Here is a 57,671-nt window from a genome sequence, read left to right as displayed (position 1 = left end):
AGATGTGTAAAGGGAAAACGTTCCCCAATAAAATAAAGGAGATGTTTAGCAAAATGACTCTTACTAAACAACATAAAAAAGTCATCCTTGTCGGTGACGGTGCTGTAGGTTCTTCTTACGCATTTGCTCTTGTCAACCAAGGAATCGCCCAAGAACTTGGTATTGTTGATATTTTCAAAGAAAAAACGGAAGGGGATGCTGAAGACCTCAGCCATGCCTTGGCTTTCACTTCACCTAAGAAAATTTATTCAGCAGAATATGCTGATGCACACGATGCAGATCTTGTCGTTTTGACTGCTGGTGCACCACAAAAACCAGGTGAAACTCGTCTTCAATTGGTTGAAAAAAATCTTCGTATCAACAAAGATGTTGTTACTAAAATTGTTGCTTCAGGATTCAACGGTATCTTCCTCGTGGCTGCTAACCCTGTTGACATTTTGACTTACTCAACTTGGAAATTCTCTGGATTTCCTAAAGAACGTGTCATTGGTTCAGGTACTTCTCTTGACTCAGCACGTTTCCGTCAAGCACTTGCTGAAAAATTAGATGTAGATGCTCGTTCTGTCCATGCTTACATCATGGGAGAACATGGTGATTCAGAATTCGCTGTTTGGTCACATGCCAACGTTGCAGGTGTCAACCTTGAAAATTATCTTCAAGACGTAGAAAACTTCAATGCTGCTGAATTAGTTGACCTGTTTGAAGGTGTCCGTGATGCTGCATACTCAATCATCAATAAAAAAGGTGCAACTTTCTATGGTATCGCAGTTGCCTTAGCTCGTATCACAAAAGCTATCCTTGATGACGAAAATTCAGTTCTTCCACTTTCAGTATTCCAAGAAGGCCAATATCCTGGCGTTACAGATTGCTACATTGGACAACCAGCTATTGTTGGCGCACATGGTATCGTACGTCCAGTAAATATCCCGTTGAATGACGCTGAAAAACAAAAAATGCAAGCTTCTGCTAAACAACTAAAAGATATCATCAACGATGCCTTTTCTAAAGAAGAGTTTGCTTCAGCAGCTAAAAACTAAAGAATTTCCTTTCTTACTCCTTGTTTTATCAAGGAGTTTTTTCATATCTAAAATGGATACGATAAAGTCATAATGCCGTGCAAATCAGCTTTATCGTACCCATTTATTTTATATAATCTCACTTTATCAATTTATTTCAATATATTTTTTAAATAAGGAACAGTCTTCTCACCCTTCATGTCTGACAGCACCCGAATCCAGCGAAACGCTGTATGCTCTTCTGGATCAAGTTTAATCTCTCTATATTCCAGCAATTTCGCCTTATACACTAGACGCGTAAAAACAATGCCCTTTGTATTATCATAACAGCTATCCTCATGAAGAATCGAACTTAATTGTACCTTTTGGTTGACTTCTTCCATTGCTTCACGCACAGCTCCTTCTCTTGGCAATTCGTCTTCTTCCACGCTACCTCCTGGAATATCCCAATATTCGGGATACATGTTTGGAGAACCACGTTTTATTTTACTTCGTTTAATAAGCAAATATTTTCCATCTTTTGCAATTAGAGCATGAGCAATCAATTTCACAGGCATTGGTAATCTCCCTTGTAAAAATAAAAAATCTTGCATATAACAAGATTTATAAGCAGATAACAATTATCCACCCTGAGGGAATCGAACCCCCATCTCAAGAACCGGAATCTTACGTGATATCCATTACACTAAGGGTGGCAACTATTATAGTATACACAAAAAATGAAAAAATAACAAGTAAAAAAGGACTGAAAACATAATTCCAATCCCTTTATTTTGCTTATAATTCAATGTCACCAAACAAGTCAGCCATTGAAAATCCAGTTTGAGTTTCTGGAAGCTCAAAGTCACGTTTTTCTTGACGTTTTTGACGACGAGGACGTGATTGACGTTTTTCTTTTTGATCATCTTCTTGTACTGGACGTTCTTCAAGAGCTTTGATAGAAAGTGATACACGTTCTGCATCAGCATTTACATCAAGAACTTTCACAGTTACTTCTTGACCAACTTTAAGCACATCTTTCGGATTTTCAACACGCTTGTGTGAAATTTGTGAAATATGGACAAGTCCGTCAATACCTGGCAATACTTCAACAAAAGCACCGAAATCTGTCAAACGTTTAACTGTGCCTTCAATCACATCACCAGCAGCTAATTTTTGTTCAACACCGTCCCATGGTCCAGGTGTTGTAGCTTTAAGAGAAAGTGATACGCGTCCTTCTTCTTCGTTCAAATCAAGAACTTTTACTTCAATTTCATCGCCAACTGATACAACAGATTTTGGTGAAACGTTGCGTTCGTGTGACAATTCAGTTAAGTGAACAAGTCCGTCAACACCACCAAGGTCAATAAAGGCACCAAAGCTTGTGATACGTGCAACTTTACCAGTCACGATGTCACCAACAGCCAATTTACCAAACACTTCAGCACGTGCTGCTGCAGCTTTTTCTTCTACTACTTCACGGCGTGAAAGAATGAAACGATTTTCTTTTGGATCCACTTCTTTAATTTTTGCTTCAAATTCTTGACCTACAAAACGTTCAGTATTACGAACGAAACGAGTATCTAGCATTGAAGCAGGAATAAATCCACGAAGTCCTTCAAATTCTACTGAAAGACCACCTTTAACTGCACGAGTACCTTTTACAGTAACAACTTCTTCTTCACGTCCAACCAACTTGTCCCATGCCTTGCGAGCTTCTAAACGTTTTTTAGATACAAGGTAAGTAACTGTATCAGTATCTTTACCAACTACTTGACGAAGAACAAGCAATTCAAGTGTTTCACCTGGTTTTACAAGGTCGTTAATGTCAGCTTCACGATCGTTTGTCAATTCACGAAGGGTTAACACACCTTCTACACCAGTTCCAGCGATTGCAACATTAGCTTGGTTCGCATCAACAGTCAATACTTCAGCAGTAACGACATCGCCTGGCTCAACTTGGCTAACACTATTTAGCAAATCTTCAAATTCATTCATCTAAAAAAATCCTCCAACAATCAAGCATTTCTTGCTTGACATACTTATAATATTTTTCCTAAGCACCGCAATGACATGAACTATCTTTAACGTTTCCCACCCTATAAAGAAATAAAATACCCTAAGATATTTTACCATTTATCTGATATATTACCTAAGAACTGGGGTAGCTGGATTCGAACCAACGCATGAGGGAGTCAAAGTCCCTCGCCTTACCGCTTGGCTATACCCCAAAAAGAACGCGGACAAAATCCTTTAAACGCTGAGTGCGCTCATGGAGAGGGAGGGATTCGAACCCCCGAACCCGAAGGAGCGGATTTACAGTCCGCCGCGTTTAGCCTCTTCGCTACCTCTCCTGTATAATCAACAGTATTTATTATACCATTGATGAAAAGAAAACACAAGCATTTATTTCCCCAAATTATAGGTTTCAATCAATTTTTCCACGGCATTTTCAAGTTTTTTATAAAAACTATCAACATTTTCATTTTTTATGATAGCAAATTGCCCGTCTAACTCAGCAATTTGACCAATGACTTTTTTACCAATAGATAAAGCATAACCTTCGTATTGTTCAGACCCTACTTTTACTTGGCTATCTGCTAATTGGATTTCAATCTTTTTGTCTTTTTTACTCATCATATACCTCTTTCAAATCTCTATTTTACAAAAAAATAGAAAAACTAGCAAGCAATATGCGAAACTAAAGCTACCTCAACGGTGAGATAGCTTCAAAAATTTCTAAACTTTTACAATCCAGCCTTCTGGTGCTTCAACATCACCAAATTGAATACCGGTTAATTCATCATAAAGTTTTCGAGTGACAGGTCCAACTTCTGTTTCACTGTAAAAGACATGGAAATCGTCGCCGTGCTGAATACCACCAATTGGAGAGATGACCGCTGCTGTACCGCAAGCCCCTGCTTCAGCAAAACGATCCAAATCATCAATTGGTACATCTCCTTCGATAGCTTTCAAGCCCAAACGATGTTCTGCTAAATATAGAAGAGAATATTTTGTGATAGAAGGCAGGATAGATGGGCTATATGGTGTTACAAATTCGTTGTCTTTGGTAATTCCAAAGAAGTTTGCAGACCCCACTTCTTCAATCTTCGTATGAGTGGCAGGGTCTAGATAAATGACATCAGAAAATTTCTTTTCGTGAGCCATTTGCCCTGGAAGCAAGCTTGCTGCGTAGTTACCGCCGACTTTAGCAGCACCTGTTCCATAAGGAGCAGCACGGTCATACTTGTCAGAAACGATAAAGTTTGTCGGAGTCAAGCCCCCTTTAAAGTAATTTCCAACCGGCATAGCAAACACGGTGAAAATGTATTCATCTGCTGGTTTAACACCGATGATGTCACCAACACCTAACAATAGCGGACGAATATAAAGGGTTCCTCCTGTTCCATACGGTGGAACGTATTCTTCATTGGCACGAACCACTTGCTTCACAGCATCTACAAACATATCAGTCGGAACTTGTGGCATCAAGAGACGGTCTGAGGTGCGTTGCAGACGTTTTGCATTTTGATCTGGACGAAATAGCTGTACGCCGCCGTCTTTCGTGCGATAAGCTTTCATTCCCTCAAAGGCTTGTTGACCGTAATGAAGGCAAGGAGATGATTCAGACATGTGCAGAGTTGCATCTTCAGTCAATCCTCCTTTTTCCCACTGACCATTTTTATAATAAGCAAGATAACGATAAGGCAATTTCATATAGGAAAAACCAAGATTTTCCCAATCAAGATTTACTGACATAACATTCTCCTTTTTAATTTTATGATTTTTATTTTACACTATTTTTAGATATTTTCAATAGTTTTTTGCAAAATTCTGAAAATTTTTTAATTTTAGTTTATAAAGACAATAAAAAATCAGCCGCTTGGACTGATTTTCAATTATTTAATATTCGCAGAGAACACTTCTTCATCAGAAATAGTATCAGAGATAAAGCTACCGTTGCTGGTTCTTTCAGACAAACCGAGGTCAGCAAGATTCACTTGGTAAGTCGTTCCTTTGTTAGAAACAATAGAAAGAATCTGCTCTTCTTCTGCTGTTGGATGATCTGAACTAAAGAGGTCTAGTTCTGCAGGTTGCTCTCCAAAGACAGGACCTGCTTGGAAAATACGATGTGGCTTGGACTTCAGCTCGCGCAACACTTGCAAACCACGATTTGCTCGGCTCGTCACAGGAATATCTGCAACTGCCATTCGCTTGAGCGCTCCGCGCTGGGTCAAGATATAAAGTGAATCAGTATTGGCAATAAAAGCCGCTGCTAAGACATCATCTTTTTTGAGATTGATAGCTTTGACACCTGCTGCCTTAGCGCCCACAACTGGTACTTCTTCGATATTGAACCGCAAGGCATAGCCGTTCTGGGTCACTAGCATAACATCGTCTAGCTTGATTGGAGAAAGTGTGATAATTTGGTCGTCTTCATTTTTTAATTTAGCAAATTTAACAGACTTGGACTTATAGGTGCGCCAAGGACTGAATTGTTTTCGCTCTACACGCTTGATTTGCCCTAGTTTTGTTACCGCAAAATAAGTGCCTTCGTCAAAATTATCTACTAACTCAGTGTAGATGACTTCTTCGTTGGTCTCAAAATTGGTAATAGTCTGGCTGAGGTGTTCCCCGATTTCTTTCCAGCGAATGTCTGCCAATTCATGAACTGGTCGATAGATGACATTTCCAAGATTGGTAAAAATCAAAAGGTGCTGAGTGGTTTTCGCCGAGCTGACAAAAATCAGACGGTCGTCCTCGCGCTTGCCGACCTCGTCAACCGTTGATGAATTGAAAGAACGTGGACTGGTGCGTTTGAGGTAGCCGCCACGAGTGACGCTGACAAAGGTTTCTTCTTCCACAATCAGACTAGCCGTATCAATCTCAATGGCATTCGCCGTATCTTGCAATTCACTAAGACGAGGATTGCCAAATTTCTTTTTGACCTCACGCAGTTCACGCTTCATGAGATTGTACATGGTCCGCTCATCGCCGATAATGGCAGAAAACATGGCAATTTTTTCGCGTAATTCCGCCTGCTCTTCCTCCAGAATCACCACATCTGTATTGGTCAAGCGATAAAGTTGGAGAGTAACAATAGCCTCTGCCTGCTCTTCGGTAAAATCATAGCTGACTTTGAGATTTTCCTTGGCGTCAGCTTTATTTTCCGATGCACGAATGAGCGCAATCACTTCATCCAAGATAGAAATCACTCGAATCAAGCCTTCTACGATATGCAGGCGCTTCTCTGCTTTTGCCTTGTCAAATCGGCTGCGCGCCAGAATAATCTCTTTTCGGTGGGCAATGTAACTAGTCAAAATCGGCACAATTCCTACCAAACGAGGCGTGAAGTTGTCGATAGCCACCATGTTAAAATTGTAATTGACCTGCAAATCCGTATATTTAAAGAGATAATTCAAAATCAGCTCGGTATTGGCATCCTTTTTCAGCTCAATGGCAATACGAAGCCCGTCACGGTCAGACTCATCTCGCACTTCTGCAATGCCAGCTACCTTATTATTGACCCGAACGTCATCAATCTTCTTGACCAGAACAGCCTTGTTAATCTCGTAAGGAATCTCGGTGACAACAATCTGCTCTTTGCCGCCTTTGAGCTTTTCAATCTCCGTCCGAGAACGCACGACAACGCGCCCCTTTCCAGTCTCATAGGCTTTCTTAATCTCATCTCGCCCTTGCACAATAGCTCCCGTTGGAAAGTCAGGGCCCGGCAGAAACTCCATGAGTTTGTCAACCTTAGCTTTGGGGTGGTCAATCATATAGACCACCGCATCGATGACTTCTGCCAGATTGTGAGGCGGAATGTCCGTCGCATACCCAGCAGAAATCCCTGTCGCCCCATTCACCAAAAGATTGGGAAAAGCAGCAGGCAATACGGTCGGTTCTTTCTCCGTATCGTCAAAGTTCCAAGCAAAAGGCACGGTGTCCTTTTCGATGTCTTGGAGCAAGTAGCCCGCAATCTCAGACAAACGAGCTTCGGTGTACCGCATAGCGGCTGGCGGATCGCCGTCCATAGAACCGTTATTTCCGTGCATTTCCACTAAAATCTCACGGTTCTTCCAGTCCTGAGACATACGCACCATGGCGTCGTAAATGGAGCTGTCACCATGCGGGTGGAAATTCCCCATGATATTTCCGACAGACTTTGCCGACTTGCGGTAGCCCTTGTCAAAGGTATTGCCGTCCTTGTTCATCGAATAAAGAATCCGACGCTGCACGGGCTTCAGTCCGTCACGAATATCGGGTAAAGCCCGCTCTTGAATGATGTATTTGGAGTAGCGCCCAAAACGCTCTCCCATGATGTCCTCTAAGGACATGTTTTGAATGTTACTCATAAGATACAAAGGGACGTTTCGGCAAGCCGAAAATTTCTGTAGAAAAATAGGAAATCGATGCAGGGTTCGATGAACTCCAATCGATTTATCTTTTTTTCTAAGTCTTAGTCCCGTGTTCAGTTGCTATACAACCAAACTATCCTTTCTGTAATTTTCTTTTTTAATGCTTCCTGATGTAAGAGGCATCTCTTATGAATGAGCAAAGTGGATTATCACTTTCTTAGATTCAGTTTTTCTTTAGTGTACTGAATCATTTTTTCTGCAGTTTCTTTATCATAAGGAAAACCAGTCTTGAGAGAGAAAACCTGAGCTTCTTTGTGAAAAAATTGCTGCGTAGACAGTAAAGACTGGATAAGGCTTTCTTTATCAGAAAAATCAAGCAAAGTGGCAAATTCTTCTTCCTTCTCAGCGGGCAAATACTGAAACAGATACTTGTAGTTTTTGCCGACATCAATCACTCCCTTTTCTTCTGCCACTTGCCAAGTCAATAATTTCAACAATTCTTTCTGACAGATACCATAGAGATGATCCACCGCATACACAAATTGCTGACGCTGAATCCCCTTGACAACATAGGCTGAAACCCACCAGAATTCATTGCACGATTTTGCAAAATCATCTGCACTCGCTGGTTTTGTCCAATAACGTTTGGGAGTAGGTGTATAGGGCTGAAAGAGTCCCTTAGGGTCATCCAGCACTGTGAAATCTGCTTCGCTATCCACCCATTCTTTGATATGCTCCTTGGGGCAAAGGGTCAGATCTATCCGATTGCCATCTTCAAAGAGCATGAGATAGAGGCGGCGATGGTCAAGTATATTATGTTGCTCGATGATGCGCTTGCCAAACGCTTCTAACCAAGCAAGGTCGGTTACCATAGCAGCCAAATCATCCACAATGTAGACCACATCATAATCTTGAAACTCGTCCTTGGGAGCATTCGGATTTGCCCGCGAGCCAGATAGAGCGACTGCATCCGCTTGTATGACTTTTGCAATTCGTAAAATCAAATCCAACATTTCACTTTCAGTTCTCATGGCAGTACCTACCTTTTTGTTAGATCGCTTCTTTCACTTTCTTAACCGCTTTGCTTTTTTTGTAACGGCTACGAATAGCATTGAGTTGGTCACGCAGATCTGCATAGTGGCTTCTTTCTGGGTAGGCATAAGTCATGATAGCGGTGAAATCCAGCAGAAAATCGTAGATTTCTTGTAGCTGAATGCGGAGTTGCTTGCTTTGGCTAGGCACTTTGCCTTTCAACTCGGTCAAGCGCTCCTTATAGGCTTCTTCAAACCGCTTTTGCGCAGTCAACAAGCTTTCCACATGAGCTTCTAAGTGCAGTTTTGCCAGCGCCGTTTGATAGGTTGATTTCTTCAACTCTTGGAGCAGGTGGTTGATGCCCTCTGTCTCTTTTTCATAGTTGGCAGCCGCAATCCCTGCATAATTTTTCAGCAAGCCTGCCAAGGTATCGTAGGCTTCTTTGGTCGCAGTCTCCTTGACCCGTGAAAATGCCCGCACCAAAGCAGTCAGCGTACCCAAAGCATCGTCTCGCTCGCGGTCGGCTTGGTCTAAACTGGTCACCAAGCGACTGGCTTTCGTCTGATGAAGCCCCTCCTGAAACTTAGCCAAATGCTGGCTCATCTCTTCCAGCTTGCTCGTATAAATACTTTCAACCTTGTGCGCCTTGTTAAAAGCAGCAATCGCCTCTTTCGACTCGGTCACAAGCTGGGAAAATTCACTTTTATCCAGAGTTTTCGTGTCCAATGTAGTGATTCCGTATGTCAATTTCATTATTTTCTCCTAATTCTTTTAAATTCTAATCTATTTCATATCATTTTTACATTATTCAGTTTCGGAAAAGGCTTTTTACTCAAAAACCGTTCGTCCGAAATTGGAACGTTCGTCTTTTTCTCCAAAAACTCTTGTCCGAAAACAGAATAATCGGGATTTACTAAAAAGTCGCTTATCCGAAAGTTGAATGACTTTACTTTTGCTCTAGCGAGCTTATCCGAAACTCGGACAGTGGGATTTTAATATTTCTTTATAAATTTTCTAAAAAATTACTAATAATAAGAGCAATCTCTTGCTCGTAGTGTTGAATTGTTTTTTTTACCATAATTTTTGAGAAATCTTCCATGTATCTGTAATCAGGAATTTTATCATATAAATGAGGTAATTTAATGACAATATCATAGACATCAGAGGCATAAAAATTTTGAGAGTAATCGAATTGTCCTCTAATAGCTTTTTCGATAATTGGAGCAATAAAAAGCAAAGTCTCTTTTGATAATGAGTTATCTGCTTTTGCTAGTACTGCGACATGATCATCGGCCCCATAATTAAAATCTCGATAAAATACTTTTCCAAACATATCAATAGTTAAGCTATTAGCTGGAAATACTTTAACTTCTGGATTTGAAATGTAACTTGATATTCCTTGGTTATTAACACCTGCTGTGACAAAGGGAAGAGTACCTGAAAGTCTTTGTGCCTCGATTAGCCTCTTACCTCGTTCAATAACATCAAAAATTTTTTTAACGGGAATCTCTTTCCAATTTTTGTGAGGAAATTGATTGACTAGATTAATTTCTTCTCTGCTCAATTCACACTCTGTAATATTTAACAGCTTTGCAATCCCAGACTGTTTATTTTGGATTTTATTTATTTGTATCTTTCCTTGATTCTTAATTACATCTAAATAATTCGGTGTGATATTTTTTACATAATCCTCCATATACTTCCAATCTGGTTCTAAATCATTGTCAGATTTAACAGGAAGTTTTATAATGACAGACTTGAGAGTATCACTATCGTATGAATTAGTTCCCCATCCAAAGCTTGAAAAAGCTTTCTTAATAGATGTTAATAGATAGGGATGAACAGTCTTTAGATTAACTTCTTTATTAATCAAAGATAATATCTTTATCTTGTCACCGGTGAAATATGGGTCTTTTTGGTAAAAAAAAGTTGCTGTGTCCATTCCTAGACTTATTGTATTAGCATCATTAAGATATTTTTTAGGATAGGTAATATAGCCTTGTATTCCATTATTTTTCTCGCTTCTCGTCACATATGGATACTCTCCATTAAAATTTGATATAGTATTTGCATTAATTTTTGCTTTTGTTTCACTAAAGTCAAAAATTTGTGACATGTAGAAATCCTTATATATCGTCATCGGCTTCTTCCTCCATAATACGATATGATTCCATCAACAAAAATTCGAGATATTCTCCCACAGTTTTAATGAACTCTTCCTCTGTTGGAATAATATCAGGTTTTGGCTCATAATTTTTATACATATATTTGCCTTCTTCCAATAACACAGTTAGAGGTTCTGCAAAATATGTTCTATTCTTTAGAATAGTTTCATCTCGATAACCACTCTGAGCAAATTCTAACATACGTTTGTATATTCGCTCAGTTTTATCACTTGCCACTCCCTTTAGATTCCCTTTTGTCCCAACCTCGTCTTTTAATAGCTTGACAAAAGTCACATAGTCCTTGTCAAAATCATGAGGTTTGTGAGCAGTAAATATGAAGATTGCAACATCAGTACCTACCGTTCCATTTTTCTTTTTAAACTGACCGGCTGGTAAATCAAAAACAGCCTCCAAGCGATGAGATTCAAAAATTTGTTTAACTATGCTTCCACCTTTATTAAAAGTTTGCTTAGGGATTATGATAGCAGCTTTTCCATCTATTCGTAAAATATCAAGACCGTTCTTTACAAATTTATCCTGATTATCATAAGGTGGGTTAAACAACAATTTATCAAACTTAACATCAGCAAAAATTTTATCAAACGATTTACCGCTAGTTAAATCACGCTTATTTTCGGAATCTCCATGAAAAATATGACTTTTACCATCACCATGTAAAAGCATATTTGTAACAGCTGTCGCATACATGTTATCGTCGTACTCAACCCCCCAAAGTTGATTTTCTTTAATTGCCTTTTTTTGCTCCTCTTTTTCTTTTATTGTTAAAGCAGTGTTGGCATCAACCTTATCATCCATAATTGTCATGGCAGAAATTAAAAATCCTGCTGTACCTGCTGTAACGTCTATAACATAATCAGTAGGCCCCACATCAATAACTTCTGCCATAAATTTAGTAATGTGACTTGGAGTTAGAACAATATCCCCACTTGCTCCCCCAACGTTCATATATTTGGTAAAAACGTCAAACAAATTACCTAATAAATCAATATGGCTAGACTGTTTCATCAAATCAAGAATTGAATATCCAACCGAAGAAGGTTTACTTAATTCCTTGGCTATAATTTCCAAAGGATATTCTTTTTCTGTCGTGTTCTTTTTCTTTGTATTAATTAATTCTGTTACAATTTTTTTATCGTCTTTGATAAAACTGAAACTAGTCAACAGTTGTTGTTTCTTGTCAGAACTAAATTTTTCTTCAGGTAAGGCTGCTGTAATTCGATTATATAAATCTTTAGCACCATAGGGTTTATTAAAACTTTTAATTAAATCTTCATCTTCATTAATCCCGAGAAGCAAACCAGAAACAAGCAATAATCGTTTAAAAGGATCTAATTTCAACTTTTTATCAATAGTATTTGACAATTTAGCAGCAACTGACCTAATGTGAGCAAGATTAATTTCATTATCAGGAGAATTTAAGCCCAAAATCACTTCATTGATGTACTTATTAAAATTTTCCTTTGATAATTGTTCCCAATCATTCCATTTTTCTAGAAGAATGTATGAAATTTTATCATCTACCTGAACAGGAGAGTATTTACTATACTTATCAATAATAGCCGAATTTTTGTAAACAAAAATTGCAGAAGTTTCCAGTTCTTCCCCAGCAACAGCTAACACAAATATCGATTTGATTTTTTCTGTTTTAGATAATAAATCGTACGCATAAAAGAAGCCATCTGTGACAGCCTTTTCTTATCTGTAATATCCTTTTCATTACCCAATTTTGATATTTCATCTTTATCTTCAACAAGAATCAAGCTTTCAGATTTCTGTTTACCTTTTCCAGCAAAAATGAGGAATTCAAATTCAGATCTTGTATTTTTTCCAGCTTTGGAACTATACTTTTTCCCTTTATCTGGTATGAAATCATTATTCCCATTAGCTGGTAAAGAATATCCATAGTTTATGCTGCTATCTGTATAACCTTGTTCTTTAAGCTTGGATGATACTAATAAATCAACTTTTTTTTCAACCATTTTCTTATCCTTTATTTTTAAAATACCGTCGCTTCCTCCAGCGTAAACTTGACATTATCTTCAATCCATTTACGGCGGGGCGGGACTTTGTCTCCCATGAGGACATTGACGCGGCGTTCGGCACGGGCGAGGTCTTCGATAGTGACACGGATAAGGGTGCGATTTTCAGGATTCATGGTGGTTTCCCAGAGCTGGTCGGCGTTCATTTCCCCCAAACCTTTGTAGCGCTGCAGCGTGGCACCTTTGCCAAATTTCTTGCGCAAATCTTCTAACTCACCGTCTGTCCAAGCATATTCGACAACTTCATTTTTGCCTTTGCCTTTAGACATCTTATAAAGCGGCGGCAGAGCGATATAGACATGTCCTGCTTCAACCAGCGGACGCATATAGCGGTAAAAGAAGGTCAACAAGAGCGTCTGGATATGGGCTCCGTCCGTATCAGCATCGGTCATGATGATAATCTTGTCATAGTTGGCGTCTTCTAGAGAGAAGTCCGAGCCAACACCTGCACCAATAGTGTAAATCATGGTGTTAATTTCTTCGTTTTTGAGAATATCTGCCATTTTAGCCTTGGCGGTATTGATGACCTTACCTCGCAGGGGCAGAATTGCCTGAAACTTACGGTCGCGTCCTTGCTTGGCAGAGCCACCCGCTGAATCTCCTTCGACCAGATAGAGTTCGTTTTTGGCTGGGTTTTTGGATTGAGCTGGCGTTAGTTTTCCAGATAAAAGCCCCTTGTCTTTCTTGTTTTTCTTGCCGCTTCGGCTTTCATCTCTTGCCTTGCGGGCTGCCTCGCGTGCATCTCTTGCCTTGATTGCCTTGCGGATCAGATTAGACGCCAATTCGCCATTTTCCAGCAAGAAGAAGGTCAATTTGTCGGACACAATCGAATCAACTACAGGACGAGCCAGTGGACTACCTAGCTTGTCCTTGGTCTGACCCTCAAACTGCAAATGCTCTTCCGGCACCAAGATAGACAACACAGCCGCCAAGCCTTCGCGGTAGTCAGAACCTTCCAGATTTTTATCCTTTTCTTTCAGCAAACCGGTCTTTCTCGCATAGTCATTCATGACCTTGGTAATGGCTGACTTGAGCCCCGTCTCGTGCGTTCCACCGTCCTTGGTGCGGACGTTATTGACAAAAGAAAGGATATTGTCTGAGTAACCGTCATTGTACTGGAGAGCCACTTCTACTTGAAAACCGCCCTCTTCTCCCTCGAAATAAAGAACTGGTGTCAATGTTTCCTTATCTTCATTCAGATAACTGACAAAATCTTGCACCCCATTTTCATAATGAAAATCAACAGACTCGCCCGTTCGCTCATCCGTCAGAGAAAGGTGAACATTTTTCAAGAGAAAGGCTGATTCATTGAGCCGCTCCGAAATGGTATTGTATTTGAAATCTGTCGTTGAAAAAATCGTGTCGTCAGGCATAAAGGTAACTTTTGTGCCTGTTTTTGATTTAGGAGCTTTGCCAATCTTTTCCAGACTGGTAACAGGTTTCCCACCCTTCTCAAATCGTTGCCGATAAACCGTTCCGTCACGTGTGATTTCAACTTCCAGCCAGCTAGACAGCGCATTGACCACAGAAGAACCGACACCGTGCAGCCCCCCAGAGGTCTTGTAACCACCCTGACCGAATTTACCTCCGGCGTGGAGCACCGTAAAGATAACTTCTACTGTCGGGATTCCCATAGCGTGCATACCGACTGGCATTCCCCGACCGTGGTCTGCTACAGTCAAACTCCCGTCTTTATGAATGGTCACGTCAATCTTATCACCAAAGCCAGACAGAGCCTCGTCAACTGCATTGTCAACAATTTCCCAGACCAAATGGTGAAGCCCAGTTGCATCTGTTGATCCGATATACATACCAGGACGCTTACGAACCGCGTCCAATCCTTCTAATACTTGAATGGCATCATCATTGTAATTGTTAATATTGATTTCCTTTTTTGCCACAAGGAACCTCCTGAATCATTCATCCTTTCTATCTTACAAGTTTTTAGCAAATTTTGCAAAGATTTTTAGAAATAGTGTATTCTTTCTGCTTCTCACCACCATTTTTTCAGCCTAGACAAATTTTATAAAATATTTCTGGTCGTTCAACTATCAAAATCAAAATTCATGGTATAATAAAAGCATGATAAAGATAGTTTTTACATTGATAGCAGCTTATTTGATTGGTTCAATCCCTGCCGGGCTTTGGATTGGACAAGTATTTTACAATAAAAATCTCCGCGAATACGGCAGCGGAAATACAGGGACGACCAATACCTTTCGTGTCCTTGGGAAAAAAGCAGGCATCATCACCTTTATTTTCGACTTTTTTAAAGGAACGTTTGCGACACTATTGCCATTTTTTCTTCATATCAACGGTATTTCTCCTCTTGTTTTTGGACTTTTAGCCGTGCTTGGGCATACCTTCCCCATTTTCGCAGAATTTAAGGGCGGTAAAGCCGTAGCAACCAGTGCAGGTGTCATTCTGGGCTTTTCACCGACTTTCTTCACTTATTTAGCTGTCATCTTTTTCAGCTGCTTGTATTTGACTAGTATGATTTCTTTTTCAAGTGTGACAGCTGCTGCCTCTGCTATTCTGGGAGTCTTAATTTTCCCGTTATTTAGTTTTCTTTTGCCACGTTACGATGTGCTTTTTACCGTGATTGTGCTGGCATTAGCGCTCATCATTATCGTTCGACACAAAGATAATATTCAGCGGATTCGGACGAAGCAAGAAAATCTCATTCCCTTCGGATTGAATATCACAAAACAACAACCTAAACAGAAATAAAAGAAGCTAGGATAAAAAATCTTAGCTTCCTTTTATTTTATTCTTTGTGAGCTTTTTTAAATCTAGATAATCCTAAAAGTCCAACGACAAAGCCAAGTAAACTGATAAAGGTAGTATCTGTTGTACCTGTTTCTGGCAAGTTCTTTTGACCTGAAGGCACAAATTGTTTGTGTACATTACTGGAATCGTTGCCGTTCTTTGATGTGTATTTGTTTGAACCGCTGGCACAAGTTCTTTTTGTCCAGTTTCATTTGGCTTCACTTGATTAGCAGCTTGATTTTGAAGTTTCTTGTATTGTGCAGTCGAGATTGAAATAGTCCGTGAATTAGGATTGACAACCGCATAAGCTGTTAAGTCTGTTTTTGCCAAATAGTCTGCAAAAGCAACGTCCATTGAAGGACCTTCTTCGCGAGCTCCGCCCAACATACTATAACCGTCACCACCTGCAGCCAAGAAATCATTAGTTGTCAGATAGTAGATTTTCTTAAGGTTTAATTTTTCATATTTTCCTGTTTCAGGATTTTTGATTTCAATGCCAAGAATACGCTTATCAGCTGGCAAGGTTGTGTCATAATAAACTTTTGCTCCAGAAACTTGCAGGAAACCACCGCTTGGTTCAAGTAACGGTTGACCATTTTCATCTAGGACTGGTTTGCCGTCTTTTTCTTGTAAAATAGAACCTAAAGACTTAGCAAACATGTCTGCGATGTTTTGCCCAGTTACTTTTATTTGAGTAATGGTATTACCAAATGGTAAAACAGCAATGATATCTCCTTTGGTGATTGGTTTTCCTTTCGCAATTGTTTCACGAAGTCCGCCGCCGTTAGTTACAGCAAGGTCTGTCTTGTGACTGAATCCTGTTTGACCGTATTCATAAAGCGCATCTGCCACAACATTCCCAAGATTGGTTTCCCGCACACGCACATTTTCTCGATTACCATTTAACTCAACTGGGCTATTAGCGACAACCACTTTTGCGTTTTCTTGGTCATATTTCTCTTTGATTTTGTTGACTAATTGCTGAATAGCTGGATCTGGAGTAACGCCTTTTACTGAATCAGCTGAGATTTGTTGAGGATTTCCTAGAATTTGACCAGATTTATACGTTACTTTTCCGATATTATGCAAGTAACTACCTGTTTGATTATAAGTAACATTGTCGCCATAGGTTACTGATTCTACAGTATGTGAATGCCCGTCAATCACCGTCACACGTTTTCCTTTTAGCAAAGGATTTTTTGATAATGCTTCTGCCAAGGTAGAACCACGCCATTCAACTGGTGTCGTCGTATCTACACCCAAATGCGCCAAAATGACATAATGTTTGTAAGTTTTACCTTCCGCTTTCGCACGAGATTCCACTTCTTCAATGACTTTATTGACTTCTGAAATGGATCTGTAAACGTAACCCCTTGAACATTGCGTGGGTGTGTTTTTGTTGCAGTTTCTGGCGTTGTCACCCCAATAACCACAAATTCATCTCCCACAACATTCTTGTCTTTATCAACAATCGTAGAAGCTTCAAAAAGACGTGTTCCATTGACATAAGTATTGGCACTAAGAAGAGGGAATTTCAAAATTTCTTTGTATTTTTTCACCTCATCCAAACCAAAGTCAAATTCATGATTTCCGACCGCCATTGCGTCATAGCCAATCTTATTTAAAATATTCGCGCGCTCTTCTCCTTTTGAGCTATTGGAAATCGGAAGCCCTTGAAAAGCGTCGCCTGCATCCACAACAAGTGTTGTTTGATTGATCTTTGCACGTTCTTGCTCAACGACTGCTGCTAATTTAGCATCGCCAATGACACCTTTTTCTTCTACAATACGACCGTGTACATCATTTGTATGAAGAATAACTGTATCCTTTTCGGATTGAGCTGTGGACGAAACAACAGCTTGAGCGGCTGGAGTTATAGAATCTGTTGGAGTTACAGAAGTTTCAACTTGTTTGTTCTCGCTCTTTTCTGTTACTTTCTCTGTGGAAACTTCAGTAGCAGGCGAAACTGCTGAATCTCCTTGAGCGGTCGTAGGTGCAACCGACTGATTTTCTTTAGGAGCTTCTACTTGCTCTACAGGTGCTGTTGAAGTAGCTAGATCTACAGCATCAGCAGAAACCTGATGTGCTAAAATTGCTGGAGCAATTAGCAATGTCGACAAAATAGGGACAATGAATTTTTTCTTCTTTATAATCAATCCTCTTTTATTCTTTTTGGATTCTATTATACAAGATTTTCTGGTAAAATAAAACCTTATTGAACAAGCTTTATCTTATCGTTCGCTAAAATTGTTCTAAAAAGAAAAATACTCTAACTTTTACATTAGAATATCTTATTTCACAAACATTATTTACAAACTTCTACCTTGTGAGTTTATCTGTGCCATTAAGTTCTTCAGCCCTGCCACTCCCACGGTATCACCCGCTTTTTCAAAACACACCAGTGCTTTTTGAGCATCAGATTTAGCCATTTTTATATCTCCCTTAGCTAATCTTACCTCAGCCAAGCCACGATAAGCACAAGCATGATTGACAAAGTCATCTGTCTGCAATGCTAAATTTAATGTTTCTTGTAAAAGTTCTTCTGCAAGATGAATATTTCCAAATTTGAATTGTAAATACCCCTGTTCGTACAAATTGACTGATGTCTTTAAGACATCATCAGGGAAATGCTTTGCAATAATTGCAGCTTCTGTCATTATCAAGTCATAAGCTTTTTGAAAATGTTCTTCTTCTCGTTCGACCATAGCTAATTGATGCAAGCCTATATGTTGTTCTTCTAGATTCTTTTCAGACACAGCCTGAGCATAGTAGTCTTTTAAAAACTGACGTGCCAACTGAAAATCCTTTTCTTCCAAAGCAATATAAGCTTTTAAGTTCAGTGTACTATAACTATCTTGGTCTATTTGATAAACAAATTGCTTGGCAAGCTGATATTGCCCGTCAAACAATGCTTGCCAGGCTTTTTGAAGTTGTTCTTCTATCATAATTTCTTTCCTTTTATTCATAGAAAACAAAAGTCACACTTTAAAAGTTATATTAAATCAGTCTCCGAGATTGCCTCTTTCACTTTTTCGATTGGCAGATGTACTAGCTCAACTTTCTTTTCGCTATATAAATAACGCGCATAATCATCTATACGATATTGATTGATATAAACCACTCGCTTGCAACCAACTTGTAAAAGCTGTTTCGTACAATTGAGACAAGGAAAATGCGTGACATAAACAGTAAATCCTTTCGGGATCCCGCGCTCTGCACCTTGCAAAATCGCATTTACTTCTGCATGTAAAGTCCTCACACAATGCCCATCGACTATCAGGCATTCGTGATCGATGCAGTGCTCCGTTCCTGAAACGGATCCATTATATCCTGTTGAAATAACTTTATTATCCTTTACAATAACCGCACCAACGCTTGCTCGTTTGCAGGTTGAGCGATTTGCAATCAAGAGCGCTTGTGCTGCAAAATATTCGTCCCAAGCCAATCTTTTTGTAACCATGTTGTCACCTTCTTTTTTATTTATCACTCATTTTATCATTTTTTCGATGTGGAAAAAGCGGAAGTCCGAGCGATGCGATCTTTTCTGCCGGAACCCTCATGCCGTCTTTTGTCCATTTGATTAAGACAGAAACCACCGCCGAACTCCAAAAGGAATTCATGTAAGTCGAAGCCTCTTTTCTAGAGCTATTTTGTTTTTCCAAGAAATCAAACACAGCACTTGTCAACAGTTTTTCTAAATTGTAATCCACTGCTAAACTAAGGATTCGTGCCTCTTTTTTGACTTCTTTAAACAAGAACAGCCACACTTGATAAAGCTCGGTTCTCATATTGAATTGTTCCAATTTATTGGTAATCTTTTGTACTGTTCGTTGGAAAATCTCTTGTAAAATTTCTTCTTTTGAATCATAATTTCGATAAAAAGCTGCACGTGAAACGCCTGCCCTCTCTACTAATTCAGAAATAGTAATTTTGGCCAACTCTTTCTTTTCCAATAATTGCAATAGCGAAATTTCTAAGGATTCTTTTGTAATGCGATTGGATTCCTGATTTGATATTTTTAGATTTTCTAAAGATTTTTTCGATATTTTACGTTCCGACATAACATTTTCTTTCTACGTGTAACAACCGACTGTAAAGGCTTTCTAAAGCAGAAGTTTCATGATATAATTGTAAAAAAAGACAAAACTTTTGTCAATGTCTAACTAGTTTACTACTCAACTAAAGGAGAATGCAATGACTTGGAAAATTGTAGCTGATTCAGGCTGTGATTATAGAACTATCGAAAACCTTGCTGTTGACACCTTGTTTGAAAGTGTTCCTTTGACCATTCAAGTAGGTGATGAAATCTTTATAGATAATGCTCAGCTCAATGTTGATGATATGATGGAAAAAATGTATGCCACTTCTTCGGCTTCAAAGTCTGCCTGTCCTAGTCCAGATGATTATATGAAAGCTTTTGATGGAGCTTCAAATATTTTTGTGGTCACTATTACAGGAACCTTATCAGGAAGCCATAATAGTGCACAAGTGGCTAAAAAACTCTATCTTGAAGAACATCCTAACGTGAATATCCATATTATTGATACTCTTTCTGCTGGCGGTGAAAATGATTTGATTATCAAAAATCTTAATCTTCTCATCGGTCAAGGGCTAAGTTATGAAGAGGTTGTAACAGAAATTACAGCCTATCAAGCAAAGACGAAGTTACTTTTCGTTCTTGCAAAAGTTGACAATCTAGTCAAAAATGGACGACTGAGCAAGTTGCTTGGAGCCGTTGTGGGATTACTGAACATTCGTATGGTAGGCGAAGCCAGTCAAGACGGCAAGTTGGAGTTGCTTCAAAAGGCGCGTGGTGCTAAAAAGTCACTAATCGCAGCTTTTGATGAACTCATCAAGGCAGGCTATGCCGGTGGACAAATCATTATTGCTCATCGAAATAATCTTAAGTTTTGCCAGCAATTTTCCAAAATGGTTCGTGAAAAATTCCCACAAGCTGTTATTGAAGTTATTCCAACTTCTGGCTTGTGCAGTTTTTACGCTGAAGAAAATGGTCTCCTCATGGGCTATGAGATTCAATAATATAACGAAACTGTAGTCAATCACTAAACTACAGTTTTTATATTACAAATAAAGCAAACCAAAAACAATTAACACACTAATCATGCTAAAAAGTGAGCCAATGAGATAGTATTCTGCAAAGGACTGACTTTCAGAAATTTTGTTATACCGTGCGATTGACTTAGCAGTAAAGACTAAGCCAACGGAAGCAAACTGCCCAAATATAAGAGACAAAGCCATAATAAAACGCTCTAAAATCCCAATCATCGCCCCTGCACCTGCTATAGTGTCTTGGTTATCTCCCTTTGACTGATACCTACTGAAGAAAAGCTTAAATAAAATATTAACAGGCTTGCCAACGATTGCTAAGAAAAGAAGGGTTTGAGCAACTGACGCTCCATTTTTCAGCCATTGTGGATTGATTTTGCTGGCCAATAAAGCATAAAATAGAAAAATGCAAATAAAATGAAGGACTTGGTCAATGATGAAAACTTGCTTTGTGAGTCTCTTTATTTCTATAAACGTATTGAGCCTGTATTTCAAGAAATCAATAACTACATGACTAATCCAAACAGCAGCAAAGTAAATAATATTTTTCGGGAAAAAGATACTCAAAATCAGCAACGGCAGAAAAACAATGGCTAAATGCAGCAATAAATAAGGTAACTTTCGACATTTTAAATCTGCCATTTTTTGACTTTGCCATTGGAAATCAGCTAAAACATGTGCCAATAAGGTTAACAACAAGATTGGATGTTGTACAAAATAGTCTGAAAATCCCCACAAATTAGACATGTTTCGCCTCCTTCTCTATCGCATTTAACATCAAGTTCATCGCAACTCGTTTATTTCTGAGATAAATTTTTAACCCACTCGCCTTGATACGTTTGTTGAAAGCACTCGGAGTGATACCAAGTAGTTTTGCCATTTCTTTATGCGAAAATGTTTCATCGTATATATTTTCAGCTAGTAATTGTTTGAGGACATCATATTGGATATCTGTCCACTTGGACTGAATAAAAGAGCATGCAGCTAAAATAGCATTGATTGTCTGACCGACTTCTTCGTCTGCCAAAGAAACCGAAATGTGATTGATGCCATAGTCATTCTTGTCATGAACATAGTTAATCGCTTCTCTCGCCAGCCAATACGCCGGACCGTCAGAACCAATGCTTTGTTCTTTGTTAATTTCTGTAATCATATCTCCAGCACCAATCCCAAATCGAATTTCATAAGGAGCAAATGACATAGAAAGTTGCTCCATGATTTGAAACATATCCGAATTTGGTAAAAACAAAGCTTGAAATTCATCGCCAGCTGTGACCGTAAAGGGAGAAATTAAATATTTCTGATATTGCTGATTCAACTCTTTCATCAATTGCAACAATTGCTGTTGTGCCTGCGCTCGATCTTGTATTTTTTTTGATTTAATAATGTCTCCAATAAGAGCAATGTACATCATCTTTTCACCTCTTTTTGTCTATTATAATGGAAATTTTTAAAAATTTCCATTATAAAGGACATTTTCTAAAATTTCCATTATAAAGGACATTTTCTAATCTACCATCTCTAAAAAATACAGCTAAGCACATGATTGAAACCATCATTTGATCTGATAATGACTATCCTTTTACTTTCCATACCTTACCCAGCACTTCTCCAATCTTGCCCTTGATAACTAAGTCAGCTTGACTATCTTGTATTATATTGTTTTTATTGATTACAACTAAGTGCCATCCTTGAAAATAATGAACCAAATTAGCAGCTGGATAAACAACTAGCGATGTTCCGCCAATGATAAGTAGGTCAGCTTGACTGATAGCCTGAATAGCTTGAGAAAAAACTTCCATATTTAACGGTTCCTCATAAAGAGTCACATCTGGCTTAACTACACAACCACAAGTCTCGCAATAAGGAATGATTCCAGGCAATTTCAAAAAATTCTCTAAGTCATAAAAATGATGACAATTGGTACAAAAATTTCGGTCCACACTACCATGAATTTTTAATACGTTCTTGCTTCCTGCCATCTCGTGTAAACTATCAATATTCTGTGTAACAATTGCTTTTAATTTCCCTAGCTTTTCTAGATAAACTAAATATTTATGGGCTACATTTGGCTTAGCATTAGGATAAATAAGATATTTCTTGTAAAACTCAAAAAACTGTTCTGGATAACGTTCAAACATCGTATGTGAAACTAATTGCTCTGCTGTAAAATGCTGGTTTAACTCAATATTGTAAATCCCATTAGAACTTCGAAAATCCGGAATACCAGATTCAGTTGAAACACCCGCACCACCAAAAAATACAATATTTTGGCTACTTTGAATGATCTGAGCCAGTTCTTCAATCTTATCCATATCGCCCTCCTAAAAGTTACCAATATTATTAAAGAAAAAATCGGCTAGCAGAACTAGCCGATTCATATTATAACTGAATTATTTTGACAAGTTATAGAAAGATTTCAAACCACGATATTCAGCTACTTCACCAAGTTGGTCTTCGATGCGAAGTAATTGGTTGTATTTAGCAATACGGTCAGTACGTGACAATGAACCAGTCTTAATTTGTCCAGCGTTAGTTGCAACTGCGATGTCAGCAATTGTTGAATCTTCAGTTTCACCTGAACGGTGTGATACAACGGCAGTGTAACCAGCTTCTTTTGCCATTTCGATAGCATCAAATGTTTCAGTAAGAGTACCGATTTGGTTAACTTTAATAAGGATTGAGTTAGCACATCCTTCGTTAATACCTCTTTCAAGATAAGAAGTGTTTGTTACGAAGAAGTCATCACCAACAAGTTGTACTTTCTTACCAAGGCGTTCAGTAAGTTTCTTCCAACCTTCCCAGTCATTTTCATCCATACCATCTTCGATAGTGATGATTGGGTATTTATCAACTAATTGTTCAAGGTATTCGATTTGTTCGTCAGCTGTACGAACTGCAGCTCCTTCACCTTCGAATTTAGTGTAATCATAAACTTTACGTTCTTTATCGTAGAATTCTGATGATGCACAGTCAAATCCAAGAAATACATCTTTACCAGGAACATAACCAGCAGCTTCGATAGCAGCAAGGATAGTTTCTACACCATCTTCAGTTCCATCAAAACGAGGAGCAAATCCACCTTCGTCACCAACAGCTGTTTCAAGACCACGAGATTTAAGGATTTTCTTAAGAGCATGGAAAATTTCAGCGCCCCAACGAAGAGCTTCTTTGAATGTAGGGGCACCAGCAGGAACAATCATAAATTCTTGGAAAGCGATTGGAGCATCTGAGTGAGAACCACCGTTGACGATGTTCATCATTGGAGTTGGAAGAACTTTAGTATTGAATCCACCAAGGTAGCTGTAAAGTGGGATTTCAAGGTAATCAGCAGCAGCACGTGCTACAGCAATAGATACACCAAGAATTGCGTTTGCACCCAATTTACCTTTATTTGGAGTACCGTCAAGTGCAATCATTGCACGGTCAATAGCTTGTTGATCGCGAACGTCATAACCAATAACTGCTTCAGCAATGATATTGTTTACGTTGTCAACAGCTTTTTGTGTACCAAGACCGCCGTAACGAGATTTGTCACCATCACGAAGTTCAACTGCTTCGTGTTCACCAGTAGAAGCTCCAGATGGAACCATACCACGTCCGAAAGCACCTGATTCAGTATAAACTTCTACTTCAAGTGTTGGGTTACCGCGTGAGTCTAGGACTTCGCGAGCGTAAACATCAGTAATAATTGACATTTTTTACTCTCCTTTGAGTTATTTTATTTACATTCCTATCATACCTTAAAAATCGGTTTTTTTCAAGGAAAAATCGTGTCTTTCTATGAAATTTACGATAATTTTCTGTGTAAGCGTTTTATATTTCCGAATATTTCTTGGATAAATTTCAAAAAAAGTATGTTATACTAACTTTATGACAGATATAAATAAAGCAATAATGGAGAAATCTCAAGGGGGATTAAAATTAAATCCCGATGAGCAAAGAAAATTTTTAGAAACATTTGAAGAACGGGTCATTGCAGAATGTAGTATTGATGAAGCTAACAGCGCTCCCATCCACGACCACTTTAAAGAAATTTTACAAAAGATTATCTTGGACTATCAGCCTGTAACTGTGAAAATATCACCTGAGGTTAATAGTCAATATCAAATTTTTTACTTAAAAATAGCAAAAGATTTGGGTTGCAAAGCAACAATCGTGTCTAGTAATTGGAAGAATTCTCCATTTGGCTTGGTCATTCATAGTGATCATCCAGTAGAAATAGCTGAAAAAGAAATTGCTAACCAATTTTCTGAATTTTTCCAAGCAGACTCATCTCAAAAAGTAGAAAAGAGACCTTCTTTTTGGGAAAAGTTGTTTCATTAAAGGGGCGATTGATGCCAAATTTAGAAAAACTAACCTTATTCTTTCAAGCAGAAAATCAAAGAGACTGGGAAACGTACCAAAGTTTTTTACATTCTGATATTACTTGGGAATTGCATGGGCAAGAAGTTTCAACCATCCATGGAATAGACGATTATCTTCTGAAGATTCAGCAAGCCTATCATCATAGCAACGTTCAATTTTCCTGCTTGCATACTTTTTCAACTAATGAAAATCGGATTGTCACCATTCTCCAAAATGATTTTGGTCAACTATCCTGTGATATTTTTGAGTTCGAAAATGGTTTAATTATCAGAGAATATGAATATTTGTTATGATATTTCCATGTCTGAGAACTACTATACCTTGTAATCTAAAACAAATATAATCGGAGGTTAAGAACTTTTTGTTCTAACCCCTTTTTTATAGCAACATTTCTTCGTCTATGTCAAATTCTGTTAGGATTTGCTTAATGCGGGCAAAATTCAAGCGAAAATGTTCTAACGTATGGGCGTCAGAGCCAACAGAATACTTTGTTCCGCCCAATTCTTTCACCAAAGACAGGGCATAAATATAAATATCTTCATGGTCATAGAGATACATTGACTTGCAATTCAGTTCAAAAGCTAAGCTGTAATCTATCATTTTTTGAAAGAGGGTACGAAGTTGAGCTTCAAAGTTTTTCAATTCTTCCACCGTCACATTAAACTTGCGAAAACCATAGTCGAAATGTGCCAAAACATGGGCTGGAATACTCTCAATAGCTTCTTCCATTTCTTTAAAATAAATTGGAATCACCTTCATTTTATCAGATTGCAAAGCAGGTTCTTCTAAGTAATCGAACTTCCCATTATGATGAACAGATAAAAGTTTCAAATCATAATCTTTATTCTCCAAAAAAGCTAAAATATCTTTCTTTCGTGGTCTGTAATAGCCAATCTCAATTCCTTTTTTGATTCGATTTCCATATTTCCGATTGAGAGCAGCTATTTTTCTAGAATAAGACTCATAATCAGGAATATCATCGTGAGGAGAGCCTGCATCATACGGATAGGGATTAGATAAATCCAAATGTTCAGTCGTCACGATTTCACCATCGTAATGTTCCAAATAATCTATGAAATCAGCATCTGAATCGTAAGAAAAGTAAGTATGAAGATGATTATCGCGCATAATGTTTTCCTCCTATCATCTCTATAACACTAAGGAATTATATAGCAGTTTATACTAACTATAATATATTGTATTCTTAAACAAGATTTTCCTAAATTTGATAATTATATTTTGTAGTTGTGTAAAAAATAAGTATATAATTTTCCTTATATTTGCTGTTTTTATCATAAGCAGCAACAACTGATTGTATTCATTAAAAATTAGATATAAATCACTTCTGTAGATATTAAATAATGGACTAATTTTTGATTGATTTCAATTGTTTACGAATCATTTGAAAAACAATCACTAAAAGCGGCGTTAGCAAGATAAGAACTAGCCCTAATCCAATAAAAGTCTGATCAAAGCCAAAACTGTCAATCAGCCAACCAACAATCGGAAAAATGATAATCATGCTTAAACTGAACATCATTGAAGCAACACTTAACATGGTCGCTCTGGCTGAACTTGGTAAATACTGTTGCAAATCATTGTAAAAAATCGGTTGGTACATGGCATACAGAGCATTTGCCGTCAAATAAACAAGTATATACATAAATGGTGTTCCCAAAAATGACAGTACATAAGCTGCTCCTGTTAAACTGACAACTACTGGAAAAATCCGAAAAGAATGCCATGTTTTCCCAATCTTACTGGCAAGAGAAACTGCCAAAATATTTAAGACGCTACCAATCAACATAACTGTTGAAATCTGCCATCCTGCCAAGTCTGGTAATTGTTTTTGATAGTAAAAGTAAAACATGCACATTATTGTTCCAACAAATTGAAAAATCATCATCCATGTAAAAAGACTGGGATTATTTTTCATCTCTTCTCTCACAATCAAGATAATTTTTTTCATCGTCAACACTTCGTCATTTTTCTTTTTCATTGTCGGTTCTTTTATCAACCAAATCAGAATTAAAACAATAATAGAAACCGCAATCATGATATAATAGGTAATATACAAATATCCATGTACAAATAACCCCGCTAGTACCGTTCCTAAAGAGATTGCTGCCTCAGAAACACCTGACATCAAACTTGATATTTTCAAATAACGGTCTTTTAAACCAGCTTCTACAGCAGAGTCATATAGCAGTGCAGAGCTCGTTCCTGAATCAAAGTTATAAGACAAAGCATTGATTATCATTGCCATTGCATATATCCAAAAATTCCCTTGCCCTGTCAACATTAAAATAGATGATAAAATGCTAGTCAAGCGGCTTACGTACAGATTGGTCTTATAAGAAAATCGATCTGCCAACATGCCTGACGGAATTTCAAAAATGATGCCTGTTGCATGAAAAATACTCTCTAACAGCCCAATTTGCAGTAAAGACATACCATTTTGACTGAGGAATAAAATCCAAAAACTCGTAATACCTAAAAATCCTAAGAATTCCACTCCTGCCATAAGAGGAATATTTCTTTTGTAACTTCTCCTAAACATACTTTTTCCTTTACTAAGAAGAAACCGAACTTTCCGTTCAGTTTTCTAACTTATTCATAATATTTCAATTTTAAAGAGGTTGGGACATAAGCTCCCAACCTCATGCATTTTATAGTTTGGCTTGCATGGTTGGATATCCTTATCCCTTGTTATACCGGTGATAACGGCTATCCTAGCCAACTTGTACAGAGGTGGAAGTAAAACAGTCCAGTGGACTGTTTTAGGTCAGCAACTAGAAACTAGGACTTGCTGAAAAATCAAATTCTTCGAATGATTGATTTCTATCCCACTCTCACATTTCCTAAGGTTCAATTCTGTGGAGCATACGTGGGAATGGAATGGCTTCACGGATGTGTTTCGTTCCTGCAACAAATGTCACCATACGTTCCAAACCAAGTCCAAATCCAGCATGAGGAACTGAACCATATTTACGAAGATCTAGATAGAAAGCATAGTCATCAGAGTTCAGACCATTTTCTTCAATCTTCGCTAATAATTTTTCATAGCTTTCTTCACGAGCTGATCCACCAATGATTTCTCCATAACCCTCTGGTGCTAAAAGGTCTGCACAAAGCACACGTTCTTCGTTACCAGGAACAGGTTTCATGTAGAAAGCCTTAAAGCTAGCAGGGTAGTTCACAACGAACGTTGGCACACCAAAATAGTTTGAAATCCAAGTTTCGTGAGGTGAGCCGAAATCATCACCTCGTTCGATATGCTCATACTCTGCATCTTCATCATTTTCGTGTTCTTGTAAGAGGTCAATTACTTCATCGTAAGAAATACGTTTGAAGGGTTCTGCTACGTATTTTTTAAGAAGTTCAATATCACGTTCCAACACTTCAAGCGCATGTGGTGCACGATCCAAAACTCCTTGAATCAAAGCCTTCACATAAGCCTCTTGAAGATTAAGCGACTCATCATGAGTAACAAATGGATATTCTGCATCCATCATCCAGAATTCTGTCAAATGACGACGTGTTTTAGATTTTTCAGCACGGAAAACAGGGCCAAAGTCAAATACACGACCAAGTGCCATAGCACCTGCTTCTAAGTAAAGTTGCCCAGATTGACTTAGAAAGGCAGGAGTTCCAAAATAATCTGTTTCAAAAAGCTCTGTGGAATCTTCTGCTGCATTTCCCGATAAAATCGGACTGTCAAATTTGATAAAGCCGTTGCGGTCAAAAAATTCATAAGAAGCATAGATAATTGCGTTGCGAATCTGCATAATTGCCATTTGCTTGCGTGAACGCAGCCATAAGTGACGATGATCCATCAAAAAGTCCGTTCCATGCTCTTTTGGTGTGATAGGATAATCAGTAGACTCTCCAACGATTTCAATATCCGTTACGTCTAATTCATATCCAAATTTTGAGCGCTCATCTTCTTTGACGATTCCTTTTACTAAAACAGCTGTTTCTTGGTTCAAGTGTTTGATGATATTAAATTTATTCAAACCCTCTTCTTCACCAAATTTTTCAAGGAAATTTGGCTTGAAAGCCACAGCTTGAAAAAAAGCTGTCCCGTCACGCAATTGCAAGAAGGCAATTTTCCCTTTTCCTGATTTGTTGGCAACCCAAGCGCCAATCGTCACTTCTTCTCCGACATGATTTTTAACATCCATAATTGAAGTATATTTTGTTAACACGTTTTTTCTCTTTTCTATTTTATTTTTTATGATAAACAGCCTCAATGTTGTTCCCGTCTGGGTCTATCACAAAAGCCGCATAGTATTTTTACGTTCGCCAGGTGCACCATTATCCTTTCCTCCAGCAACCAAAGCTGCTTGATAGAAAGCTTTAGAAACTTCTAAATTCTTTACCTTAAGGGTAAAATGATCGATCATTTTTTAACCCTTCATAAACGCCTTGATACGATGAACGGCCTCTTTCAAGGTATCCATATCCGTCGCATAGCTCAGGCGAACATTCTCTGGCGCACCAAAGCCAGCACCCGTTACAAGAGCGACACCTACTTCTTCTAGAATAGCTGTTGTAAACTCTGTCACATCTGAATAGCCTTTCAGCTCCATTGCTTTTTTAACATTTGGAAAGAGGTAAAACGCTCCTTGTGGTTTCACCACTTCAAAGCCAGGAACTTCTGCAAGCAAAGGATAAATGGTATTGAGACGTTCTTCAAAAGCCTGACGCATGATTTCAACAGTATCTTGAGGGCCCTTTAGAGCTTCAATCGCCGCATATTGGGAAGCAGCGGTTGGATTAGAAGTCGTTTGTCCAGCCACTTTACTCATCGCTGCAATGATTTTTGGTTCTCCAACAGCATAACCCAGCCTCCAACCAGTCATCGAATACGACTTAGATACACCATTGATAACAATTGTCTGCTTGCGAATAGCTTCAGATAAGCTTGAAATCGGTGTAAATTCATTCCCATTGTAAACCAAGCGGCCATAAATATCATCTGCCAAAATAAGAATATCATGCTCTACAGCCCAATTACCTATCGCTAATAACTCTTCAGCAGTATAAATCATTCCCGTTGGATTAGAAGGAGAATTGAGCACCAAAACTTTCGTTTTCTCTGTCCGAGCAGCCTCTAATTGCTCAACGGTCACTTTGAAATGATTTGCTTCTGTCGTTTGAACAAAAACTGGTACCCCTTCTGCCATCTTAATCTGGTCGCCATAACTAACCCAGCACGGTGCCGGAATAATCGCTTCATCACCTGGATTGATGACACTCATAAAAAAGGTATAAAGGGAGAACTTTGCACCCGTTGCAACGGTCACTTGATTTGGTTTAATCGTATAACCATAGTATTTTGCAAAATATGCTACAATTGCTTCCTTTAATTCAGGCAGACCACTGGTAACCGTATAAAAGCTAGCTCTACCGTCTTTTATTGCAGAGATAGCAGCATCTTGAATATTCTTCGGAGTTGGAAAATCTGGCTCTCCCAAAGTCAGCGAAAGGATATCACGACCTTGTGCTTTTAAAGCTTTTGCGCGCGCTGCTGCTGCTAAAGTTACACTTTCTTCCATATTTAAAACACGATTTGATAATATCATAGCCCCTCCTTGCTGAGCAATATTCCTGTTTCAAATCCAACATTATAATAAGTTGTTCCAGACTTGACTTCCCAGATTGGTTGCTCTTTTACATAGCCAAATGTCACTTTATCAATTTGTTTGGCACCACTCTCTTTAGCGATTTGTTTTGCTTTTTCTTGACTAATCCCTTTGGACAACTCATAAGTATAGATTTTATCACTATCTGCTTTTATCAAAACAGCAAGCTGCGTCTTTTTACGATTTTTCCCCAAAAGACTGTAATAACTTTTTTCACCGTTATAAATAGCAAAGCGATCCACTTTATCCAAATCTGCATATTGACGAGCAATTCTACTAGCCGTTACCTTAGCTGATTGGTAAGGATCCATAGATAGATTTAAAATGTAAAGGAAAGAAAAAGTGAGAACGGCCAAAACTATCACACTTCCGATAATATATTGCCAAATAATGAAATTTCTATCATTTTTTCTTCTATTTTTCACTCGTCCATTATACTATAAATAAGGACTTTTTTCTATCTTTTTCTAAAATTTGATTTTATTACTACTTATTGATAAAATACAGATATGGACAAACTAACAAAACTTTTTCAAGAAAATCGTCTTGATTTAAAAACAATGATTGTTTTAAATAAAGCTATTCGCACGATTCGACCTTTTGAAAATCAAGCGGCAAAGCAACACAAATTGACTCCAACTCAATTTTCAGTCTTAGAAACCCTTTATAGCAAAGGGAACTTACGCATTCAAGACTTAATTGATAAAATGCTTGCGACATCTGGAAATATGACCGTTGTCATCAAAAATATGATACGGGACGGTTGGATTTTTCGTACCTGTGACCCATCTGATCGACGTTCTTTTTTAGTCGGATTGACACCAGAAGGACGTAGTAAAATTGAAGCGGTTCTTCCAGAGCATATTCAAAATATCCAGCAAGGATTAAGGATTTTAACAGAGCAAGATAAAGAAGATTTGATTCGAATTTTAAAGAAATTTAAAAATTTGAGCTAATTTCTTGCTAACTAGTGATATTTGTTGTAACATAAAAAGGTACAAAAGAAAAGGAGAGTGACTTATATGTCTAAAAAAGTACTATTTATCGTCGGGTCTCTTCGCCAAGGCTCATTCAACCATCAGTTAGCTTCTCAGGCTGAAAACATTCTTGCTGGCAAAGCTGAAGTTTCTTATCTTGATTTCAAAGATGTTCCATTTTTCAACCAAGATATTGAAAGCCCAGCTCCTGCGGCTGTTGCCAAAGCTCGTGAAGAAATTCTCGCTGCTGATGCTATCTGGCTCTTCTCACCAACCTATAACTGGGCACTTCCAGGAGTTGTTAAAAATCTCTTAGATTGGCTATCACGTGCACTTGACCTTTCAAACCCATCAGGGCCTTCTGCTCTTAATGAAAAACTTGTAACAGTTTCCTCAGTAGCCAATGGAACTTCTCCAGATGAAGTTTTCAAACATTATCGCAGCCTTCTTCCATTTATTCGCATGAAAGTTGTTGAACCATTTACTGGTGTTGCTGTAAACCCAGAAGCCTGGGGAACTGGTCAACTGACAGTTTCCGAAGAAAAACAAGCTGAACTCGCAGCTCAAGCTGAAGCATTATTAGCTGCTATTAACTAAAATAAGCAAAAAATGGAATGACACTTTTACATCATTCCATTTTTATTTTACTCCTTAACAAAGACATAGGTATTTATCGTAGACAAATCCTCTCGGAAAGCAAAGCCTGCAAATTGCAATTGTTTGATTTCTTCTTTGCTTCTTACTTGGCTTTCAATTAAAGCTGTTAAAAATTGCCCTCGCGCCTTCTTAGAAATAGTTGAGTGAACTTTCAAACTTCCTTCTCTATCTTCTAAAAATTTAAACCGAAGCATCTTATCGCGCACAGATTTGGAAAACACCGTCTCGAACTCACTTGATAACAGAGACAAAATCATTTCCTCATCTGAAATAGCTGCATCATAATCATTGCGCCAATAATTTTTCAGGCTTTTGCCAGAAATAGTACATTTTACTAAAAACTCCAAGCGATAAGGTGAAATCAACGCCATAGCTGGTATAACACCATATAGACTAGAAGTGATGAACAAATGCTTGTCTACATACCTCAACTCTTGCTTCGTTAAATGACTTCTTCTGATGTTTCGATACATAAGACCATCAAATAAATGCAAAGCTGGGTAAGTCAAGGCTTGCCCATTTTTTAATTGTTGAAGATGAATATACTCTTCTTCTGCACGTTCCAGACTAATATGATAGAAATCTGCTAATTCTTCAATAGAATACTGTGATAGACTAGCTACAATTGTTTTTGTTTGCTCTGAAAGGAAACACTTGCCATGAGGTTTAAGGCTAAGATTCATTTCCTTTGCAGTTGGAATTAAAATTTTCATAATCTTATTGTATCAAAAGTTATTTTGCAGAACAAATGATTTTTCTCTTGACAACAGACAATCATTATCATATAATCTAGTTATTAAGACTAGATAAGAAAGAGGTGAATATTTTGGAAATCACAAAATTCCCAACTTGGGAAGAACTACCCGAGTTAGATCTTTATCTTGACCAGGTTCTCCTCTATGTGAATGGTGTCAACGAACAAGCATTTCATAGCACAGATAAGCCTTTAACGGCTGCTATGGTCAATAATTATGTGAAACACGCCCACATTCCAAAACCAATTAAGAAAAAATACAATCGTGTACAGATTGCTCGTCTGATTGTACTGACGACGTTAAAACCTGTCTTTCCAATACCAGATATTATCAAGACGATTCAACTTCTGGTAGACGGAAAAGATTCGGCCACTCTTTATAATGAATTCGTTAATTGCATGCAAGAAGAAAAAGCTGACACAGTCGCACCTGCTATTGAAGCAGCTTGCCAAACGGTGAAATTATTTCATCAAACAAAAAAATTAGCTCTAGCCTTAGAAGGAGGTAAAACAAATGAATCAAACGCTTAAACTCAGCAAACAACTCAGCTTCGGGGAAGAAATTGCCAATGCTGTCACTCACGCTGTTGGGGCTGTGGTTATGTTAGTACTGCTTCCTATCTCAGCCATTTACAGCTATGAAGAACATGGTATGCTTGCCGCTGTCGGAGTTTCAATTTTTGTCATCAGTTTATTTCTGATGTTTCTTTCTTCAACGATTTACCATTCAATGAGCTATGGTTCTACGCATAAGTATATTCTACGGATCATCGATCATTCAATGATTTACATTGCTATTGCGGGAAGTTATACGCCAGTCGTACTATCTCTTATAAACAATTGGTTGGGTTATCTTATTATCACAATTCAATGGGGAACGACCATTTTTGGTATTTTGTATAAAATATTTGCTAAAAAAGTTAATGAAAAATTCAGCTTAGCGCTTTATCTTATTATGGGCTGGTTAGTGATTCTGATTATTCCGCAAATCATTGGTCAAACGGGACCTATTTTCTGGGGATTGATGTTAGCTGGAGGACTCTGTTATACTGTTGGTGCAGGATTTTATGCTAAGAAAAAACCATATTTCCACATGATTTGGCACCTCTTTATCCTAGCTGCTTCTGCACTTCAATATCTTGCTATTGTCTATTTTATGTAAAATATTTTAAAAACAATCATTCTCTAAGTCGCTCTTCTTAGCAGAATGATTGTTTTTTTATCAAAAAAGCCAGGCTACTTTGAACAGTAACTTGGCTTTTTGCAATAGTTTATTTTGATTTAATATAATTGACACCGTCTGCTTTTGGTGCAACAGCTTTTCCGAAGAATGCTGCCAACACAACAACAGTCAATACATAAGGTGCAATTTGTAGGTACACAGCTGGTACATGTGATAGGAATGGTAATTGACTTCCGATAACGGCTAAACTTTGAGATAGCCCAAAGAATAGACTTGAAAGCATAGCGCCAATTGGATTCCATTTACCAAAAATCATAGCAGCCAGCGAGATGAACCCTGGTCCGATAATGGTTGTAGCAGCAAAATTTACGGAAATAGATTGTGCATAAATCGCTCCACCGACACCGCCAAGAAAACCTGAAATCATCACACCGTAATAACGCATGAGATAAACATTGATACCGAGGGTGTCTGCCGCTTGTGGGTGTTCACCTACGGAGCGCAAACGAAGCCCAAATTTCGTCTTAAACATAATGAACCATGCTAGGAAAGCAAATGCAACTGCAATATACCCCATTAGACTGGTGTGTTTAAAGAAGATATCTCCAATGACAGGAATATCTGATAATAGTGGAAAATTAAATTTACCAAATGATACTTGAATATTATCTGTTTGCCCTTTATTATAGAAAGCTTTTACCAAGAAAATCGCTAACGCAGGCGCCATCAAATTGAGCACTGTACCACTAACAACATGGTCCGCACGGAAATTGATAGTTGCTACAGCATGAATGAGTGAGAAAATTAGTCCCACAATACCACCGACTAAAAGTGCTAACCAAGGCGTTAAACTTCCAAAGGTATTCACAAAAGTAAGGTTAAAGACAACTCCTGAGAAAGCTCCCATAACCATAATACCTTCAAGTCCGACATTGACAATCCCAGCATGCTCTGAGAAGGCACCACCGATACTAGTAAAGATTAAAGGTGCTGCATAAATCAGCATAGAGGAAACTAACAGACTTAACATTGTTACAAAATTCATCTTATTTTCCTCCCTTTACTTTCGCTTGTTTTCTTGGTTTGATAAAGTGTTCAATGATGTAATGAATACTTACAAAGAAAATAATTGATGCTGTTACAATATTTACCAGTTCCGCTGGAATCGTTGCGGTGTTCATACCTGGAGCTCCGACTTGAAGCACGGCAAATAAGAATGCTGCAAAGAGAATACCAATTGGTGAATTATTTGCCAGCAAGCTAACGGCCATACCATTAAAGCCGACAGCTAGGGAACTTCCTTGTACATAGACATTTTGGAAAGTTCCAAGTCCTTCAACAACACCTCCGACACCGGCAAGGGCACCTGAGATAATCATTGAAAGAATAATCGTCCGTTTAGCAGACATCCCTGCATATTCACTCGCATTTGGATTTAGCCCGACAGAACGGATTTCAAATCCAAGCGTTGTTTTTTTCAGCATAAACCAGATAAGGACAACTGCAATGATCGCAAAGAAGATTCCGATATTCATCCGTGAATTATTGGTCAATGCCCGCAGCCATTCTGTTTGATAGGTTGCATTAGCTCCAACCTTAACACTTGAGTCAATACTTTGCATAACACTTTTTGGAAAACTATGAATCATTGCATTTCCAACGTAGAGAACGATGTAGTTCATCATAATCGTAACGATAACTTCACTTGTTCCCAAATAAGCACGAAGAATACCAGGAATAGCACCGATAATCCCACCAGCTACTGCTGCAATGACAACCGTAGCAAGAATCATAATTGGGCGAGGAAGATTAGGAAATGAAAGCGCAAACCAGCCACTCAAAATCCAACCTGCCAAAGCTTGCCCCGGCAAGCCGACATTAAAGAACCCAGCCCGACTTGCTACTGCAAACCCAAGAGCAATTAAAATAAGTGGACCCATTGCACGGAAAATTTCACCAATACTACGGATAGTACCAAAAGCAGCTTTGAACAGCTCTTCATAACCCCAGATAGCATCATAGCCAAAAATCCACATGATAATGGCACCAAGTAAAATTCCAAGAACAACGGAAATCAAAGGCACCGCAATTTGCTGCGTTTTCTTAGTCATTTGAATCTCCCTTCTTAATTTCACCACCAGCCATCAAGATACCCAACTCTTGTTTATTAGTTTCTGCTGGAGTTACAATACCTTGAATCTTACCATCATGAATAACAGCAATACGGTCTGAAACATTCAGGATTTCATCTAATTCAAAGCTGACCACAAGCACTGCTTTACCCTTGTCACGTTCTTCAATCAAACGTTTATGAATGTATTCAATCGCTCCAACGTCTAATCCACGAGTTGGCTGACTAACGATTAGAAGGTCAGGATTGCGGTCTATTTCACGAGCAATAATGGCTTTTTGTTGATTTCCTCCTGAAAGAGCAGATGCTGGAACACTTTCACTTGCAGCCCGAACATCAAATTCATCCATTAACTTTCGTGCATAAGAAGTGATATTATTGTAATTCAAAATTCCATTTTTGCTTAATGGCTCCTTGTAATAAGTTTGCAGAGCCATATTCTCAGACAACATCATATCTAAAACCAAGCCATCACGATGACGGTCTTCCGGCACATGACTAACTTGCATTTCGGTAATTTTCCGCGGAGATAAGCCAACGACTTCTTTCCCCTTAATGGTAATGCTACCTGATTTCACCTTCCGAAGACCTGTGATTGCTTGAACTAGCTCGCTTTGTCCATTGCCATCAATCCCGGCAATCCCAACAATTTCACCAGCTCGTACATCCAAAGATAAATTTTTAACAGCAGGCACGCCACGATTCTCATTCACAACCAAATCATTAATAGATAGAACAACTTCTTTTGGATTTGAAGCTTCTTTTTCCGTTGTAAAGGATACCGAACGTCCCACCATCATTTCAGCAAGATCTTTATTCGTTGCGCCACCAATCTCAACGGTTTGAATACTCTTACCGCGACGGATGACAGTTACACGATCAGAAACAGCACGAATTTCATCCAATTTGTGCGTAATCAAAATGATGGATTTTCCTTCCTTAACTAGATTTTTCATGATATGCTCTAGTTCTTCAATTTCTGAAGGAGTTAATACTGCGGTTGGTTCGTCAAAAATCAAGATATCTGCGCCACGATACAATGTTTTCAAGATTTCAACACGTTGTTGCGCACCAACTGAAATATCTTCGACTTTTGCTGTAGGATCTACAGCAAGACCATATTTTTCAGATAGTTCCTTGATATCTTTGATTGCTTTCCTAATGTCTAAAACACCATTTTTCGTCGTTTCACTCCCTAAAATAATGTTTTCAGCAACCGTAAAAGCTTCTACCAACATAAAATGTTGGTGAACCATTCCGATTCCTAAAGATGCTGATTTTGATGGAGAATCAATTGTTACTGACTTTCCATTCACAGTAATCTCACCACTTGTTGGCTCAAGCAAGCCAGCCAACATATTCATCAGAGTGGACTTGCCCGCTCCGTTTTCTCCTAAAAGTGCATGAATTTCACCGCGTCTTAGATTTAAGTTGATTTTATCATTTGCGACAAATTCACCGAAAATCTTGGTTATTTCATGCATTTCAATGACATTCTCATGTGCCATATGATTGATTCCTTTCAGAAATTATTTTATTTCAGTAAAACTCACTAAAAGATTAGCCAGCTTTACTGAGACAAAAGCTGGCTCAATCTCAAAAAAGCGACCCACGAAGGTCGCTTCTTGAGTGTCAGGTTATTCTTTATTCTGTAGGAACTTTAATACTTCCGTCAAGGATTTTTGCTTTTGCATCTTCAACAGCTTTTTTAGCATCATCTGATAAGTTCTTAGTTGTCAAATCTACTCCACCGTCTTTCAGACCGTAAGTTGTAGTTTTTCCTCCTGGGAATTTATCTTTTGCTGTTTTGTTAGCAATATCTTTTACAGTACCACCAACTTTTTTCAAGCTAGATGCCAAAACAAAGTTAGATTCTTTGCCGTCTTTAGATTTGTATTTACCTTCATCGTTTTGGTCGCGGTCAACACCGATAACCCAAACTTTGTCAGATTCATTTCTAGTTTCGTTGATAGATTTTGCTTCGTTGAATACACCAGCACCAGTACCACCGGCTACTTGATAAACAACGTCTGCACCAGCTGCATATTGAGCTGCTGCAATTGTCTTCCCTTTAGAAGCATCTCCAAAGCTTTCAGCGTATTTCACATCAATCTTAATAGAAGGATCAACAGATTTCACACCTGCTTCAAAACCTTTTTCAAAACGAGTTAATACAGCACCTTTGATACCACCAACAAAACCAATCATTTTTGTTTTAGTTGTTTTGGCTGCAGCCACACCAGCAAGGTAAGCAGCTTCGTTATCTGCAAAGAGTGCAGAAGCTACATTCTTTTGACCTTTAATTTCATCATCAATAATAACATAGTTAATATCAGAGTGATCCTTTGCAGCAGATTCTACTGCATTACGAAGAGCAAATCCAATACCAAATACTAATTTGTAATTGCTAGAAGCAGCTTGCTCAAGGTTTGTAGCGTATTCAGATTCGTTTGTAGATTGGAAGTAAGTAAAGCCATGGTCTTTTGTCAACCCATTTTCTTTACCCCAAGCTTGCAAACCTTCCCAAGCAGATTGGTTAAATGATTTATCATCTACACCACCTGTATCTGTAACAATTGCAGCTTTCAAATCCGTCTTTGCATCTTTATTATCTGATTTAGATGCACGGTTACCACATGCAGCAAGTCCAATTGCTGCGACAGCTACTAGACCAAGGCCTAGCCATTGTTTCTTGTTCATCTCTGAACCTCCTAAATAAGATGTGCAACAAGGTTGCAAAATTAACTTTGGTCAACTGACCGTTTTTACCAACTAATCCAAGTTAGTAAAAGAATACGGAAGTAATTCCTTGACCGTCATCACGACCGTCGATTTATCTTTGGCAACAAGTGTCACCTTTAAATCCTGAGAAAAAAATTCTGCCATTACTTGACGACAAGCTCCACACGGAGAAACGGGTTTTTGGGTTTCACCATAAACGATTAGTTCCTCAAACTCCGTAACGCCTTCTGAAATAGCTTTAAATATGGCTGTCCGCTCCCCGCAGTTCGTCAGACCAAAACTAGCATTTTCAATGTTTACGCCTGTAAAAATCTGACCATTTTTTGCTACTAGTACAGCACCAATTGGAAAATGAGAATAAGGAACGTAGGCCTTTTTACTTGTCTCAATAGCTAGATCAATCAACTCAGTAGTCGCCACTAGCTTTTTCTCCTTTCATAATGGCTACACCAGAAGAAGCTCCAATACGCGTTGCGCCTGCTTCAATAAATGCGACTGCATCTTCGTATGAGCGAGCGCCTCCTGAAGCTTTGACCCCCATATCCGGACCAACTGCTTTTCTCATCAACGCCACATCATGAACAGTAGCGCCTCCAGTTGAAAATCCAGTTGAGGTTTTCACAAAGTCTGCACCAGCTGCTTTAGCCAATTGACACGCTACAACTTTTTCTTCATCTGTCAATAAGCACGCTTCAATAATTACTTTTACAAGTGTATCACCACTTGCTTCTACTACTGCTGCAATATCTTCTTCTACTAAAACCAGATTTTGGGATTTCAAAGCACCAATGTTGATCACCATATCCACTTCGTCTGCACCATTCTTGATAGCATCTCTTGCTTCAAATGCTTTCACAGCAGGCGTATTTGCTCCCAGTGGGAATCCAATAACGGTACAAACTTTAACATCTGTATCTCGTAATCCTTCTGCGGCAAAGCTGACCCAAGTTGGGTTGACACAGACACTTGCAAAATCATATTCTCTTGCTTCTTCAATCAATTTTTCAATTTGCTCTTGTTGAGCATCTGGTTTCAAAAGCGTATGATCGATGTATTTATTTAACTTCATTTTCGGTTCTCCTGTAAGTTAAGCGATTACTTCAATAATCTCTTGAACTTTTTTCGGCTCATTACTTATTTTAACATTTTTTTTGAATTCTGTAACTAGTTCTTGTGAAATTTTTTCATTTGCATAAACTTTTGCGACAATTTCACCAATTTTGATTGATTCTCCGACTTTCTTTTCAAAAACAATTCCTGTTTCAAAGTCTAAGGCATCCGTTTTCACCGCTCGGCCTGCACCTAGCCGCATGGCAAATAAACCAAATTCCATAGCTGGCAATTCAGAAATATAACCCGCTTCATCTGCAGTCACTTCTACAACGTATTTTGCTGATGAAGGGCGGTACAAATCTTCTAAATCGCCACCTTGTGCAACAACCATAGCTTCAAATTTTTGCAGTGCCGATCCATCAAATAGATGTTCCCGCACTTCTTTTACAGTTTTTTCAACATTTGCTAAGCCAAGCATGATTTGGCCTAATTCACAAATAAATTCTGTTACATCTTCTCGTCCTTTTCCTTGCAGGATATCCAAAGCTTCAAGGATTTCCAAACGATTACCAATGCTGGTTCCTAAAGGTTGGCTCATGTCGGTGATAACAGCTGTTGTTCTACGCCCAACTGCCTTTCCTAAATCAACCATAGTACGAGCTAGAGCACGCGCATCATCCAAGTTCTTCATAAATGCACCTTCACCAACTGTCACATCTAGCAAAATACTATCTGCACCAGCTGCGATTTTCTTACTCATAACAGAACTTGCAATTAAAGGAATGGTATCAACTGTCGCCGTCACATCACGCAAAGCGTACAACAACTTGTCTGCCTTCACCAACTGATCAGACTGACCAATGACGGATAGTCCAATATCCTGTACTTGCTTAATAAATTCTTCTTGGCTACGCTCAATTTGAAATCCTTTAATGGATTCTAATTTATCAAGCGTTCCCCCTGTGTGACCGAGTCCACGACCACTCATTTTAGCAACGGGGATTCCAAAACTAGCTACCAAAGGCACCAGTACAAGCGTTACCTTGTCTCCTACGCCTCCGGTTGAATGCTTATCAACCTTAACTCCAGATATAGCTGACAAATCAATTTGCTGACCTGTCTCTACCATGGTCATGGTTAAATCAGATATTTCACGAGTGGTCATACCTTTAAAATATACTGCCATTGCAAAAGCTGACATTTGATAATCTGGCACAGTTCCGGCAACATAACCTTCAATTAACCACTTGATTTCATCACTAGTTAATTCTAAGCCATCCCGCTTTTTCTGAATCACATCAACTGCTCTCATATTTCCTTCCTACTTCTAAGGATATAATATCCCTTATCTTTTTTTAAAATTTCGCAATTTCCAAATACTTCTTCCATCTTAGCTTTTGCACTTGGCGCTCCCTGTTTTTTTTGAATAACAATCGTCAAGTCGCCTCCGTCTAGTAAGTGCGTATAACTTCCTGTAATCACCTCATGAACGACCTGTTTCCCTGCTCGAATCGGTGGATTGCTGATAATATGATGAAATCTCCCTTCTACATTTTGATAAAGATTAGATTGAAAAATCGTAGCTAGGACTTGATTGCGCTCAGCATTTTGACGCGCCAAATCAAGAGCGCGCTGATTTATATCAACAAGCGTTGCTTCGACTTCTTTAGCTTTGACCAAAGTAAGTCCTAATGTTCCATAGCCACAACCGACATCTAATACGCTTTCTTGCTTATGAAAATCAAGACACTTTAAAAGAGCTTGACTGCCATAATCAATCATTTTCTTACTAAAGACTCCTGCATCAGTCAAGAAAGTCACATTTTGCCCCAGAAGTTGAACCTTCAATTTGTGAATATCATGTTCTGCATCTGGATTTTCTGCGAAATACATTTTAGCCATAAAACTATTTTAACATAAAGACCTTTTATTTGTAAACCGTTTACAATTTGTTTAAAATTATGTTATACTATTTTTCAACTATAGGAGTGAATATGACGAACGAATTTATCCATTTTGAAAAGATTAGTCGAAAAACTTGGCAAAATCTGCATCGTAAAACAACCCCGCCTTTGACGCAAAAAGAATTGAATTCTATCAAAAGTTTCAATGATAAGATTAGCCTTCAAGATGTGACAGATGTTTATCTGCCCTTGACCAGCCTCATCCAAATTTATAAGCGCTCAAAAGAAGATTTAGCATTTTCAAAAGGGATTTTTTTACAAAAAGCGAGCAAGCGCCAACCATTTATCATCGGTGTATCTGGAAGTGTCGCTGTCGGAAAATCTACTACCAGTCGGCTCTTGCAAATCCTTTTATCTAGAACATTTTCAAATGCTACTGTTGAATTGGTGACGACGGACGGATTTCTTTATCCAAATGCTCACTTGCAGGAGCAAAATCTCCTCAAGCGCAAAGGCTTTCCAGAAAGTTATAACATGGAGCTGCTGCTTGATTTTCTTGACAATATCAAAAATGGACAAAACTACCAAATCCCTGTTTATTCACATGAAATTTATGATATTGTTCCTGATAAAAAACAGTCTGTTACAGCTGCAGATTTTGTCATTGTTGAAGGTATCAACGTTTTCCAAAATCCACAAAATGAACGCCTTTATATGACGGATTTCTTTGATTTTTCGATTTACGTGGATGCGGAAGTTGAAAATATCGAAACTTGGTATCTGGATCGCTTTAAAAAATTGCTCACTTTAGCAAAAGAAGATCCAAATAACTATTATCATCCTTTCACTTCTCAGCCAGAAAACAAAGTTATGGAATTTGCTCAAAATGTCTGGAAGTCGATTAACCTTGTGAATTTGCAAGATTATATCGAACCCACACGCAACAGAGCTGAAATTATTCTTCATAAAACAGAAAATCATGAGATTGATGAAATTTACTTAAAAAAATAAAAAGGCTTGTCAAATCTCAACTTTTCATATATAATTAGATAGTTAGTATATCATTGGAGGTGAAAACATTGGCAAATATTAAATCAGCTATCAAACGCGCTGAATTAAACGTTAAACAAAACGAAAAAAACTCAGCTCAAAAATCAGCTATGCGTTCTGCAATTAAAGCATTTGAAGCAAATCCTTCTGAAGAACTTTTCCGTGCTGCAAGCTCAGCTATTGATAAAGCAGAAACTAAAGGTTTGATTCACAAAAACAAAGCAAGCCGCGATAAAGCACGCCTTGCTAGCAAACTTGCAAAATAATCTGCATAACGTAAAAAGAGCTCAAAGGAGCTTTTTTTGTTGCTGAAAACAGAAAGGCTACATATGAAAATTATAATCATTGGTTATTCTGGTTCAGGAAAATCTACTTTAGCGACCAAATTAGCCCAGTATTACTCTATTTCCAAATTGCATTTAGACACGCTACAATTTGTACCCAATTGGGAAATGAGTGACCGCAGCTGGATGCAAGAGCAAGTCAAGACGTTCTTAAACGAGAATCTGTCTTGGGTGATAGACGGAAACTACAGCTCTTGCTGCTATGAAGAGAGAATGGAGCAAGCAGACCAAATTATTTTTTTAAATTTCTCGCGTTAGAATTGTCTTTTACGGGCTGCAAAGCGTTATTCCAAGAACAGAGGTAAGGTCAGAGACAGTATGGCACAAGGCTGCCCTGAAAAGTTTGACTGGGAATTTATCCGCTGGATCTTACATGACGGACGAACTGCTAACATTCGGAAACGATATGAGAAACTTCAAAAAATGTATCCCTACAAATTTATAGTTCTTCATAACCAAAAAGAACTAGATAACTTTTTAGAGCAATTTTCATAAAAAACAAGAGCTATATTCAATTTAGTTAAGAAGATAGCTCTTGTTTTTTTATTTTTTAATACTGTCAATATGTTCTAGCAAATATAACAGAAATTGAGGAATCGTCTCCAACATATCCTTTTCATAGACGCGTTCTGTTAACTGATGTAAATCTTTTCCCCAAGGTCCCAGATTGATGCCGGGGACATTGATGTCCTGAATTTTCTCAAAATCAATCGAATATAAATGTTCAGGAACAGTCATACTCTCGATAATTTTTTGATACTCTTCAACAGATTTTTCTAAAGCACAATAACTAATGTCACAGATTCCCATAAAGAATTCTTCAACTTTTAAACGACTAGCTCCTTGTTCAACCAAGTAATCCCTATAAAATGCAATGAGTTTTTCAATATCAACCACGCTATTTTTCAGATGCCGACAATTCATAGAAGGATAATAAGGCGGCGCAATAGCCAGCACAACAAATGCTTCCTTTTTATCATAGAAATCTAACACCTTTTGAACAGTTGCAATGGTTATTTCTTGATAGCTTGAACCCGCTTGAAATGCTTCATGAGCAGATTGGTTTGCCTTGTGCATAAATTCTTCAAATCCAGCCTTCTTTTGACATAACTGGATTAATTCTTCATAAGTCAATACATGAGGTTTTGTGACTTTTTTATCCTCTTTATAAGTTACCTGCAAAGCCTGATAACGCTCATAAAACTCATCAATGGCTTCTTGGCAGAGTTGTTGAATCGTCGTCATCAGCTCTTTTGGACTTTTATCTAAATAAAGAACACTAAAATAGCCTGCTGCTCTGAGAACGGTTGACACATCATAATTTTCCTTCAAATCACGCATGTAAGACCACGAAGGCAAAGGAGCCTGCTCTCCATAAATCGAATCCGACAAAAGGGGATTGAGATCAATTTTTTCCACTACTTTTGCTAGAAGCGAGACGGCATTGATACCTTTGAGAGGCTCTTTCATGTGGGAAAGAATACCCTGCGTAACCACGACAGGCATCATCTTTCCAACTGTTCCAACATGCAATACTTTTTCTTGAGCTGAAGGACTTTCAAATGGTTCTGAATCAATCGCCAAGATATAATTCAGATGAAATTTCTTTTTCAGATCAGCAAGCAAACCTACCGCAGCTCGCATTCCCTGAGAATAAGATTCCTCATCTCCAACTGATAAATAAAGAAGATTCACTTCTCCTTCTGTTTTGCTCGCATATTCTGCTACTACTCCCAATTGCAAAGCCAACGCTGCTTTCATATCACATGACCCGCGACCAAACTGCCATTCGTTAGCAGCTATATCTTCTAACACAGCTTGATCCAGTGAAGAACTTGCTAAAGCTTTTTTCAAAGCAACATTATCAAAAGCAATTTCTTTTAAATTGCCAAAGTCCTCGATATCAACTATATCATGGTGGTGAAACAAAATCACTGTATCTGCACAATGACCTTTTACCAAAGCCCAATTAACATTACGCTGGTAGATATCATCCGGAATTTGATATATGCCAAAATAATCTGAATGCTCCTGAAAATACAGCAGACTGCCAATATAGTGATTGAGAAAATTTTCTATATTTCTTTCTGAACTCGTATGCGTGAAACTCTCAATCGCCATGCTCTTGTCAAAAATATCTTGAATCCTATTTTTCATCAATGGCTCCTTCAACTTTTTATAAAAATAGCTCACTAGCCTTATTATATACCTCAACAATCATCGTTTCAATCTTTTTTTCATCCTTTGACTCTATAAAATTTACGCAAACGTTTGCGTTGTGGAGATTATTTTGCTAAAATAATAGCCAACAAGACAAGAAAGAGGTATCTCGTATGAAAAATCAAACATTAATGCAATATTTTGAATGGTATCTACCAAATGACGGGCAACATTGGAATCGTTTGGCAACAGACGCTCCACATCTAGCTTCTAAAGGCATTCGCAAGGTTTGGATGCCACCTGCTTTCAAAGCAACTAGTTCTAATGATGTCGGCTACGGCATTTATGACTTATTTGACTTGGGCGAATTTGACCAAAAAGGAACCGTTCGGACAAAGTATGGCTTTAAGAAAGACTATTTGAAGGCTATCTCAGCACTCAAAGAAAATGGGATTGAGCCCATTGCAGATATCGTTTTAAATCACAAGGCGGCAGCAGATTACAAAGAGAGATTTACTGTTATTGAAGTTGACCCAAATGATCGTACAGTCGCCCTCTCTGAACCTTTTGAAATAAAAGGCTGGACCAAGTTCACATTCCCTGGTCGCCATAAAAAATACAATGATTTTGAATGGCATTGGTACCACTTTACAGGGACGGATTATGACGCTAAGCGAAATAAATCAGGGATTTACCTCATTCAAGGGGACAACAAAGGTTGGGCTGATGATGACTTGGTGGACAATGAAAATGGAAATTTCGACTATCTTATGTACGCTGACCTTGATTTTAAGCACCCAGAAGTCATTCAAAACCTTTATGATTGGGCTGATTGGTTTATCGAAACGACCGGCATTCATGGCTTTAGATTGGACGCTATTAAGCATATTGACTCTTTCTTTATGGGAAATTTTATCCGCGACATTATGGCGAAGTATGGAGAAGATTTCTATGTCTTTGGAGAGTTTTGGAATGGTGATGAAACTGCAAATAACGATTATTTAGGAAGTATTGACTATCGTTTTGATCTCGTAGATGTCAAACTGCACCACAACTTATTTGATGCTAGCCGTGCTGGGGCGGACTATGATTTGCGAAATATTTTTGAACAAACGCTTGTCAAAAACCACCCTAAATCGGCTGTTACTTTTGTCGATAATCACGACACACAACGTGGACAAGCGCTAGAATCAACTGTTGAAGAATGGTTTAAACCTGCTGCTTATGCGCTTATTTTGCTTCGTGAAGCTGGGCTTCCTTGTGTGTTCTACGGAGATTACTATGGTATCAAGGGCGAGTTCGCTCAACAAAGTTTCCAAGAAGTCCTAGATAAACTGTTAGACATTCGGCTCAACTTAGCCTATGGTGAACAGACTGATTATTTTGATGACGAGCATTGTATCGCTTGGACTCGTTCAGGAAAAGACAACGGACAACCAATTGCTGTCATCATAAGTAACGACCAAGCAAATTCAAAACGCATGTATGTTGGTGAAAATTGGGCTGGTAAGGCGTTCAAAGATTACTTGGGAAATTGCTCAGAAAGCGTGACAATCAAAAAAGACGGCTGGGCAGATTTCCCAGTTGCAGAAAAGTCAGTTAGTGTCTGGTCTGTGCAATAACATAAGGAACACAGCAAGATTGAAACCAAAATTCGTTCTCTCTGTCGATTAGGGCGACAAAGCAAACCGAAAGTTGGGAGTCTTGTCCGCCGCCCAGCTGACGGTATAAACTAAAACTTAGGCAGTCAGTCAGCCCGGCTGACAGCATAAACTAAAACTCAGGCAACTCGTCCGCTCGGCTGACAGCATAAACTAAAAGTTAGACAACTCGTCCGCTCGGCTGACAGCATAAACCAAAAACCAGACAACTCATCCGCTCGGCTGACAGCATAAACTAAAACTCAGGCAGTCAGTCAGCCCGGCTGACGAAAGCAACGTTGACATCACAGCCTCAACCATTCAACTCTGCTTTTAAACAAGATAAAAACACGAACAGTTCAAGATAGCCAACAACTAATCCTGACTTTGTTCGTGTTTTTTATCATCTTCCGAAACAACCTTCCCCCTATGGATACAAGTTATTCCTGACTTATTTTTTCTTTCTATTGTCCGTTCTAATGGCAATCTTCACCTCAAAAATGGTTCCTTTCGGCTTATTATCTTTCACCGTAATAGTCCCTTTAAGGGCTTCTGTGATTTGCTTTGCAAGCGACAATCCTAAACCAAAACCACCTGTCTGCCGAGTCCGTGCTTTATCAACACGATAAAAACGATCAAAAATCTTTTTCTTATCTTCCGTACTAATCCCCGGACCATTATCTGCAACTTTCAAAAAAAGGGTCCGATCATTCGCTGAAATCGTCAACTCAATTACACCGTCTTCATCTGTATATTTCAAGGCATTATCAAACAGAATTGTCATCAATTGCTTCAGCAAGGTCTTGTCTGTTTTAATCATGCGGTGAATCCTATTGTCAAATCGGAAAGTTTTCCCATTTTCTGCGGCAACCATCTCATAGTTGGTAAAGGTCGTATTAAAGAAATTTGGCTCGACATCGCCAATTTCTGGTTTAATCCCGTCATCGCGTCGTGCTAGATTGAGTAGATTTGTCGTCAACATTTTCATGTTTCGCACTTCATCCAAACTAGAAGCAATACTTTCGCTTGATTCCATAATGGTGGCTTCTGGTTTTCTAAACAAGGTTTCCAAGCGATTTTGCAAAACTGCTAGAGGCGTCCGCAACTCGTGACTAGCATTTTCAACAAAGTTCTTTTGCTTTTGAATACTCTCCAACAAAGGTTTTACGCTAACCCGAGCCAGATAGACACTTGCAATCAAAGAAATTCCCCAGAAACTAATCATCACAACTACAATCAGCTGCTCATGATTTTGACTGGTTTGTTCCAATTGGCTGATATTGATAAAGACAGCTGCGTATTTAACGTTCGTTTCCAAATTAGGCAATTTCACCTTAAATAAAATCGTCCGATAGGTTTCTTCACGCCCATAATTGCTTTTTACTTGAACTTGCCGAATGCGATCCAATTGCTTGCTATTAAAGGAAAGTTTGTTAAGTCCCAGAAAATTATTGCTAGTAATAATCGGCTTGTAATCCTTATCAAATAAGATAACTTCCGTATTGGCACTGACATTTGGTTTATCAGTAAGCTCTTTGTCACCCGTATCGGCTTTAGGCTCTCCGTTGTCTGACTTCTGTTCCAGCCCCACTCTCCGAGCGAGCGCCAAATTGATGACAGAAGCGGAATCCTGACTGAGACTTTTCAAGTTATTATCGACCGTTGTATAAAGGCTTGAGCGCATCACCTGAATGATAATCAAAGTCATGGCTGAGAAAATGAGAGTAAAAATACCAAAATTGCGAATGAAATAAGAAAAATCATCCGCATACCATGTTTTTTTTAGTTTATTCAGCATCTTTTAAAATATATCCGACGCTGCGAAGCGTTTGAAGATTGTTCGCAAAGGTCGTCCCTTTCAATTTTTTCCGGATTTTTGAAACATAGACTTCTACGACTGAAATCGTTGTATCACTATCAAATCCCCACAAGCGATCGAAAATCTGTGTCTTAGGCAAAATGACATTTTGATTTTGCAAGAAATACACCAGCAAGTCAAATTCTTTTCCGAGCAATTCTACTTCATTTCCGTCTACAAGTGTTGTGTTAGTTGATAAATTAACAGTGACATCGCCATAAGAAAGGGTGTTTTCATTAAACTTACCAGAACGCTTCAACAGAGCTTGAATCCGCATTTTTAGCTCTTCTAGATAAAATGGCTTGGTCAAATAATCATCAGCACCCAGCTCAAAACCATGTCCTTTGTCATTCAAACTTTCTTTGGCTGTCATGATTAGCACAGGAGTTGTGACACCTTTTTCACGCAATTCTTTCAACACTTGGAAGCCGTCTTTTTCTGGCAACATCAAATCAAGCAATATAAGGTCGTACACGCCACTCTCAGCCTCGTACAATCCTTCCTCACCGTCAAAAACTTGCATGACATCTGCAAAATCATCCAAAAAGTCAAATACTGAATTAGATAGACCGAGGTCGTCTTCCACTAATAGAATCTTAATCATACGCTTTTCCTTCTAAAATATAAGTCTGGAACAAAAGTTCCTAGTTTCAAAATTCGTTATGCACTAAACTAACGATGCAGTAGCAGATTGCTCAAAACAGCACTTTGAGGCTTGAGGGGATAAGATCACGAGCTAAACATTTTGAATGTTTAGTTCTGCCCACTCCTTTAATCGTGAACCAAGTACAAGTAAAGACTTCTTCTCACTTCACCTTTTTGAAAATCAATCTACTAACGTTTTGATTCTATTATATCATGACTTCCTCTGAAATATTAAGAATTTGTTGCATTTGAATCATTATTTTCTGTCGTACTACTATTCTTATCTGATTTAGTCGAACCGTCAGCATTTGATGGAGCTTTTTTCTTTGAGTTATTACTGTTTCCTGAGCCATTTTGGCTATTACTATTGTCACTTTGGTTGCCATTTTGTTGGGGTGGCATTCCATTTGGACCACCTTGGTTATTTCCGTTTTGTTGTCCACCTGGAGGCATTCCTGGACCACCTTGATTTTGGTTTTCCTGTTGCTGGTTATTCTGTGCCTGAGTTGTTGTGCTTGTCTGTACTTTTGCCTGCTGATTGAGTGCATTTGTTGCTAAAGAGCCAATGCCTAGCCCACTGAGAAGACCAACAGCGAGTGATCCGCTCGCTACAACAGTCATCCACCATTTGGTACTTTTTTCAACCATGATCATCTTCTCTTTCTTACTTGTGTTCTCTTGTTTCATTTTTGTCAAATTCCTTCTTTCTATTTTTAAGCGATCAGAGATTGCATTCCAAAGAGTATTGCCACAATAACTCCTTTGATGCCAAAATTTATCAGACAAACAAATTTAACTTTGAGTTTTTCATCTCATCACGTCCTTTCTTTTGAATGGAACTATCATATCTACTTTTTCTTAAAAGTGACTGAATTTTTTCTTAAAAGAAACTAAAAATAAAGAGAGAAAATAGTAAAATGATACACAAAATATAAAAAGAAAAAACTAAATCAGAATATTCCAATCTAGTTTAGAAGATTATCTCATAAAATTTGTCCTAGAAAAGGCAAAGAGCATAGTCTCTTTTCTCAAAAGAGTGACCTAATTTCCATTTTATCTTCAAGTAATGCTGCTATTCTTTCGGTTTTTCCATATACAATGAATGTCCCCTGCCAGTAAAATTACGTTAAATTAAGTTAAAATAAAAAACAGAAATCGCATGAAATCAAGGTTTTATCACTTGCTTTAGAATATAAAAAAACAATTTTTTGAACAGATTTTGAACAAACTTTGTAAACTATCAATTCTCAACATGAGTAAGATTGCTTTTGCACTGAATCAAAAACTCACCATTAACATTGGTTAATATCAGCTTTTAGATGTCATATAAAGAAACTCTATGAATAACACTTCAAGGAGTTTTTTTATGTCAAATTGACAGATGAAGACATTAGGTGTATAATATACTTATGATATAAAAGGAGGTGCAAAAATGGCTCTCACAAAAAATAAGTCAAGATTAAATTTGAATATTGATTCTGACCTAAAAGAAAATGTAGGAAAAATTTTATCAGAAATGGGACTAGACTACACAACGGCTATCAATATCTATTTCAGAAAAATTTTAACCGAGCAAAAAATACCTTTTGAAATTAGTATTCGTAAAAATTTGACTGTTGATGAAATTTTTGGGAAAAATTGGAGAGACGGCTTAGATGAAATTGAGGACGATTGGGAATGACCTACCAAGTTGAATTAACTCCAGATGCTCAAAATGATTTAGCTAAATTAGATAACAGTCAAATCATTCATGTTAGAAAATCTTTACTCAAACTAGAACAAAATGGTCCTAAAGTCGGTGAAGCTCTCCATGGTAAGTTAGCAGGCTATCGCAAATTAAAACATAGAAAATTAGGTTTAAGAGTTATCTTTAGAGAAACAAGCAACGGAATTGAGATTATAGAGGTCATTGCGATTGGCAAACGGAGTGATTCTGAAATCTATAAGATTGCTGAAAAAAGAATTCTGCCTTAATTTATTTTTATTATACTATAAAAGCTCTAGTATTTTTAGATACCAGAGCTTTTATATTGACTTTTTCCCTCATGTGAAATAATTCTAAGTCAGTTTCATTTTACATACTATATCAATCTTGATTTAATACCTACCCCATTACGTCTAATATCTTCAAGGTTTCTATTGATTTTTGAAGATTCATTTCGAGCATTTTGCATGTCTTGCCGTAAGCGATTCGCAGATTCGCGAACCTCTGCCATTACTTGATCATAATTTTGATGCAATTGTTTCTCTAATTGTTTTTGTTGTTGTAACATTTGTTGTTGATGTTGTTCTGTACGCCATAGATTAGCTACTTCTTGAAAATTCATTGCACGGTAATCTTTCAAAAGAACAATCATTCCCGCAAAGTCTTCTAATTTGCAAAAATTATCAGGAATAAGAGAAATGAAATATGAGAAGGTTGGATCATTTTCTAAATCTTGTTTTTCTTGATTATACGATTGATACTGCGTTGTATTTGTTGCTTCAAGAGTTGCTTCTTCTGACACTTTCTCAGCTTGTTTACGTGTTAAACCATAATTAATTGTAATTTTTGGGAAAAAAAGAGATCTTTTTTCATGTTTAGTGATTTCACTTATCTTTTCATTCATCTTTTCAGTTAGAAACATGAATATTTTCGCAGTAACCTGCCCTATTACATATCCTATTGGGAGCTGTAGTATAGTAATAAAGAAATTGCTCTCTGAACTGGCAAAAAATGCTACAGCAAAAACAATTCCAATTATATTGGCTATTCTGTTCTTTTTTCTTTTAGTTGCTTGCTGTAGTCTCAGTTGACGGTTTGCTTTAATTGTATTTTGCATTTTATTGTTAAGAGTTACAATTTTATCCCCTTGTACATAAAGCAAAGTCAAAATATCAAGCAATTCTTCTCTATTAAAATCACTAATGGCTAACTTTTCTTCTGTCATATTTCCTTATCCTCTTCTTCCACGTTTTCTACGTACACCAAAACTAAGACTTGCTAAGATTCCCATACCTATCAATGCCAGCCATGAACTTTTTTCTCCAGTTTGTGGGAGTTGTTTGTCAGCTCGGCTATAAATATAGCTTGAGTGAATGGTTGGGCGAATCTTTTTGCTTGTGGTCATTGGTTTGGCAGCTTGACGCATTGAAAGAGCTTGTGCTTTTTCTTCTGCTGCTTTCTTAGAAGCAACCCACTCCTCATACGCCTTCTTCACCGCCTCATACTGGCTATTTGCATCCCGTTGGTCTTTCAACAATTCTGCTAATTTGCTACGCTCTACATTCACCTTCGCAACGGCTTCCTTATGCTTCGCACTTGCTTCCAATTGTTTTGATACCGCTTCACCAAGCAACTTATCAGCGTTCTTATACATGGCAAGCAAGTTTTGTTGGTCTTTCAACTTGCCTTCCAATTTCGCACGTTCCGCCACCAATTTGGCTTCCACGGCTTTAGCATCTGCCACCGCTTGTTCAGCAGCTACCAATTTGGCATCTTCATTTGCTTTGCTTGCTTTCAACACAGCCAAGTTGTTTTCAGCTGCCGTCAAGGCTTGTTCTGCGGTACGAAGTGCCGCTTGTTTTTCTTTGATAGATGCTTTGAGGTTGGCAACCGCTTTGTCTGCCGCATCTTTACGAGCTTGTGCATCCTTGCGAGTGGTCGTTGCTTTTTCAAGGGCTTCACTAGCCGCTGGTGTAGCGTCTTTCACCCCAGTGAGTGTTGCCAATTTGGCTTTGGTAGCGTTGAGCATCTGTTGCGCTTCCATTGCTTTGGTTTCTGCTTCACGGAGAACAGTCGCAGCCTTTTGAGCCGCTTCTTCTTTGGCAACCAAGACCGCTTGCGCTTTTTGCAATGCAGCTTGTTTTTCTTGAATCGATGCGTTGAGGTTGGCAACGGCTTTGTCTGCACTCGCTTTGCGTGTTTCTGCGCTAGTACGCGTTGCAACTGCTGCACGGTGTGCCATTTCAGCGCTAGGTGTTTGGAGCGCTTGGTTGCGTACAGTAGCCAATTCGCTTTGTGTCGTGCTCAGTGCTTGATGAGCTGCATCAAAAGCAGCTTGTTTAGCGGTCAGAACCCCATTGGCTTCATTGAAGGCTGTGAGTGCTGCTTGAAAATCACTTTCGGCTTGAGCCAAGTCTTTTTCCAATTGAGTGGTATCATATGGGTCTGGTAGGGCTTGACCGGCATATTTATCACTAAATCCCACATAGTGCATGCGACCAAGTCCATTTGGTGTCACACTGGATGCAACACCGATGACGTCGTCGTAGTCACCAAAACGAAGCATGTTTTTAGTATGACCATAATCACTATGATAGTCATTCACTAACATTTGCATAATTGAGCTAAGAATGTAACGATACATTTCAGTCATGGTTGTGGTACGAGAAGACATAGAACTGATGTTTTCACTACCCCATGTTAGTTTTGATGAAGCTGTTTCACCAGCTTTTAAGGCGTCATGGCTGTGACCAGATGACCATGGTTTGTTTTCTTTCGCGTAAGCTTCGGCAACCTTTTGCACATAATCAATGGCATCTTCTGTTGTGTAAGTTTTAGCTTTTTCACCCCAGAATTGACGGCGAAGATTCGTTACGATATGTGCATAATATTGTGTCAAAGCTTTTGCTTGCTCACGAGTTAGGTGTGCTGGGTCAACAGTTGATGGATCAATTGGTACATTTCCATCGTATTGTGGGTCACTATAGCGTGGATCTGGATCTTCCATCCATCGACCAAATGTCGCTTCAAGAACCTCTTTATCAGATTCGTTTTGATCAGAATCCAAATACTTCTTATACGCATCAATCACATATTGTGGCACCGTGATTTTAGACAACTTCTTCTTATCATTCAATTCTTTCCGCAAAGCATCACGTTTGGCTTCGGCTGCTTCTTTGGCTGCTTTCTTGTCTTCGGCATTTTTCTTGGCTTCCGCAAGGGCATTTTCGGCATCGGTTTTGGCTGCCGTTTGTTCCGTTTCTTTTGCCGTTAAGTCTTTGATTTTGGCATCCCGATCGGCGTCTGCTTTCTTGGCTTCGTCCAATTTTTGAGCGGCTTCCACTTCTTTGGTTTTGGCGTCAGAAAGAGCCTTCTCAGCGTCTTTTTGTTCATCCAAGACCTTTTGGGCACCAGTCCCGTCAAGGGCTGCCTGAGCCGTTTCTACGTCCTTTTTAGCAGTGCTGACATACGCTTTAGCAGCACTATCAGCGGCCTTTTTCGCAGTCGCATCGGTTGCGGTGTCGGTTGCCGTTTTGCTTTGAGTGGTTGCTTGGTCTTTCAAGTCCTTGATTTGGGCATGACGGTCGGCATCTGCCTTTTTAGCTTCTGCCAATTTTTGAGTCGCATCGTTTTCTGCCTTCTTGGCATCTTCTAAGCCTTTGTTGGCTGCTTTTTGTTCATCCAACGCTTTTTGTTCGCCTGTGCCGTCAAGCGCTGCCTTGGCGGTATCAACCCCTTTTTTAGCCGTATCAACAGCTTTTTGTCCAGCTTCTACCCCTTTTTCGGCTTGTTCTACCGCTTGTTTTTGAGTAGTCGCCGCGTCAGTCGCTTTTTGTGTGGCGTTAGCTGCGGTATCACTCGCTTTTTGATTTTGTGCAATCTCTTTTTGCGTATCGGTTACGCCTTTTTCTGCTTGGGCAATTGCATCTGGTGTAGCGGCAGCCTTATTCTTCTCCGCTTCGGCTACCTTGGCATTGGCATCTTCTACCGCCTTTTGGCTGTTCGCTTCAATTTGAGCACTTTCAGCTACTTTCCCAGCTTGGTCGGTCACCGCTTGGTCGGCTTGTTGCTTAATCCCATGCGCTTCCTCAACCGTCTTCTCTGTTGGGGTGGTGGTGACCACAGCGCTATCCTTCGTCAATAGAACACCGTCTAAGACTTTAATATTATGTGCCTTGGGTGCTGTTACATCTGAAGAGATCTCCGTTGACGATTTGACCACTTCGTCCGCTTGTACAGTTGCCCCATTAGCTACACCAAACGCAGCTAGTGCTATAGCCCCTGTTGCTGTACCTTTAATAACCTTGTTTCCCATAGTTCCTCCTGTTTTTTAACTTTTAGGAAGGCTTGACTACAAAGTCAAGCCTTGTTATATGTAGTATAACAAGCGTTTTTGTCAAGTATTTAGCATGATTTTTGAAAAATTTTTGAGAAAAACGTTCCCCTATCCAACCTTAAAAAGTTGTCACAGATTGATTATAGCACCCAAAACCAATCTTGTAAAGTTATTAATCAACCTTTTGAGAAGTTATCTTTCTCCCTAAAAATCGGTATCATGGAGAAAAAGAGGTACGATATGAAAGAATTATTACGAGATTACATTGGGAAAAGAATCCGCCTTTTAAGATTAGAAAGAGGAATGACCCAAGAACAACTGGAAGAACGAGCGGATTTAGGCACAAATTACGTTTATAAACTAGAGCATCTTGCCCCAAATGTCAAAATCAACACTCTTGAAAGGGTGATGCAAGCCCTAGAAGTTGATATTGAAACCTTTTTTGATATGGCAGTAACAGACAAGGAGAAAGAAGATGATTTAACCCAATTAGTCCAACATCTGAAATCACTCCCACAAGAAAAACAAAAGAAAGTGATTGATGCCATTACCGTATTATTAGAGAGTTGAGTTTTGAATAATAAAGAAACCGTCATTTCTAGAGAGAGTCACATGTGTAAATATACTAGTTTGTATAATGTTACAATCATTATACAAAGAGTATATAGAGTATGACATAACAATCCTATATATAAGTGTCTCTTTGAGAAATAATATCAATAAAATCACAACAGACAAGGAGATTGAATGACCAGACAGACTAATGCACAAATTTCTAATTTTATGGATGAATATTTCCGATTTGAGATTAAAAATGATAGTTGTAATCTAGATTATGATCAACCCGAGATGACCTTTTCTGAGCTAGAAGTTATAATTCAATCCAATTATAAATATTGGGAGCGAAAAAATAAAGATAATGATATGGCTACTCCTATTTTTGAGAAATGGACTAATTGGAAGACGAAGTTTGAACAATTAAAAGATTTTCTCAAGAATAAGGAAGAATTTGACAATCAAGACGTAAATAATTTTATGTATAATTATTTTAGTTCTTATTATTCAAGCGAAGTTTCAACAGAAATTAGAACTTATCGAATAGATATTGATAGTCCAATCAATAAAGATAAAGACATAGCAAGTATAAGATTGTTTATAGATTTTTACTTAAACAGCTGGGCTACAGATTACTTGCTAGATGCAATAAGAAATTATATTCAGATTGAAAAGAACAAAAATAATATTGGATATTATCTTTCGTCTACAGAATCAGAAAGAAATTTACCAGCTTTGTTTGTACTCAATAGAGAGATGCCTAAACTCAAAATTTCTGTTAAGGAGATTCAGAATAAACTTGTCCAACCTGTTTCGGAATCTGTAGATAATCTCGCTAAAGAAACAGAAGAGCATTTCAAGCAAACAGCTAACTTGGTTGAGAAAAATGATGAAAAAATTAGAGAGATTTTCATTGAACATTCTCGTGAAGTAGATGAATTTAAAAATAATCTTGAACAATGGAGAGATAAAAAAGAAACAGCTATAAAGATTTTAGAAGATACCTACGAGAAAAAATTACAACTTGAAGCGCCTGAAAAGTTATGGAAAGAACGTTCAAAGAATTATAAAATTAAAACTTGGTGGTGGATGGGTGGTCTTGGGGTTTTTATTGTCGCGTTGATATGCTCTGCAGGGAGTTTAGTGGTTAACATACATGATTATTTACAGGGGACGATAAAAAATATTCCATTCATTTCGCAATCATTTATTTATGTTGCACTAGTTTCTTTTTTGATATATCTCGTTCGGGTTGTTATTAAGATTATTATTTCAAGTCAGCATATGGCTATGGAATATGAGCAAAAAGAAGCATTAACAAGATTTTATCAAGCGCTAGTTTATGATGGTAAAGAGGTAGATAAAGAAGAACGCCTGATAATTTTTAATGCTTTATTTAGCAAAACAGAAACTGGTCTTGTAAAAACTGATAACTCTAGTGAATCCGAAGCACTAATAGCTCTACTTTCTAAAAGCATAAAATAAGTTGAAAATAAAAAAAGACAGCTATTTTA

55 protein-coding genes, 3 tRNA genes and 3 pseudogenes are annotated in these 57,671 nt (G+C 38.3%); 17 read left to right on the top strand and 44 right to left on the bottom strand.

Annotated elements, in window-relative coordinates; all coding sequences use genetic code 11:
• Positions 1-53: 53 nt before the first annotated feature.
• Entirely contained in the window at positions 54-1,037 is a 984-nt protein-coding gene (locus RG565_RS01935; protein WP_003024429.1) for an L-lactate dehydrogenase, read from the top strand.
• A 131-nt stretch (positions 1,038-1,168) separates the two neighbouring features.
• Here RG565_RS01935 and RG565_RS01930 read toward each other — a convergent pair whose 3' ends face one another.
• The 14 genes from RG565_RS01930 to parE form a co-directional block, all read right to left on the bottom strand.
• Entirely contained in the window at positions 1,169-1,573 is a 405-nt protein-coding gene (locus RG565_RS01930; RefSeq protein ID WP_247936578.1) for an NUDIX hydrolase, read from the bottom strand.
• Positions 1,574-1,639: 66 nt separating this feature from the next.
• Positions 1,640-1,711, bottom strand: a tRNA-Arg gene (locus RG565_RS01925).
• An 82-nt stretch (positions 1,712-1,793) separates the two neighbouring features.
• Positions 1,794-2,993 carry a 30S ribosomal protein S1 gene (gene rpsA, locus RG565_RS01920; RefSeq protein ID WP_003029657.1) on the bottom strand — a complete coding sequence of 400 codons (1,200 nt, stop codon included), beginning with the start codon at positions 2,991-2,993 and terminating at the stop codon, positions 1,794-1,796.
• Between the two features lie 161 nt (positions 2,994-3,154).
• A tRNA-Gln gene (locus RG565_RS01915) sits at positions 3,155-3,226 on the bottom strand.
• A 42-nt stretch (positions 3,227-3,268) separates the two neighbouring features.
• A tRNA-Tyr gene (locus RG565_RS01910) sits at positions 3,269-3,349 on the bottom strand.
• Between the two features lie 52 nt (positions 3,350-3,401).
• Entirely contained in the window at positions 3,402-3,632 is a 231-nt protein-coding gene (locus RG565_RS01905; protein ID WP_049533369.1) for a DUF2969 domain-containing protein, read from the bottom strand.
• Positions 3,633-3,734: 102 nt separating this feature from the next.
• Positions 3,735-4,772, bottom strand: a complete 1,038-nt coding sequence (locus RG565_RS01900; RefSeq protein WP_080977788.1) for a branched-chain amino acid aminotransferase — start codon at positions 4,770-4,772, stop codon at positions 3,735-3,737.
• A gap of 122 nt (positions 4,773-4,894) precedes the next feature.
• The gene (parC, locus tag RG565_RS01895) at positions 4,895-7,351 is read right to left on the bottom strand and encodes a DNA topoisomerase IV subunit A (RefSeq protein ID WP_268732140.1); all 2,457 of its coding nucleotides are present in this window, start codon (positions 7,349-7,351) and stop codon (positions 4,895-4,897) included.
• Positions 7,352-7,563: 212 nt separating this feature from the next.
• The gene (locus RG565_RS01890; RefSeq protein WP_174721022.1) at positions 7,564-8,385 is read right to left on the bottom strand and encodes an aminoglycoside 6-adenylyltransferase; all 822 of its coding nucleotides are present in this window, start codon (positions 8,383-8,385) and stop codon (positions 7,564-7,566) included.
• A 19-nt stretch (positions 8,386-8,404) separates the two neighbouring features.
• On the bottom strand, positions 8,405-9,139 hold the full coding sequence (locus RG565_RS01885) for a DUF6261 family protein (protein ID WP_174721021.1): 735 nt from the start codon (positions 9,137-9,139) through the stop codon (positions 8,405-8,407).
• A 250-nt stretch (positions 9,140-9,389) separates the two neighbouring features.
• The gene (locus RG565_RS01880; protein ID WP_308937439.1) at positions 9,390-10,502 is read right to left on the bottom strand and encodes a restriction endonuclease subunit S; all 1,113 of its coding nucleotides are present in this window, start codon (positions 10,500-10,502) and stop codon (positions 9,390-9,392) included.
• 10 nt (positions 10,503-10,512) lie between these two features.
• A complete protein-coding gene (locus RG565_RS01875) occupies positions 10,513-12,192 on the bottom strand; it encodes an N-6 DNA methylase (protein ID WP_308937438.1) in 1,680 nt (559 codons plus the stop codon).
• Complete coding sequence (locus RG565_RS01870) at positions 12,186-12,551, bottom strand: hypothetical protein (RefSeq protein ID WP_308937437.1); 366 nt, start codon at positions 12,549-12,551, stop codon at positions 12,186-12,188. The genes RG565_RS01875 and RG565_RS01870 overlap by 7 nt, the downstream gene beginning before the upstream one ends.
• Before the next feature lie 17 nt (positions 12,552-12,568).
• A complete protein-coding gene (gene parE / locus RG565_RS01865; RefSeq protein ID WP_247936573.1) occupies positions 12,569-14,512 on the bottom strand; it encodes a DNA topoisomerase IV subunit B in 1,944 nt (647 codons plus the stop codon).
• Between the two features lie 181 nt (positions 14,513-14,693).
• Here parE and plsY point away from each other — a divergent pair, with 181 nt between their 5' ends.
• Positions 14,694-15,341: a glycerol-3-phosphate 1-O-acyltransferase PlsY gene (gene plsY, locus RG565_RS01860; RefSeq protein ID WP_247936572.1), complete on the top strand. Its 648-nt coding sequence runs from the start codon at positions 14,694-14,696 to the stop codon at positions 15,339-15,341.
• A 37-nt stretch (positions 15,342-15,378) separates the two neighbouring features.
• On the opposite strand, the gene RG565_RS01855 is transcribed toward plsY, so the two are convergent.
• From RG565_RS01855 to RG565_RS01835, 5 genes and pseudogenes are all read right to left on the bottom strand, one after another.
• Positions 15,379-15,501 carry an LPXTG cell wall anchor domain-containing protein gene (locus RG565_RS01855; RefSeq protein WP_247936571.1) on the bottom strand — a complete coding sequence of 41 codons (123 nt, stop codon included), beginning with the start codon at positions 15,499-15,501 and terminating at the stop codon, positions 15,379-15,381.
• Positions 15,502-15,640: 139 nt separating this feature from the next.
• A pseudogene (gene nt5e, locus RG565_RS01850) lies at positions 15,641-17,200 on the bottom strand (cell surface ecto-5'-nucleotidase Nt5e); the annotation flags it as partial.
• Positions 17,201-17,689: 489 nt separating this feature from the next.
• The gene (locus tag RG565_RS01845; protein WP_247936570.1) at positions 17,690-18,325 is read right to left on the bottom strand and encodes a hypothetical protein; all 636 of its coding nucleotides are present in this window, start codon (positions 18,323-18,325) and stop codon (positions 17,690-17,692) included.
• Positions 18,326-18,372: 47 nt separating this feature from the next.
• Complete coding sequence (locus tag RG565_RS01840; RefSeq protein WP_003042919.1) at positions 18,373-18,840, bottom strand: deaminase; 468 nt, start codon at positions 18,838-18,840, stop codon at positions 18,373-18,375.
• Between the two features lie 16 nt (positions 18,841-18,856).
• Positions 18,857-19,441, bottom strand: a complete 585-nt coding sequence (locus tag RG565_RS01835) for a TetR/AcrR family transcriptional regulator (RefSeq protein WP_195323016.1) — start codon at positions 19,439-19,441, stop codon at positions 18,857-18,859.
• Between the two features lie 133 nt (positions 19,442-19,574).
• Here RG565_RS01835 and RG565_RS01830 point away from each other — a divergent pair, with 133 nt between their 5' ends.
• Positions 19,575-20,420 (top strand): DegV family protein, encoded by an 846-nt coding sequence (locus RG565_RS01830; protein WP_247936569.1) that lies wholly within the window; start codon positions 19,575-19,577, stop codon positions 20,418-20,420.
• 42 nt (positions 20,421-20,462) lie between these two features.
• On the opposite strand, the gene RG565_RS01825 is transcribed toward RG565_RS01830, so the two are convergent.
• The 4 genes from RG565_RS01825 to eno all read right to left on the bottom strand — a co-directional run bounded on the left by RG565_RS01825 (position 20,463) and on the right by eno (position 24,145).
• Entirely contained in the window at positions 20,463-21,194 is a 732-nt protein-coding gene (locus tag RG565_RS01825) for a DUF3307 domain-containing protein (protein ID WP_049533378.1), read from the bottom strand.
• Entirely contained in the window at positions 21,187-21,861 is a 675-nt protein-coding gene (locus RG565_RS01820; RefSeq protein ID WP_049533379.1) for a SatD family protein, read from the bottom strand. Before RG565_RS01820 ends, RG565_RS01825 begins: the two co-directional genes overlap by 8 nt.
• Positions 21,862-22,021: 160 nt before the next feature.
• Entirely contained in the window at positions 22,022-22,762 is a 741-nt protein-coding gene (locus tag RG565_RS01815) for an NAD-dependent protein deacylase (protein ID WP_247936568.1), read from the bottom strand.
• Between the two features lie 78 nt (positions 22,763-22,840).
• Positions 22,841-24,145 carry a surface-displayed alpha-enolase gene (eno, locus tag RG565_RS01810; RefSeq protein ID WP_003029634.1) on the bottom strand — a complete coding sequence of 435 codons (1,305 nt, stop codon included), beginning with the start codon at positions 24,143-24,145 and terminating at the stop codon, positions 22,841-22,843.
• Positions 24,146-24,320: 175 nt separating this feature from the next.
• On the opposite strand from eno, the gene RG565_RS01805 reads away from it, so the two are divergent.
• Positions 24,321-24,773: a DUF1694 domain-containing protein gene (locus RG565_RS01805; RefSeq protein WP_247936567.1), complete on the top strand. Its 453-nt coding sequence runs from the start codon at positions 24,321-24,323 to the stop codon at positions 24,771-24,773.
• Positions 24,774-24,784: 11 nt separating this feature from the next.
• On the top strand, positions 24,785-25,108 hold the full coding sequence (locus RG565_RS01800) for a nuclear transport factor 2 family protein (protein WP_049533383.1): 324 nt from the start codon (positions 24,785-24,787) through the stop codon (positions 25,106-25,108).
• Positions 25,109-25,193: 85 nt separating this feature from the next.
• Here the strand turns inward: RG565_RS01800 and RG565_RS01795 are convergent, their stop codons facing one another.
• From RG565_RS01795 to RG565_RS01770, 6 genes and pseudogenes are all read right to left on the bottom strand, one after another.
• A complete protein-coding gene (locus RG565_RS01795) occupies positions 25,194-25,943 on the bottom strand; it encodes a PHP domain-containing protein (RefSeq protein WP_247936566.1) in 750 nt (249 codons plus the stop codon).
• Positions 25,944-26,181: 238 nt separating this feature from the next.
• Positions 26,182-27,375, bottom strand: coding sequence for an MFS transporter (locus RG565_RS01790; RefSeq protein WP_247936565.1), 1,194 nt, complete (start codon positions 27,373-27,375; stop codon positions 26,182-26,184).
• 301 nt (positions 27,376-27,676) lie between these two features.
• Entirely contained in the window at positions 27,677-28,999 is a 1,323-nt protein-coding gene (gene asnS / locus RG565_RS01785; RefSeq protein ID WP_247936715.1) for an asparagine--tRNA ligase, read from the bottom strand.
• 43 nt (positions 29,000-29,042) lie between these two features.
• Positions 29,043-29,176, bottom strand: a pseudogene (locus RG565_RS01780) (glyoxalase); the annotation flags it as partial.
• Between the two features lie 48 nt (positions 29,177-29,224).
• Positions 29,225-30,403 (bottom strand): pyridoxal phosphate-dependent aminotransferase, encoded by a 1,179-nt coding sequence (locus RG565_RS01775; protein WP_247936564.1) that lies wholly within the window; start codon positions 30,401-30,403, stop codon positions 29,225-29,227.
• A complete protein-coding gene (locus RG565_RS01770) occupies positions 30,400-30,888 on the bottom strand; it encodes a DUF5590 domain-containing protein (protein WP_247936563.1) in 489 nt (162 codons plus the stop codon). The genes RG565_RS01775 and RG565_RS01770 overlap by 4 nt, the downstream gene beginning before the upstream one ends.
• An 84-nt stretch (positions 30,889-30,972) precedes the next feature.
• Here RG565_RS01770 and RG565_RS01765 point away from each other — a divergent pair, with 84 nt between their 5' ends.
• Together RG565_RS01765 and RG565_RS01760 are read left to right on the top strand one after the other, a co-directional pair.
• Positions 30,973-31,419: a MarR family winged helix-turn-helix transcriptional regulator gene (locus RG565_RS01765; RefSeq protein WP_003029623.1), complete on the top strand. Its 447-nt coding sequence runs from the start codon at positions 30,973-30,975 to the stop codon at positions 31,417-31,419.
• Positions 31,420-31,485: 66 nt separating this feature from the next.
• A complete protein-coding gene (locus RG565_RS01760; protein WP_247936562.1) occupies positions 31,486-32,037 on the top strand; it encodes an NADPH-dependent FMN reductase in 552 nt (183 codons plus the stop codon).
• 47 nt (positions 32,038-32,084) lie between these two features.
• Here the strand turns inward: RG565_RS01760 and yaaA are convergent, their stop codons facing one another.
• Positions 32,085-32,810, bottom strand: coding sequence for a peroxide stress protein YaaA (gene yaaA, locus RG565_RS01755; protein WP_247907981.1), 726 nt, complete (start codon positions 32,808-32,810; stop codon positions 32,085-32,087).
• Positions 32,811-32,923: 113 nt separating this feature from the next.
• Between yaaA and RG565_RS01750 the strand changes: the two genes are divergently transcribed.
• Together RG565_RS01750 and RG565_RS01745 are read left to right on the top strand one after the other, a co-directional pair.
• Positions 32,924-33,382, top strand: coding sequence for a DUF1836 domain-containing protein (locus tag RG565_RS01750; protein ID WP_021001731.1), 459 nt, complete (start codon positions 32,924-32,926; stop codon positions 33,380-33,382).
• Positions 33,366-34,013 carry a hemolysin III family protein gene (locus RG565_RS01745; protein WP_174721107.1) on the top strand — a complete coding sequence of 216 codons (648 nt, stop codon included), beginning with the start codon at positions 33,366-33,368 and terminating at the stop codon, positions 34,011-34,013. Before RG565_RS01750 ends, RG565_RS01745 begins: the two co-directional genes overlap by 17 nt.
• A gap of 109 nt (positions 34,014-34,122) precedes the next feature.
• Here RG565_RS01745 and RG565_RS01740 read toward each other — a convergent pair whose 3' ends face one another.
• The 8 genes from RG565_RS01740 to RG565_RS01705 form a co-directional block, all read right to left on the bottom strand.
• A complete protein-coding gene (locus RG565_RS01740) occupies positions 34,123-35,079 on the bottom strand; it encodes an ABC transporter permease (protein WP_174721106.1) in 957 nt (318 codons plus the stop codon).
• 1 nt (position 35,080) lies between these two features.
• Positions 35,081-36,145: an ABC transporter permease gene (locus RG565_RS01735; protein WP_003024371.1), complete on the bottom strand. Its 1,065-nt coding sequence runs from the start codon at positions 36,143-36,145 to the stop codon at positions 35,081-35,083.
• Complete coding sequence (locus RG565_RS01730; protein ID WP_049517699.1) at positions 36,138-37,673, bottom strand: ABC transporter ATP-binding protein; 1,536 nt, start codon at positions 37,671-37,673, stop codon at positions 36,138-36,140. Before RG565_RS01730 ends, RG565_RS01735 begins: the two co-directional genes overlap by 8 nt.
• A gap of 136 nt (positions 37,674-37,809) precedes the next feature.
• Positions 37,810-38,865 carry a BMP family protein gene (locus RG565_RS01725; RefSeq protein ID WP_003024369.1) on the bottom strand — a complete coding sequence of 352 codons (1,056 nt, stop codon included), beginning with the start codon at positions 38,863-38,865 and terminating at the stop codon, positions 37,810-37,812.
• A 72-nt stretch (positions 38,866-38,937) separates the two neighbouring features.
• Positions 38,938-39,327 (bottom strand): cytidine deaminase, encoded by a 390-nt coding sequence (locus RG565_RS01720; protein ID WP_126467005.1) that lies wholly within the window; start codon positions 39,325-39,327, stop codon positions 38,938-38,940.
• Positions 39,314-39,976: a deoxyribose-phosphate aldolase gene (gene deoC, locus RG565_RS01715; RefSeq protein WP_022525891.1), complete on the bottom strand. Its 663-nt coding sequence runs from the start codon at positions 39,974-39,976 to the stop codon at positions 39,314-39,316. The genes RG565_RS01720 and deoC overlap by 14 nt, the downstream gene beginning before the upstream one ends.
• A gap of 18 nt (positions 39,977-39,994) precedes the next feature.
• A complete protein-coding gene (locus RG565_RS01710; RefSeq protein ID WP_174721105.1) occupies positions 39,995-41,272 on the bottom strand; it encodes a pyrimidine-nucleoside phosphorylase in 1,278 nt (425 codons plus the stop codon).
• Positions 41,269-41,862: a class I SAM-dependent methyltransferase gene (locus RG565_RS01705; protein WP_003024365.1), complete on the bottom strand. Its 594-nt coding sequence runs from the start codon at positions 41,860-41,862 to the stop codon at positions 41,269-41,271. The genes RG565_RS01710 and RG565_RS01705 overlap by 4 nt, the downstream gene beginning before the upstream one ends.
• Before the next feature lie 92 nt (positions 41,863-41,954).
• Between RG565_RS01705 and coaA the strand changes: the two genes are divergently transcribed.
• The 3 genes and pseudogenes from coaA to RG565_RS01690 all read left to right on the top strand — a co-directional run bounded on the left by coaA (position 41,955) and on the right by RG565_RS01690 (position 43,753).
• Positions 41,955-42,875 (top strand): type I pantothenate kinase, encoded by a 921-nt coding sequence (gene coaA / locus RG565_RS01700; RefSeq protein ID WP_049517695.1) that lies wholly within the window; start codon positions 41,955-41,957, stop codon positions 42,873-42,875.
• A 53-nt stretch (positions 42,876-42,928) separates the two neighbouring features.
• Positions 42,929-43,180 carry a 30S ribosomal protein S20 gene (rpsT, locus tag RG565_RS01695; RefSeq protein WP_020999623.1) on the top strand — a complete coding sequence of 84 codons (252 nt, stop codon included), beginning with the start codon at positions 42,929-42,931 and terminating at the stop codon, positions 43,178-43,180.
• A gap of 63 nt (positions 43,181-43,243) precedes the next feature.
• A pseudogene (locus RG565_RS01690) lies at positions 43,244-43,753 on the top strand (DNA topology modulation protein).
• Between the two features lie 48 nt (positions 43,754-43,801).
• Here RG565_RS01690 and RG565_RS01685 read toward each other — a convergent pair.
• Positions 43,802-45,415, bottom strand: coding sequence for a M20/M25/M40 family metallo-hydrolase (locus RG565_RS01685; protein ID WP_247936561.1), 1,614 nt, complete (start codon positions 45,413-45,415; stop codon positions 43,802-43,804).
• Positions 45,416-45,591: 176 nt separating this feature from the next.
• On the opposite strand from RG565_RS01685, the gene RG565_RS01680 reads away from it, so the two are divergent.
• On the top strand, positions 45,592-47,040 hold the full coding sequence (locus RG565_RS01680; protein ID WP_247936560.1) for an alpha-amylase: 1,449 nt from the start codon (positions 45,592-45,594) through the stop codon (positions 47,038-47,040).
• A gap of 469 nt (positions 47,041-47,509) precedes the next feature.
• On the opposite strand, the gene RG565_RS01675 is transcribed toward RG565_RS01680, so the two are convergent.
• The 3 genes from RG565_RS01675 to RG565_RS01665 form a co-directional block, all read right to left on the bottom strand.
• Positions 47,510-48,856, bottom strand: a complete 1,347-nt coding sequence (locus RG565_RS01675) for a cell wall metabolism sensor histidine kinase WalK (protein WP_247936559.1) — start codon at positions 48,854-48,856, stop codon at positions 47,510-47,512.
• Positions 48,846-49,520, bottom strand: a complete 675-nt coding sequence (locus RG565_RS01670) for a response regulator transcription factor (protein ID WP_003024352.1) — start codon at positions 49,518-49,520, stop codon at positions 48,846-48,848. Before RG565_RS01670 ends, RG565_RS01675 begins: the two co-directional genes overlap by 11 nt.
• A gap of 272 nt (positions 49,521-49,792) precedes the next feature.
• On the bottom strand, positions 49,793-50,248 hold the full coding sequence (locus tag RG565_RS01665; RefSeq protein WP_247936558.1) for a hypothetical protein: 456 nt from the start codon (positions 50,246-50,248) through the stop codon (positions 49,793-49,795).
• Between the two features lie 745 nt (positions 50,249-50,993).
• On the opposite strand from RG565_RS01665, the gene RG565_RS01660 reads away from it, so the two are divergent.
• Positions 50,994-51,242 (top strand): type II toxin-antitoxin system RelB/DinJ family antitoxin, encoded by a 249-nt coding sequence (locus tag RG565_RS01660; protein ID WP_003029583.1) that lies wholly within the window; start codon positions 50,994-50,996, stop codon positions 51,240-51,242.
• A complete protein-coding gene (locus RG565_RS01655; protein ID WP_003024343.1) occupies positions 51,239-51,535 on the top strand; it encodes a type II toxin-antitoxin system RelE/ParE family toxin in 297 nt (98 codons plus the stop codon). Before RG565_RS01660 ends, RG565_RS01655 begins: the two co-directional genes overlap by 4 nt.
• 107 nt (positions 51,536-51,642) lie before the next feature.
• Here RG565_RS01655 and RG565_RS01650 read toward each other — a convergent pair whose 3' ends face one another.
• Both RG565_RS01650 and RG565_RS01645 read right to left on the bottom strand, forming a co-directional pair.
• Positions 51,643-52,491 (bottom strand): hypothetical protein, encoded by an 849-nt coding sequence (locus RG565_RS01650; RefSeq protein WP_247936557.1) that lies wholly within the window; start codon positions 52,489-52,491, stop codon positions 51,643-51,645.
• Positions 52,492-52,497: 6 nt separating this feature from the next.
• Positions 52,498-55,581 carry an SEC10/PgrA surface exclusion domain-containing protein gene (locus RG565_RS01645; protein ID WP_247936556.1) on the bottom strand — a complete coding sequence of 1,028 codons (3,084 nt, stop codon included), beginning with the start codon at positions 55,579-55,581 and terminating at the stop codon, positions 52,498-52,500.
• Between the two features lie 261 nt (positions 55,582-55,842).
• Here RG565_RS01645 and RG565_RS01640 point away from each other — a divergent pair, with 261 nt between their 5' ends.
• Both RG565_RS01640 and RG565_RS01635 read left to right on the top strand, forming a co-directional pair.
• Positions 55,843-56,172, top strand: a complete 330-nt coding sequence (locus tag RG565_RS01640; RefSeq protein WP_022524836.1) for a helix-turn-helix domain-containing protein — start codon at positions 55,843-55,845, stop codon at positions 56,170-56,172.
• A 177-nt stretch (positions 56,173-56,349) separates the two neighbouring features.
• A complete protein-coding gene (locus RG565_RS01635; RefSeq protein ID WP_247936555.1) occupies positions 56,350-57,642 on the top strand; it encodes a DUF6161 domain-containing protein in 1,293 nt (430 codons plus the stop codon).
• Positions 57,643-57,671: the final 29 nt, after the last annotated feature.

It is taken from the genome of Streptococcus sp. IsoGale021 (assembly GCF_031142795.1).
GTDB lineage: Bacteria > Bacillota > Bacilli > Lactobacillales > Streptococcaceae > Streptococcus > Streptococcus hominis.
The sequence above is the reverse complement of the archived record's forward strand: the minus strand, read 5'-3'. Positions and strand labels throughout refer to the sequence as shown.

Bases quoted from the DNA above. Each gene is read 5' to 3' on its own strand.
- RG565_RS01935 (WP_003024429.1), top strand. From the start codon at position 54: ATGACTCTTACTAAACAACATAAAAAAGTCATCCTTGTCGGTGACGGT.
- RG565_RS01930 (WP_247936578.1), bottom strand. From the start codon at position 1,573: ATGCCTGTGAAATTGATTGCTCATGCTCTAATTGCAAAAGATGGAAAA.
- rpsA (WP_003029657.1), bottom strand. From the start codon at position 2,993: ATGAATGAATTTGAAGATTTGCTAAATAGTGTTAGCCAAGTTGAGCCA.
- RG565_RS01905 (WP_049533369.1), bottom strand. From the start codon at position 3,632: ATGAGTAAAAAAGACAAAAAGATTGAAATCCAATTAGCAGATAGCCAA.
- parC (WP_268732140.1), bottom strand. From the start codon at position 7,351: ATGAGTAACATTCAAAACATGTCCTTAGAGGACATCATGGGAGAGCGT.
- RG565_RS01890 (WP_174721022.1), bottom strand. From the start codon at position 8,385: ATGAGAACTGAAAGTGAAATGTTGGATTTGATTTTACGAATTGCAAAA.
- RG565_RS01885 (WP_174721021.1), bottom strand. From the start codon at position 9,139: ATGAAATTGACATACGGAATCACTACATTGGACACGAAAACTCTGGAT.
- RG565_RS01880 (WP_308937439.1), bottom strand. From the start codon at position 10,502: ATGTCACAAATTTTTGACTTTAGTGAAACAAAAGCAAAAATTAATGCA.
- RG565_RS01870 (WP_308937437.1), bottom strand. From the start codon at position 12,551: ATGGTTGAAAAAAAAGTTGATTTATTAGTATCATCCAAGCTTAAAGAA.
- plsY (WP_247936572.1), top strand. From the start codon at position 14,694: ATGATAAAGATAGTTTTTACATTGATAGCAGCTTATTTGATTGGTTCA.
- RG565_RS01845 (WP_247936570.1), bottom strand. From the start codon at position 18,325: ATGATAGAAGAACAACTTCAAAAAGCCTGGCAAGCATTGTTTGACGGG.
- RG565_RS01840 (WP_003042919.1), bottom strand. From the start codon at position 18,840: ATGGTTACAAAAAGATTGGCTTGGGACGAATATTTTGCAGCACAAGCG.
- RG565_RS01835 (WP_195323016.1), bottom strand. From the start codon at position 19,441: ATGTCGGAACGTAAAATATCGAAAAAATCTTTAGAAAATCTAAAAATA.
- RG565_RS01830 (WP_247936569.1), top strand. From the start codon at position 19,575: ATGACTTGGAAAATTGTAGCTGATTCAGGCTGTGATTATAGAACTATC.
- RG565_RS01825 (WP_049533378.1), bottom strand. From the start codon at position 21,194: ATGTCTAATTTGTGGGGATTTTCAGACTATTTTGTACAACATCCAATC.
- RG565_RS01820 (WP_049533379.1), bottom strand. From the start codon at position 21,861: ATGATGTACATTGCTCTTATTGGAGACATTATTAAATCAAAAAAAATA.
- RG565_RS01815 (WP_247936568.1), bottom strand. From the start codon at position 22,762: ATGGATAAGATTGAAGAACTGGCTCAGATCATTCAAAGTAGCCAAAAT.
- eno (WP_003029634.1), bottom strand. From the start codon at position 24,145: ATGTCAATTATTACTGATGTTTACGCTCGCGAAGTCCTAGACTCACGC.
- RG565_RS01805 (WP_247936567.1), top strand. From the start codon at position 24,321: ATGACAGATATAAATAAAGCAATAATGGAGAAATCTCAAGGGGGATTA.
- RG565_RS01800 (WP_049533383.1), top strand. From the start codon at position 24,785: ATGCCAAATTTAGAAAAACTAACCTTATTCTTTCAAGCAGAAAATCAA.
- RG565_RS01795 (WP_247936566.1), bottom strand. From the start codon at position 25,943: ATGCGCGATAATCATCTTCATACTTACTTTTCTTACGATTCAGATGCT.
- RG565_RS01790 (WP_247936565.1), bottom strand. From the start codon at position 27,375: ATGTTTAGGAGAAGTTACAAAAGAAATATTCCTCTTATGGCAGGAGTG.
- asnS (WP_247936715.1), bottom strand. From the start codon at position 28,999: ATGGATGTTAAAAATCATGTCGGAGAAGAAGTGACGATTGGCGCTTGG.
- RG565_RS01775 (WP_247936564.1), bottom strand. From the start codon at position 30,403: ATGATATTATCAAATCGTGTTTTAAATATGGAAGAAAGTGTAACTTTA.
- RG565_RS01765 (WP_003029623.1), top strand. From the start codon at position 30,973: ATGGACAAACTAACAAAACTTTTTCAAGAAAATCGTCTTGATTTAAAA.
- RG565_RS01760 (WP_247936562.1), top strand. From the start codon at position 31,486: ATGTCTAAAAAAGTACTATTTATCGTCGGGTCTCTTCGCCAAGGCTCA.
- yaaA (WP_247907981.1), bottom strand. From the start codon at position 32,810: ATGAAAATTTTAATTCCAACTGCAAAGGAAATGAATCTTAGCCTTAAA.
- RG565_RS01745 (WP_174721107.1), top strand. From the start codon at position 33,366: ATGAATCAAACGCTTAAACTCAGCAAACAACTCAGCTTCGGGGAAGAA.
- RG565_RS01740 (WP_174721106.1), bottom strand. From the start codon at position 35,079: ATGAATTTTGTAACAATGTTAAGTCTGTTAGTTTCCTCTATGCTGATT.
- RG565_RS01735 (WP_003024371.1), bottom strand. From the start codon at position 36,145: ATGACTAAGAAAACGCAGCAAATTGCGGTGCCTTTGATTTCCGTTGTT.
- RG565_RS01730 (WP_049517699.1), bottom strand. From the start codon at position 37,673: ATGGCACATGAGAATGTCATTGAAATGCATGAAATAACCAAGATTTTC.
- RG565_RS01725 (WP_003024369.1), bottom strand. From the start codon at position 38,865: ATGAACAAGAAACAATGGCTAGGCCTTGGTCTAGTAGCTGTCGCAGCA.
- deoC (WP_022525891.1), bottom strand. From the start codon at position 39,976: ATGAAGTTAAATAAATACATCGATCATACGCTTTTGAAACCAGATGCT.
- RG565_RS01710 (WP_174721105.1), bottom strand. From the start codon at position 41,272: ATGAGAGCAGTTGATGTGATTCAGAAAAAGCGGGATGGCTTAGAATTA.
- RG565_RS01705 (WP_003024365.1), bottom strand. From the start codon at position 41,862: ATGGCTAAAATGTATTTCGCAGAAAATCCAGATGCAGAACATGATATT.
- coaA (WP_049517695.1), top strand. From the start codon at position 41,955: ATGACGAACGAATTTATCCATTTTGAAAAGATTAGTCGAAAAACTTGG.
- RG565_RS01685 (WP_247936561.1), bottom strand. From the start codon at position 45,415: ATGAAAAATAGGATTCAAGATATTTTTGACAAGAGCATGGCGATTGAG.
- RG565_RS01680 (WP_247936560.1), top strand. From the start codon at position 45,592: ATGAAAAATCAAACATTAATGCAATATTTTGAATGGTATCTACCAAAT.
- RG565_RS01675 (WP_247936559.1), bottom strand. From the start codon at position 48,856: ATGCTGAATAAACTAAAAAAAACATGGTATGCGGATGATTTTTCTTAT.
- RG565_RS01670 (WP_003024352.1), bottom strand. From the start codon at position 49,520: ATGATTAAGATTCTATTAGTGGAAGACGACCTCGGTCTATCTAATTCA.
- RG565_RS01665 (WP_247936558.1), bottom strand. From the start codon at position 50,248: ATGAAACAAGAGAACACAAGTAAGAAAGAGAAGATGATCATGGTTGAA.
- RG565_RS01660 (WP_003029583.1), top strand. From the start codon at position 50,994: ATGGCTCTCACAAAAAATAAGTCAAGATTAAATTTGAATATTGATTCT.
- RG565_RS01655 (WP_003024343.1), top strand. From the start codon at position 51,239: ATGACCTACCAAGTTGAATTAACTCCAGATGCTCAAAATGATTTAGCT.
- RG565_RS01650 (WP_247936557.1), bottom strand. From the start codon at position 52,491: ATGACAGAAGAAAAGTTAGCCATTAGTGATTTTAATAGAGAAGAATTG.
- RG565_RS01645 (WP_247936556.1), bottom strand. From the start codon at position 55,581: ATGGGAAACAAGGTTATTAAAGGTACAGCAACAGGGGCTATAGCACTA.
- RG565_RS01640 (WP_022524836.1), top strand. From the start codon at position 55,843: ATGAAAGAATTATTACGAGATTACATTGGGAAAAGAATCCGCCTTTTA.
- RG565_RS01635 (WP_247936555.1), top strand. From the start codon at position 56,350: ATGACCAGACAGACTAATGCACAAATTTCTAATTTTATGGATGAATAT.